This window comes from Gemmobacter aquarius, from assembly GCF_003060865.1.
GTDB classification, from domain to species: domain Bacteria; phylum Pseudomonadota; class Alphaproteobacteria; order Rhodobacterales; family Rhodobacteraceae; genus Paragemmobacter; species Paragemmobacter aquarius.
The window spans coordinates 2,474,269-2,529,419 of record NZ_CP028918.1; the positions used below are offsets into that span (position 1 = coordinate 2,474,269).

The 55,151-nt window shown below is 64.2% G+C and carries 56 protein-coding genes, 1 tRNA gene, 1 other RNA gene and 1 pseudogene (2 of these 59 only partly in view); 33 read left to right on the forward strand and 26 right to left on the reverse strand.

Annotated features, from left to right (window positions below; all coding sequences use genetic code 11):
* Positions 1-399, reverse strand: partial view of an AMP-binding protein gene (locus tag HYN69_RS11910; RefSeq protein WP_108435931.1) — the start only. It extends 2,157 nt beyond the left edge of the window; the window shows 399 of its 2,556 coding nt (coding positions 1-399); it begins with the start codon at positions 397-399; the stop codon falls past the left edge of the window.
* A gap of 131 nt (positions 400-530) precedes the next feature.
* On the opposite strand from HYN69_RS11910, the gene HYN69_RS11915 reads away from it, so the two are divergent.
* The 3 genes from HYN69_RS11915 to HYN69_RS20590 all read left to right on the forward strand — a co-directional run bounded on the left by HYN69_RS11915 (position 531) and on the right by HYN69_RS20590 (position 2,060).
* On the forward strand, positions 531-1,319 hold the full coding sequence (locus tag HYN69_RS11915; protein WP_108435932.1) for an inositol monophosphatase family protein: 789 nt from the start codon (positions 531-533) through the stop codon (positions 1,317-1,319).
* A 153-nt stretch (positions 1,320-1,472) separates the two neighbouring features.
* Positions 1,473-1,697 (forward strand): S24 family peptidase, encoded by a 225-nt coding sequence (locus HYN69_RS11920; RefSeq protein WP_108435933.1) that lies wholly within the window; start codon positions 1,473-1,475, stop codon positions 1,695-1,697.
* Positions 1,698-1,853: 156 nt separating this feature from the next.
* Positions 1,854-2,060, forward strand: a complete 207-nt coding sequence (locus HYN69_RS20590; protein ID WP_216824598.1) for a hypothetical protein — start codon at positions 1,854-1,856, stop codon at positions 2,058-2,060.
* 627 nt (positions 2,061-2,687) lie between these two features.
* Here the strand turns inward: HYN69_RS20590 and HYN69_RS11930 are convergent.
* Both HYN69_RS11930 and putA read right to left on the reverse strand, forming a co-directional pair.
* Positions 2,688-3,455, reverse strand: a complete 768-nt coding sequence (locus HYN69_RS11930; RefSeq protein WP_108435935.1) for a rhomboid family intramembrane serine protease — start codon at positions 3,453-3,455, stop codon at positions 2,688-2,690.
* A 149-nt stretch (positions 3,456-3,604) separates the two neighbouring features.
* Positions 3,605-7,042 carry a bifunctional proline dehydrogenase/L-glutamate gamma-semialdehyde dehydrogenase PutA gene (putA, locus tag HYN69_RS11935; protein ID WP_108435936.1) on the reverse strand — a complete coding sequence of 1,146 codons (3,438 nt, stop codon included), beginning with the start codon at positions 7,040-7,042 and terminating at the stop codon, positions 3,605-3,607.
* A gap of 104 nt (positions 7,043-7,146) precedes the next feature.
* Here putA and HYN69_RS11940 point away from each other — a divergent pair, with 104 nt between their 5' ends.
* Positions 7,147-7,623 carry an Lrp/AsnC family transcriptional regulator gene (locus HYN69_RS11940; protein ID WP_108435937.1) on the forward strand — a complete coding sequence of 159 codons (477 nt, stop codon included), beginning with the start codon at positions 7,147-7,149 and terminating at the stop codon, positions 7,621-7,623.
* Between the two features lie 73 nt (positions 7,624-7,696).
* The gene (locus HYN69_RS11945) at positions 7,697-8,767 is read left to right on the forward strand and encodes a hypothetical protein (RefSeq protein ID WP_108435938.1); all 1,071 of its coding nucleotides are present in this window, start codon (positions 7,697-7,699) and stop codon (positions 8,765-8,767) included.
* A 56-nt stretch (positions 8,768-8,823) separates the two neighbouring features.
* Here HYN69_RS11945 and HYN69_RS11950 read toward each other — a convergent pair.
* A tRNA-Leu gene (locus HYN69_RS11950) sits at positions 8,824-8,909 on the reverse strand.
* 192 nt (positions 8,910-9,101) lie between these two features.
* Between HYN69_RS11950 and HYN69_RS11955 the strand changes: the two genes are divergently transcribed.
* Together HYN69_RS11955 and HYN69_RS11960 are read left to right on the forward strand one after the other, a co-directional pair.
* Positions 9,102-9,806 carry a CoA transferase subunit A gene (locus HYN69_RS11955; RefSeq protein ID WP_108435939.1) on the forward strand — a complete coding sequence of 235 codons (705 nt, stop codon included), beginning with the start codon at positions 9,102-9,104 and terminating at the stop codon, positions 9,804-9,806.
* The gene (locus tag HYN69_RS11960; protein WP_108435940.1) at positions 9,803-10,432 is read left to right on the forward strand and encodes a CoA transferase subunit B; all 630 of its coding nucleotides are present in this window, start codon (positions 9,803-9,805) and stop codon (positions 10,430-10,432) included. The genes HYN69_RS11955 and HYN69_RS11960 overlap by 4 nt, the downstream gene beginning before the upstream one ends.
* Before the next feature lie 107 nt (positions 10,433-10,539).
* Here HYN69_RS11960 and HYN69_RS11965 read toward each other — a convergent pair whose 3' ends face one another.
* Positions 10,540-11,430: a lytic transglycosylase domain-containing protein gene (locus HYN69_RS11965; protein ID WP_108435941.1), complete on the reverse strand. Its 891-nt coding sequence runs from the start codon at positions 11,428-11,430 to the stop codon at positions 10,540-10,542.
* Positions 11,431-11,786: 356 nt separating this feature from the next.
* On the opposite strand from HYN69_RS11965, the gene HYN69_RS21010 reads away from it, so the two are divergent.
* The 15 genes and pseudogenes from HYN69_RS21010 to HYN69_RS12025 all read left to right on the forward strand — a co-directional run bounded on the left by HYN69_RS21010 (position 11,787) and on the right by HYN69_RS12025 (position 24,815).
* On the forward strand, positions 11,787-11,963 hold the full coding sequence (locus tag HYN69_RS21010) for a hypothetical protein (RefSeq protein WP_174213621.1): 177 nt from the start codon (positions 11,787-11,789) through the stop codon (positions 11,961-11,963).
* Between the two features lie 227 nt (positions 11,964-12,190).
* Positions 12,191-12,367 (forward strand): hypothetical protein, encoded by a 177-nt coding sequence (locus tag HYN69_RS20595; RefSeq protein ID WP_159082449.1) that lies wholly within the window; start codon positions 12,191-12,193, stop codon positions 12,365-12,367.
* 392 nt (positions 12,368-12,759) lie between these two features.
* Complete coding sequence (locus HYN69_RS11970; protein WP_407925229.1) at positions 12,760-12,942, forward strand: hypothetical protein; 183 nt, start codon at positions 12,760-12,762, stop codon at positions 12,940-12,942.
* Positions 12,943-13,102: 160 nt separating this feature from the next.
* Positions 13,103-13,276, forward strand: a complete 174-nt coding sequence (locus HYN69_RS21210; protein WP_216824599.1) for a Flp family type IVb pilin — start codon at positions 13,103-13,105, stop codon at positions 13,274-13,276.
* 79 nt (positions 13,277-13,355) lie between these two features.
* Complete coding sequence (gene cpaB, locus HYN69_RS11975) at positions 13,356-14,201, forward strand: Flp pilus assembly protein CpaB (protein WP_108435942.1); 846 nt, start codon at positions 13,356-13,358, stop codon at positions 14,199-14,201.
* Positions 14,202-14,404: 203 nt separating this feature from the next.
* On the forward strand, positions 14,405-15,781 hold the full coding sequence (locus HYN69_RS11980; protein WP_108435943.1) for a type II and III secretion system protein family protein: 1,377 nt from the start codon (positions 14,405-14,407) through the stop codon (positions 15,779-15,781).
* A 5-nt stretch (positions 15,782-15,786) separates the two neighbouring features.
* The gene (locus HYN69_RS11985; RefSeq protein WP_108435944.1) at positions 15,787-16,446 is read left to right on the forward strand and encodes an OmpA family protein; all 660 of its coding nucleotides are present in this window, start codon (positions 15,787-15,789) and stop codon (positions 16,444-16,446) included.
* Positions 16,447-16,690: 244 nt separating this feature from the next.
* Positions 16,691-17,995, forward strand: a complete 1,305-nt coding sequence (locus tag HYN69_RS11990) for an AAA family ATPase (protein WP_108435945.1) — start codon at positions 16,691-16,693, stop codon at positions 17,993-17,995.
* A gap of 26 nt (positions 17,996-18,021) precedes the next feature.
* Complete coding sequence (locus HYN69_RS11995; RefSeq protein ID WP_108435946.1) at positions 18,022-19,482, forward strand: CpaF family protein; 1,461 nt, start codon at positions 18,022-18,024, stop codon at positions 19,480-19,482.
* A 7-nt stretch (positions 19,483-19,489) separates the two neighbouring features.
* Positions 19,490-20,458, forward strand: coding sequence for a type II secretion system F family protein (locus tag HYN69_RS12000; RefSeq protein WP_108435947.1), 969 nt, complete (start codon positions 19,490-19,492; stop codon positions 20,456-20,458).
* Between the two features lie 9 nt (positions 20,459-20,467).
* Positions 20,468-21,448 (forward strand): type II secretion system F family protein, encoded by a 981-nt coding sequence (locus HYN69_RS12005; protein ID WP_108435948.1) that lies wholly within the window; start codon positions 20,468-20,470, stop codon positions 21,446-21,448.
* 15 nt (positions 21,449-21,463) lie between these two features.
* Positions 21,464-22,033, forward strand: coding sequence for a tetratricopeptide repeat protein (locus HYN69_RS12010; RefSeq protein ID WP_407925230.1), 570 nt, complete (start codon positions 21,464-21,466; stop codon positions 22,031-22,033).
* Between the two features lie 38 nt (positions 22,034-22,071).
* Positions 22,072-22,917: a tetratricopeptide repeat protein gene (locus HYN69_RS12015; protein WP_108435949.1), complete on the forward strand. Its 846-nt coding sequence runs from the start codon at positions 22,072-22,074 to the stop codon at positions 22,915-22,917.
* A gap of 2 nt (positions 22,918-22,919) precedes the next feature.
* On the forward strand, positions 22,920-23,426 hold the full coding sequence (locus HYN69_RS12020; protein WP_108435950.1) for a prepilin peptidase: 507 nt from the start codon (positions 22,920-22,922) through the stop codon (positions 23,424-23,426).
* 58 nt (positions 23,427-23,484) lie between these two features.
* A pseudogene (locus HYN69_RS12025) lies at positions 23,485-24,815 on the forward strand (ATPase).
* A gap of 256 nt (positions 24,816-25,071) precedes the next feature.
* Here HYN69_RS12025 and HYN69_RS12030 read toward each other — a convergent pair.
* Both HYN69_RS12030 and mgtE read right to left on the reverse strand, forming a co-directional pair.
* Positions 25,072-25,620, reverse strand: a complete 549-nt coding sequence (locus HYN69_RS12030; RefSeq protein WP_108435951.1) for a 5-formyltetrahydrofolate cyclo-ligase — start codon at positions 25,618-25,620, stop codon at positions 25,072-25,074.
* Entirely contained in the window at positions 25,617-26,987 is a 1,371-nt protein-coding gene (mgtE, locus tag HYN69_RS12035; RefSeq protein ID WP_108435952.1) for a magnesium transporter, read from the reverse strand. The genes HYN69_RS12030 and mgtE overlap by 4 nt, the downstream gene beginning before the upstream one ends.
* Before the next feature lie 164 nt (positions 26,988-27,151).
* Between mgtE and guaD the strand changes: the two genes are divergently transcribed.
* A complete protein-coding gene (gene guaD, locus HYN69_RS12040; RefSeq protein ID WP_108435953.1) occupies positions 27,152-28,426 on the forward strand; it encodes a guanine deaminase in 1,275 nt (424 codons plus the stop codon).
* Here the strand turns inward: guaD and HYN69_RS12045 are convergent.
* The 8 genes from HYN69_RS12045 to HYN69_RS12080 form a co-directional block, all read right to left on the reverse strand.
* Positions 28,423-29,466 carry an ABC transporter ATP-binding protein gene (locus HYN69_RS12045; RefSeq protein ID WP_108435954.1) on the reverse strand — a complete coding sequence of 348 codons (1,044 nt, stop codon included), beginning with the start codon at positions 29,464-29,466 and terminating at the stop codon, positions 28,423-28,425. The two genes, guaD and HYN69_RS12045, sit on opposite strands and share 4 nt — an antisense overlap.
* Entirely contained in the window at positions 29,466-30,248 is a 783-nt protein-coding gene (locus HYN69_RS12050; protein ID WP_108435955.1) for an ABC transporter permease, read from the reverse strand. The genes HYN69_RS12045 and HYN69_RS12050 overlap by 1 nt, the downstream gene beginning before the upstream one ends.
* A complete protein-coding gene (locus HYN69_RS12055; RefSeq protein WP_108435956.1) occupies positions 30,245-31,123 on the reverse strand; it encodes an ABC transporter permease in 879 nt (292 codons plus the stop codon). The genes HYN69_RS12050 and HYN69_RS12055 overlap by 4 nt, the downstream gene beginning before the upstream one ends.
* Positions 31,124-31,235: 112 nt before the next feature.
* Complete coding sequence (locus tag HYN69_RS12060; protein ID WP_108435957.1) at positions 31,236-32,339, reverse strand: ABC transporter substrate-binding protein; 1,104 nt, start codon at positions 32,337-32,339, stop codon at positions 31,236-31,238.
* 195 nt (positions 32,340-32,534) lie between these two features.
* The gene (locus tag HYN69_RS12065) at positions 32,535-32,852 is read right to left on the reverse strand and encodes a ribonuclease E inhibitor RraB (protein WP_108435958.1); all 318 of its coding nucleotides are present in this window, start codon (positions 32,850-32,852) and stop codon (positions 32,535-32,537) included.
* A gap of 3 nt (positions 32,853-32,855) precedes the next feature.
* A complete protein-coding gene (locus HYN69_RS12070; protein ID WP_108435959.1) occupies positions 32,856-34,193 on the reverse strand; it encodes an 8-oxoguanine deaminase in 1,338 nt (445 codons plus the stop codon).
* Between the two features lie 248 nt (positions 34,194-34,441).
* The gene (locus HYN69_RS12075; RefSeq protein WP_108435960.1) at positions 34,442-35,242 is read right to left on the reverse strand and encodes an inositol monophosphatase family protein; all 801 of its coding nucleotides are present in this window, start codon (positions 35,240-35,242) and stop codon (positions 34,442-34,444) included.
* Positions 35,243-35,319: 77 nt separating this feature from the next.
* Positions 35,320-35,682: a helix-turn-helix domain-containing protein gene (locus tag HYN69_RS12080; protein ID WP_108435961.1), complete on the reverse strand. Its 363-nt coding sequence runs from the start codon at positions 35,680-35,682 to the stop codon at positions 35,320-35,322.
* Between the two features lie 340 nt (positions 35,683-36,022).
* On the opposite strand from HYN69_RS12080, the gene HYN69_RS12085 reads away from it, so the two are divergent.
* The 4 genes from HYN69_RS12085 to HYN69_RS12100 all read left to right on the forward strand — a co-directional run bounded on the left by HYN69_RS12085 (position 36,023) and on the right by HYN69_RS12100 (position 39,191).
* Positions 36,023-36,988, forward strand: a complete 966-nt coding sequence (locus HYN69_RS12085) for an NADPH:quinone oxidoreductase family protein (protein WP_108437184.1) — start codon at positions 36,023-36,025, stop codon at positions 36,986-36,988.
* A gap of 179 nt (positions 36,989-37,167) precedes the next feature.
* On the forward strand, positions 37,168-37,902 hold the full coding sequence (locus HYN69_RS12090; RefSeq protein WP_108437185.1) for a Bax inhibitor-1/YccA family protein: 735 nt from the start codon (positions 37,168-37,170) through the stop codon (positions 37,900-37,902).
* 157 nt (positions 37,903-38,059) lie between these two features.
* Positions 38,060-38,881 (forward strand): GAF domain-containing protein, encoded by an 822-nt coding sequence (locus HYN69_RS12095; protein WP_159082451.1) that lies wholly within the window; start codon positions 38,060-38,062, stop codon positions 38,879-38,881.
* A 1-nt stretch (position 38,882) separates the two neighbouring features.
* On the forward strand, positions 38,883-39,191 hold the full coding sequence (locus tag HYN69_RS12100; protein ID WP_108435963.1) for a hypothetical protein: 309 nt from the start codon (positions 38,883-38,885) through the stop codon (positions 39,189-39,191).
* A 126-nt stretch (positions 39,192-39,317) separates the two neighbouring features.
* Here HYN69_RS12100 and rpmG read toward each other — a convergent pair whose 3' ends face one another.
* The 6 genes from rpmG to gatC form a co-directional block, all read right to left on the reverse strand.
* Positions 39,318-39,485: a 50S ribosomal protein L33 gene (gene rpmG, locus HYN69_RS12105; RefSeq protein ID WP_108435964.1), complete on the reverse strand. Its 168-nt coding sequence runs from the start codon at positions 39,483-39,485 to the stop codon at positions 39,318-39,320.
* A 324-nt stretch (positions 39,486-39,809) separates the two neighbouring features.
* Positions 39,810-40,211: RNase P RNA component class A (rnpB, locus tag HYN69_RS12110), an RNA gene on the reverse strand.
* Between the two features lie 40 nt (positions 40,212-40,251).
* The gene (locus tag HYN69_RS12115) at positions 40,252-40,851 is read right to left on the reverse strand and encodes an N-acetylmuramoyl-L-alanine amidase (RefSeq protein WP_108437186.1); all 600 of its coding nucleotides are present in this window, start codon (positions 40,849-40,851) and stop codon (positions 40,252-40,254) included.
* 74 nt (positions 40,852-40,925) lie between these two features.
* A complete protein-coding gene (locus HYN69_RS12120) occupies positions 40,926-41,720 on the reverse strand; it encodes a hypothetical protein (protein WP_108437187.1) in 795 nt (264 codons plus the stop codon).
* 71 nt (positions 41,721-41,791) lie between these two features.
* Positions 41,792-43,273, reverse strand: coding sequence for an Asp-tRNA(Asn)/Glu-tRNA(Gln) amidotransferase subunit GatA (gatA, locus tag HYN69_RS12125; protein ID WP_108435965.1), 1,482 nt, complete (start codon positions 43,271-43,273; stop codon positions 41,792-41,794).
* 8 nt (positions 43,274-43,281) lie between these two features.
* The gene (gene gatC / locus HYN69_RS12130; RefSeq protein WP_108435966.1) at positions 43,282-43,569 is read right to left on the reverse strand and encodes an Asp-tRNA(Asn)/Glu-tRNA(Gln) amidotransferase subunit GatC; all 288 of its coding nucleotides are present in this window, start codon (positions 43,567-43,569) and stop codon (positions 43,282-43,284) included.
* Between the two features lie 145 nt (positions 43,570-43,714).
* On the opposite strand from gatC, the gene HYN69_RS12135 reads away from it, so the two are divergent.
* On the forward strand, positions 43,715-44,395 hold the full coding sequence (locus HYN69_RS12135) for a metal-dependent hydrolase (RefSeq protein WP_108435967.1): 681 nt from the start codon (positions 43,715-43,717) through the stop codon (positions 44,393-44,395).
* A gap of 275 nt (positions 44,396-44,670) precedes the next feature.
* Here HYN69_RS12135 and HYN69_RS12140 read toward each other — a convergent pair whose 3' ends face one another.
* The 5 genes from HYN69_RS12140 to HYN69_RS12160 form a co-directional block, all read right to left on the reverse strand.
* Positions 44,671-46,119 (reverse strand): xylulokinase, encoded by a 1,449-nt coding sequence (locus HYN69_RS12140; RefSeq protein WP_108435968.1) that lies wholly within the window; start codon positions 46,117-46,119, stop codon positions 44,671-44,673.
* Positions 46,116-47,084: a sugar-binding transcriptional regulator gene (locus HYN69_RS12145; RefSeq protein ID WP_108435969.1), complete on the reverse strand. Its 969-nt coding sequence runs from the start codon at positions 47,082-47,084 to the stop codon at positions 46,116-46,118. Before HYN69_RS12145 ends, HYN69_RS12140 begins: the two co-directional genes overlap by 4 nt.
* Positions 47,085-47,093: 9 nt before the next feature.
* Positions 47,094-47,921: a carbohydrate ABC transporter permease gene (locus HYN69_RS12150; RefSeq protein ID WP_108435970.1), complete on the reverse strand. Its 828-nt coding sequence runs from the start codon at positions 47,919-47,921 to the stop codon at positions 47,094-47,096.
* Entirely contained in the window at positions 47,921-48,799 is an 879-nt protein-coding gene (locus HYN69_RS12155; protein WP_108435971.1) for a carbohydrate ABC transporter permease, read from the reverse strand. Before HYN69_RS12155 ends, HYN69_RS12150 begins: the two co-directional genes overlap by 1 nt.
* An 83-nt stretch (positions 48,800-48,882) precedes the next feature.
* Positions 48,883-50,223, reverse strand: a complete 1,341-nt coding sequence (locus HYN69_RS12160; RefSeq protein ID WP_108435972.1) for an ABC transporter substrate-binding protein — start codon at positions 50,221-50,223, stop codon at positions 48,883-48,885.
* 140 nt (positions 50,224-50,363) lie between these two features.
* Between HYN69_RS12160 and HYN69_RS12165 the strand changes: the two genes are divergently transcribed.
* The 5 genes from HYN69_RS12165 to HYN69_RS12185 form a co-directional block, all read left to right on the forward strand.
* The gene (locus HYN69_RS12165; protein WP_108435973.1) at positions 50,364-51,425 is read left to right on the forward strand and encodes an ABC transporter ATP-binding protein; all 1,062 of its coding nucleotides are present in this window, start codon (positions 50,364-50,366) and stop codon (positions 51,423-51,425) included.
* On the forward strand, positions 51,425-52,768 hold the full coding sequence (locus HYN69_RS12170; RefSeq protein ID WP_108435974.1) for an iron-containing alcohol dehydrogenase: 1,344 nt from the start codon (positions 51,425-51,427) through the stop codon (positions 52,766-52,768). The genes HYN69_RS12165 and HYN69_RS12170 overlap by 1 nt, the downstream gene beginning before the upstream one ends.
* 176 nt (positions 52,769-52,944) lie before the next feature.
* Positions 52,945-53,508: an SIS domain-containing protein gene (locus HYN69_RS12175; protein ID WP_108435975.1), complete on the forward strand. Its 564-nt coding sequence runs from the start codon at positions 52,945-52,947 to the stop codon at positions 53,506-53,508.
* A 179-nt stretch (positions 53,509-53,687) separates the two neighbouring features.
* Positions 53,688-54,458: an SDR family NAD(P)-dependent oxidoreductase gene (locus HYN69_RS12180; RefSeq protein ID WP_108435976.1), complete on the forward strand. Its 771-nt coding sequence runs from the start codon at positions 53,688-53,690 to the stop codon at positions 54,456-54,458.
* 139 nt (positions 54,459-54,597) lie between these two features.
* Positions 54,598-55,151: the 5' portion of an HAD-IIA family hydrolase gene (locus tag HYN69_RS12185; RefSeq protein ID WP_108435977.1), read on the forward strand. Its footprint extends 346 nt past the window's final position; only the first 554 of its 900 coding nucleotides appear in the window; its start codon is at positions 54,598-54,600; its stop codon lies off the right edge, out of view.

Sequence of the window (55,151 nt, forward strand, 5' to 3'; positions counted from 1 at the left end):
CACCAGCGCAAGGTCCGGATGCAGCGCCCCCGCCCCCGCCCCGCGCCCGTCGATCAGCAACCGCCACCGCCCGCCCTGCCGCGCATAGGTCGCATCCGGCGCAAAGCGGGCGCGGAACGCCGCGACCTCGTCGCTTGCAGCCAGCGCCACGGCATGCCCCGCCGCCAAGGCACCGACATAAGCGGCCACGAACTCGACCGCCGGGGCCGCCTCCAGAAGAACCAGCTTCCGCTCCACCCCGAGCCGCGCCGCAAAGGCATCGGCACGCCCGGCCAAGGCGGCATAGCTCACTTCACCGCTCTTGGTGACCAAAGCCACGGCATCGCCAAAACGCCGCAACCCGCTTGCAAATGCAGGCGGTCTGGAAACGGCGGCTTCTGGCGCGACAGCTCTGTTCATCCGCAAGGCGATTATAATGGCCAAGTGTTTTAGTCAACAAATATCCATTGCCGCCTTCCCCCTTTCCTTCCCCGCGTCCCCCGTGTAATGCCCCCGCTTCGTATCCCGCCAAACCGACCGGAGCCCTTCCCATGCAAGGCAGCGCCAACCTCAACCTGATGATCAAGGCCGCCCGCAAGGCTGGCCGCAGCCTCGTCAAGGATTTCCGCGAAGTCGAGAACCTTCAGGTTTCCTCCAAGGGACCGGGCGATTTCGTCACCAAGGCAGATCGCGAAGCGGAACGCATCATCAAGGAAGACCTGCTCGGCGCCCGCCCGACATACGGCTGGCTGGGCGAGGAAACCGGCGAAACCGACGGCGCCGACCCGACCCGCCGCTGGATCGTCGACCCGCTCGACGGCACCACAAACTTCCTGCACGGCATGCCGCATTGGGCCGTGTCGATCGCGCTGGAACACAAGGGCGAAATCGTCTCGGCCGTGGTGTTCGACGCCGCCAAGGACGAAATGTTCTGGGCTGAAAAAGGCGCAGGCGCATGGCTCAACGACAGCCGCATGCGCGTATCGGGCCGCCGCAACATGGTGGACGCCGTCTTTGCCACCGGCGTGCCTTTCGGTGCGAAATCCACCCTGCCCGCCACGCTGCAAGACCTCGCCCGTCTGATGCCCGCCTGCGCGGGTGTGCGCCGCTGGGGGGCAGCCTCGCTCGACCTCGCCTATGTCGCCGCAGGCCGCTACGATGGCTATTGGGAGCGTGAGCTCAAAGCGTGGGACATCGCAGCAGGCCTGCTGCTGGTCAAAGAGGCAGGCGGCTTCGTCTCGGCCATCCGCGAAGGCGACGAACCGCTCGTCAAGGGCGCGATCCTCTGCGCCAACGAACCCCTGTTCGACCCCTTCCGCAAAATCATCCGCGGCGAATAGCCCCCGGCCAAGGCGGGGGGCTTTGCGCCCCCCGCACGGCCCCGCCCGCGCAAGGGCGCGGCCCGTGCCTCCCCCCCTGCAGGATATTTCCGCAAGCATGAAAGTGCGAAACCCGCGTGCCAGTCCCGCGGGTTCAGAAACATCGCCGGTCTCGTGGATCTTCGAATCCATGCCGCCGAAGTGCCGGGCATCTACATCTGCATCTACGACGACGACGTCTTCGTTAAGCGCATCCAGCAGCTGCGCGATGACAACGGGCTGGTCGGAAACGTGATGATCTCGGACAATCCGCTATACCCGCCGGTTGTCGTCTCGGGTCGCGACAACTACAGGCTGCGAATCGTAGGAAAGGTCGCCTTGGTGATGCACGCAGTGTAGAGTGATCCCTGTTCCAATCTCTGTGACTGCCAAAAGGAATGTAACGTGCGAGTTTCTATCTGTTCCCTCCTCCTGATCGCCTCGGTGACTCTCCCTGTCGCAGCCAGGGCCGATAGCTTGGACTGCAAGAAAATAGCGTGGCACGCGCAGTTGGTCATGACGGTTCGCCAGATGGACGGTGATATCAATAAAGCGTTCGATATGGTCACCAAGGAAGCATGGCCGTTAGGTCGTGAGATGGTTCGGGAAGCATATGAGCTGCCGATCATGTCGGCCGCTGAGCGCAGGCGCTCACTCTCGACGCCGTCGAAATCGTTCTCGAACGAATGGGGTCGCCGCTGCCTCGCTGGCGAGCTGAACTAGCCAAAATCAGTTCCATGTTCGCGGCGCTCCGCCGCTGCCGCCGCGACAGGCAATCCTACATCTTTTCAGGCACTTATGCCGAACATGGAACTGGCGTATGAACTTTACGCACGATTTCCATGTTCCGCCTTCACGCGCAGCTCGGTTTTGCCCGCCAAACGACCGATAAGTCGGCCTTTAAACCCTGTTTTACTTGGCTTTAAAGGCCTCTTTCGGCGCGGCTGGAAAAGCTTCATGCAGCCGCCCGACCAGCACGCCTCGGCCCCTTATGCAATTCATGCACCCATCGTCTCACACGCCGCGCAAACCCGCCCAACCCCTTGAAGTCACGCGCGTTTTCGCAGGTTCCCACCCATTACCGCTTATTCCCGCGTCACTGCAGATATGTCTGTCAACGCACAGCCGGTGAACTGGGTTCGAAAGACCGCTTCGCCCTCGTATCCGGACCCCGAAAGGTGGCAAGGCCGCCTCGCTCCGCACGATCCGCAAACACGCTACAGGCCCAGACGTCGCCACCGCGCCGGTCTGCGACAGGAAGAGCCATCGCAACCGCTCGACATCGAAAGCCCGCCGCTCAGCACCACCTCACAGCGCACCGCCGCGCAATGACAACCTCCCGTGCAGACATCAGCCGTCCCACGGCCCTCTCTCCCGCCGACGCGCCACCCGGGGCAAACGGCTCCGCGACAACGGATAAACCGCCTCGGGATGCGGCGGTGCGCCGTCTGTTACACTCCAGAACCTCACCCCGCCAATCCGCAGGAACACCGGAAAGGCCAGCCCCACACCCGCGACAAAGCCCCCCACATGCGCCCAATAGGCCACGCCACCCGCATCGGTCGGCGTCGTCGCCCCGCTGAACAGTTGCAAGCCGAACCAGACACCCAGCACGATCCATGCCGGGATCGGAAACACCTTGAAGAACACGATGAAGATAAACAGCACATCGACGCGGGCCTTGGGGTAAAGCAGCAGATACCCCCCCAACACCCCCGCGATCGCCCCCGAGGCCCCTACCATCGGCACCAATGACGCCGGATCGGCCGCCATCTGCGCCAAGGCCGCGGCCAGCCCCGCGCCAAGGTAGAAGGCAAGGAACCGCCCGTGTCCCATGCGGTCTTCCATATTGTCGCCAAAGACATGCAGGAACAGCATGTTGCCCAGCAGATGCATCCAGCCGCCATGCAGGAACATGCTGGTGGCAAAGGTCCAATACCCCTCGCCAAAGGCGATCCGCGCCGGAACAAGCCCCCATTGCATGAAGAACTGCCCGATCGCCCGCTCAGACCCAAGCCCGTACCAATAGGTCAGAAAGATCGCCACATTCAGCACGATCAGCAAGCGCGTCACATGGGGTGTGCGCCCCGAAGGGTTATGATCGCGGATCGGAAACATGACGCAACGCTTCCCGATCCGCAGCCCTTCGTCAAGACGGCCTTGGCCCGTCCGGCAGCGTGCGACATCACGAACCTGCCGCCCGTAGGGTGGGTGCTCCGCACCCACCGCCCCGGTCAGGCCCCAGTCAGGCCCCGGTCAAGTCCCCGTCAGGCCCCCGAAACCTCGACCAGAAGTTGCGCGTTGCCGCCCGAAGCCGTGGTGTCGATGCAGACATGCCGCTCGAGCATCGCATGGCCCGCATCCGGTATCCCGCCGATCAGCGGCAGGATCGGCCCCTTGCGCTGCGCCAAAGCCCGCGCATAGGCCCGCCCGGTCCCCGCATCACCCCACCAGACAGCGCCGGCAATATCCAACCGCTCCAGCGCCGAAGCCTCCAGCGAACAAGCCTCCACCGCCTGCCCGCCCAGTGCCCGCAGCGCCTCGGCCTGCCGCCTCGCCGCAGCCTCCCCCGGCCCGAGGCACAGCACAGCGCCCCGTGCCACCGAGGTCAGGCGGTTCGACTCTCCCGTAGGCCCCGGCAAGGCGATGGCATCTCCCGCCACCGGCGCAGGCAAGGCGCGCAGCGCCACTGCCACATCGGCCTCGGTCGCCACGCGATCCGCTGCGCCCGCCTCTCCGGCAACCGCCGTGAACCGCGCCAGATAATGCGGCCCGCCCGCCTTTGGCCCCGTGCCGGAAAGCCCCTCGCCCCCGAAAGGCTGCGACCCCACGACCGCCCCGATCTGGTTGCGGTTCACGTAAGTATTGCCGACCCGCAACCGCTCGACGATCCGCTGCACGCGGTCATCGATCCGCGTGTGCAAGCCAAAGGTCAGCCCGTAGCCCGTCGCGTTCACCGCATCGATCACCGCGTCGATCTCCGATGCCGCGAACCGCGCCACATGCAGAACGGGGCCGAAAATCTCGCCCGGCAGATCGGCGATCCCCCCCACGCGGATAACGACCGGCCCGATGAAACACCCCTCCGGCGCGGGCATTTCCTTCAGCACTCGCCCCTCGGCCCGCGCTTTGGCCACATAGGCCGCAATCCCCGCCTGTGCCTCGGCGTCGATCACCGGACCCACATCGGTCGCCAAATCCCACGGATCGCCCGGCGCCAGATCGTCCATCGCGCCGAACAGCATCTCTTCGACTGCCCCCGCCACATCTTCCTGCACATAAAGACAGCGCAACGCCGAACACCGCTGCCCCGCCGACTGGAAGGCTGACGCCAGCACATCGCGCACCGCCTGCTCGGGCAGGGCCGTCGAATCGACCAGCATCGCATTCAACCCGCCGGTTTCCGCGATCAGCGGCGCTGTCGGGTCCATGTGCTCGGCCATCGCGCGCCGGATTGCCAAGGCCGTCTCGGTCGATCCGGTAAAGGCCACGCCCGCAACCCGCGCATCGCTCGTCAGCGCCCGCCCGACAACCGCCCCGTCCCCCGGCAGCAGTTGCAGCGCGGTTGCGGGAACCCCCGCCTGTCGCAGCAATTCCACCGCCAATGCCGCGACAAGCGGCGTCTGCTCGGCAGGCTTTGCCAGCACAGCATTGCCCGCCGCCAAAGCCGCCGCAATCTGCCCCGTGAAGATCGCCAGCGGAAAATTCCACGGCGAGATACAGGTGAACACTCCCCGCGCCGGAGCCTTCACCCCTTCCGCCCCCGCCGCGTAATAGCGCAGGAAATCCACCGCCTCGCGCAATTCGCCAACCGCATCGGCCAGCGTCTTGCCCGCCTCGCGCGCCAGAAGCGCAAAGATGGCACCGAACTCGGCCTCATAAAGATCAGCCGCACGCTTCAGCACCGCCGCACGCTCGGCCGCAGCCGCCGCCCAAGGCTCGGCCAGCCGCAGCGCGGTTTCCACGTCCGGCACGCCCGCATCGACCACATGCCCGACCAGCGCGCCCGTCGCCGGATTGCGGACCTCGCGCCGCAACCCGCCCACGGGACGCCCCGCCACCATCGGCCCGGCCTCGAACAACCGCGCCTCATGCGGCCCCCGCGCCGCCTCGATCGCGGCCAGATCGACCGCATCGGTCAAATCCCAGCCCTTGGAATTGCCCCGCGCCCCGAACAGCGCAGGCCCCGTCTTGATGGCAGGGCTGGGCACCACCGCCACCGCCTCCATCGCCGTCAACGGGCATGCCGCCACCACAGCCGGAGGCACCTCGTCATTCACGATCTGGTTGACGAAAGACGAATTCGCCCCGTTCTCCAGCAGCCGCCGCACCAGATAGGCCAGCAAATCGCGATGCGCCCCGACAGGCGCATAAATCCGGCAGCGCGTGCCATGATCGGTCAGCACAAGGTCATGCAGCCGCTCGCCCATTCCGTGCAGGCGCTGGAATTCAAAGGCCCGCTTGTCACCCGCCATGTCCAGAATCGCGGCCACCGTATGCGCGTTATGCGTGGCAAATTGCGGATAGACCCTGTCCACCATCCCGAGCAGCTTTTTCGCGTTGGCGATATAGCTTACATCGGTTGCCTGCTTGCGGGTGAACACCGGAAACGAGGCCAACCCCAGAACCTGCGCCCGCTTCACCTCGGCGTCCCAATAGGCCCCCTTGACCAAGCGCACCATGATCTTGCGATCAAAACGCACTGCCAGATCGTAAAGCCAGTCGATCACCGCCCCCGCGCGGCGGCCATAAGCCTGAACGACGACCCCGAACCCGTCCCAACCCTTCAGCGCCGGATCGGACAGCACCGCCTCGATCACTTCCAAAGACAGCGCCAGACGGTCCGCCTCCTCGGCATCGATGTTGAACCCCAGCCCCGCCGCCTTGGCCAATCCCGCCAAAGCCCGCACGCGCGGCACCAGCTCCTCCATCACCCGCGCCCGCTTTGCGACCTCATAGCGCGGATGCAAGGCCGACAGCTTGACCGAAATTCCCGGATTTTCGCGGATGTCCCGCCCCTTGGCAGCAGCGGCAATCGCCGTGATCGCCTTGGAATAGGACAGATGATACCGCCGCGCATCGCCTTCGGTGCGTGCAGCCTCGCCCAACATGTCGTAGCTGTAGCTATACCCCTTGCCCTCAAGCTCGGTCGCGCGCTTCATCGCGGCTTCGATGGTCTCGCCCAACACGAACTGCCGCCCCATCTCCTTCATCGCCTGCGCCACCGCCCGCCGGATCACCGGCTCGCCCAGCCGCTTCACCGCCGCCCGCAAATGCCCCACCACGCCAGGCTCGCGGTCTTCCAGGACCTTGCCCGTCAGCATCAACGCCCAGGTCGAGGCGTTGACCAGCGACGACGCCGATTTGCCCAGATGCCGCCCCCAATCGCTCGGCGCTATCTTGTCCTCGATCAGCGCATCCATCGTCTCGGCATCGGGCACGCGCAAAAGCGCCTCGGCCAGACACATCAGCGCAATGCCTTCTTCCGTCGAAAGACCATATTCCGCGAGGAACACCTCCATCAGGCCGGGCTTCACGCTGGCCCTGATCCGCGTCACCAGATCGGCACCCGCGTCGGTAATCCGTGCCCGCGCCGCCGCGTCAAGGTCTGCCGCGTCGATAAGCCGACGCACCAGCGCCGCCTCGTCAGCCAGCGACTGGGTTTCGATGATGGTCCAAGGTGTCACAGCAGCGTCGCGGGGCATGGCAATATTCCTTCGTTTCACCTATCATACCTCAGGTTCCACAGGCCGTTTTCCCCATTGCTGCCATTATTGCAGCCGGATCGGCCGATCTTTCAGGCTTTGCCATGTCAAACAGCCCATCCCGCCCCGCCCGCGTCGATCTCGACCGGTTCGACGATGCGATCATCCGCGTCCTCTCCACCGATGGCCGCATTTCCGCGACCGAACTCGCCCGACGCATCGGCCTGTCGAAATCCCCCACCCAGGCCCGCATGAAGCGCCTCGAAGAGGCAGGGGTGATCACCGGCTACCGCGCCATGCTCGAACCCATCCGCATGGGCCAAGCCCATGTCGCCTTCGTCGAGGTCCGCCTGTCGGACACCCGCGAAGCCGCCTTGCAGGCCTTCAACAAAGCTGTCCTTGCGGTGCCCGAAGTCGAGCAATGCCACATGATCGCCAGCCGCTTCGACTACCTGCTCAAGGTCCGAACCTCCGACATACAGGATTACCGCCGCGTGCTCGCCGAACGCATCTCGGCCCTGCCGCATGTCGCCTCGACATCCACCTATGTCGCGATGGAAGCCGTTAAAGATTTGTTCTGACCTTTCGGCTAGCTTGCTCTGGCACGGGTCTTGCACACCAAGGCCCGTAACTTTCCGGTTCGAAAGCGTTGCGATGCCAGATCATATCCTTCTGCACATCGGCATGCACAAGACCGGCACCACGGCGCTGCAACACGCGCTTCATGACTATGATGACGGCCAGATCCGCTATGCCCGGCTCGGCCACTCGAACCATTCGATCCCCGTTGTCACCTGCTTCGCCTCTGAACCGCACCGCTACCACGTGTGGAAGCGCATCGGCGCCACGCGCCAAGAGGTCGCCCGCAAAGTCGCCTTCTGCCGCGAGCGGCTTGAGTCAGAACTCGCCCTCCCGCGCAAGCGCCTGCTCTTCGTAGGCGAGGAGATCTCGCTGCTGCCCACCGCCGCCGTCACCGCGCTTTCGGCAACCTTGCACAGATCCGGCGCCGAGATTTCGGTTCTGGCCTACCTGCGCGACCCGTTGGGCTACGTTACATCCGCGTTCCAGCAACAGGTCCGCGGCGGGCAAGCGTGCTACACCTTGCCCCGCCCCTATTACCGCCAGCGGTTCGAGAAATTCACAGCGATCTTCGGTCGCAATGCAGTTTCCTTCCGGGCCTACGCCCCCGAACGCACCGCAGGCTGGTCGATCATCTCCGACTACTCCGGTGCCGCGGGCCTTCCCCCGCGTGCGCTGGCCGATTGTCGCTCAAATCCTTCGCTGCCCCTCGATGCGGTCCGCCTGCTCCACCTCTTCAACCGCACCAACCCGCAGATCGGCAGCGAAACCGGCCTTGCTGCGCGCAGCGCGCTGATCTCCTATCTCGCAGCATGTTTCACGACCCGCTTCACCATCGACCCCGGCATCGTTGCCGCAGTCGTCGACGCAGATGAATTGGCATGGGTGGAAGACACGACAGGCATCCCGCTTCGGGCGGTTCCGGGCGCGACCGACCCGACACGGGCCGAAGCCGCGCTTGCTGCCTATCTTGATGACATCCCGCCCCAGGCGATCGACCGCCTGCGCCATGACCTGTCGCTCCGCTCCATTCCGCACGATTCCGGCGACGACGCCGCAAGCCTCGTTTCGAAACTCTACGCTGGCTTGCTCGCCGCACAGGAAGCGGCCCGCACCACGCCCGCGCCAAAAAGCGCTTCGGCCTGACAAGCCCCGCACGCAGCAGGTGCCTGCAAGATCAGGCTGCTCGTCCGTGAAACCACTGGTGCCCGCGGCGAGAATCGAACTCGCACGGCCTTTCGGCCTAAAGATTTTAAGTCTTCTGTGTCTACCGTTCCACCACGCGGGCCGCAGCGTGGATGGTCGCTACCAATCTTTCCCGCGCCGGTAAACCCCGCCCGCAAATGCAGGCTGAAACCGCGGCCTCCGTTGCCCCTCCGGCCCGCTCGTCGCCACCAGACCCCGATGCCGCAGCGCAGCGATTGACAGCGCCAAAACTGCGGTCCCATATACCCGCCGACAGTCCGGAGAGAGAACCGCAATGAAAAAAGTCTATCCAAGCGCCAGTGCCGCGCTCGACGCTGTGCTGTTCGACGGCATGACCATCGCATCTGGCGGCTTCGGCCTTTGCGGCATCCCCGAACTCCTTATCGCCGCCATCCGCGCCGCAGGCACCAAAGACCTGATCGTCGCCTCGAACAACGCAGGCGTCGACGGCTTCGGGCTCGGCGTCCTCCTGGAAAGCAGGCAGGTCAAAAAGATGATCTCGTCCTACGTGGGCGAAAACGCCGAATTCATGCGCCAGTACCTCTCGGGCGAACTCGACCTCGAATTCACCCCCCAAGGCACCCTTGCCGAACGCATGCGCGCAGGTGGCGCGGGCATCCCCGGCTTTTACACCCGCACCGGTGTCGGCACCGTCATAGCCGAGGGCAAGGAACACAAAGACTTCGACGGCAAGACCTACATCCTCGAACGCGCCATCAACGCCGACCTCTCCATCGTCAAAGCGTGGAAGGCCGACCCGTCAGGCAACCTCGTCTTCCGCAAGACCGCCCGCAACTTCAACCCGCCCGCCGCCACCTGTGGCAAGATCTGCGTGGCCGAGGTCGAAGAAATCGTCCCCCTCGGATCGCTCGACCCCGACACCATCCACCTGCCCGGCATCTACGTGCACCGCATCGTGCAGGGGCAGCACGAGAAACGGATCGAACAGCGCACCACCCGTAAGAAGGAAACCGCATAATGTGGGACCGCAACCAGATGGCCGCCCGCGCGGCGCAGGAACTGCAAGACGGCTGGTATGTGAACCTCGGCATCGGCATCCCGACGCTGGTGGCCAACTACATTCCCAAAGGCATCGAGGTCACGCTGCAATCGGAAAACGGCATGCTCGGCATGGGGCCATTTCCGTATGAGGGCGAAGAAGATCCCGACCTGATCAACGCCGGAAAACAAACCATCACCGAACTGCCGCAAACCGCCTTCTTCGACTCTGCCCAAAGCTTCGCCATGATCCGCGGCGGCAAGATCGCCATGGCCATCCTCGGCGCGATGGAAGTGGCCGAAAACGGCGACCTCGCGAACTGGATGATCCCCGGCAAGCTGGTCAAGGGCATGGGCGGGGCGATGGACCTCGTGGCAGGCGTGGGCCGCGTGGTCGTCGTCATGGACCACACCTCGAAACACGGCGAGTCAAAGGTTCTCAAATCCTGCACCCTGCCCCTCACCGGCCAAGGCGTCGTCAACCGCATCATCACCAACCTCGGCGTCCTCGACGTGGTGCCGGGCGGGCTGAAGCTGGTCGAACTCGCCGATGGCGTGACCGAAGCCGAACTGCGGGCGGCAACCGAAGCCACGCTCGTCGCCTGACCGCCCCCTCCCCCTGCCAAGGGGGAGGGCCGGGGTGGGGGTGGCCCCGGAAACACCGGCGCGGGCCTTCGCAAAGGCCCGGCCCTCCAGCAGACCAAAGGCATTGCCTAAGGTGCCGCCGAAATCACCCGGAAAACGCAAGGATCGGTCACCAGCTCGGGCGGGCTCATGCACAGCCCCTGCGCCACCTGCCAGGCTGCCAGCACCTTTGGCACGTAATCGCGCGTTTCCGCATAGGGCGGCACCCCGCGGTTGGCCGCAACCGCGCCCTCGCCCGCGTTATAGGCCGCCAGAACCATCAAGGGATCGCGGTCGAACCGCTTCATCAGCCAGTCCAGATAGGCCACCCCGCCCCTGATGTTCTCGTCCGGGTCCAGCGCATCGGCCACGCCGAAGCGTTGCGCGGTCGCGGGTATCAACTGCATCAGCCCCTGTGCCCCCGCGCTGCTTTCCGCCTCGACCTTCCCCGCGCTTTCCGTCGCGATGACCGCCAGCGCCAGCGCGGGTGATACCTCGGTCCCGACCGTGGCGCGCAGCAAAGCCTTGCCCCAGTCGTCCGCCAGCTTCTGCATCGCCTGCAAACGCGGTGCCTCGATGCGCGCGCCCCCTGGCCCTTCGGACAGCGCGGCCAGCGCCAGCGCAAAGCGCCCGTCCGCTTGCCCCAGCCCCGCAGGAACCGCATCCCAATACCAGCCATAACGCGCAGCCGCCGATGGCAGCGGTCCCAGCGGGCGATCCCCGGCATCGGGCAGGGGCAGATCGGGCACCACGCGGGGCACAGTCGGCAAGGCCGCAAGCAGCCGCGCCTGTTCGACCGGATCGATCTGCACCGTTATCCGCTTGCCCGGCAGCACATCCCCCACGCGCACACGTTTAAAGGTGAAATCGGCGGCTGCGTCAGTCGTCTCTGCCACCGCTGCGCCCGTCGTCGCGCCTGAAACTGCGACCACACACACGCCGATCACGCAGATCGCCCCGATTCCCGCCCTCCGAACCATCCCGCGCCGCCATCCCTTGCCTCTCCAGACTATCGCAAGGAATCATGCTTTTGGCCACCGCAACACGGGCCAAAGGTGTCCGTTTCGCCCAAAGTGTTAACAAAACCCGTCATTTTACATACTTAAGGATGGTTAATATGTCCAAAAGTTACTTAATTCCAAACACTTATAATTTTACGCAGAAAAAACACCGCTGCCGGAAAATGCCCGGCTCACCCCAAAATCAGGCCACGATTGGGGGGCTATATATGCCCATGCCGAACGGGATCGGATGGAACAGAGGCCAGACGAAACAGCACCCGCCGGCAGACAAAGTGAAACCGAAGTGAACCGTTTAACCAGTAAGGAACGACCAAATGCTGAAGCTCAAGAACCTGTTCAAGAAATTCTCCGCCGCTGAAGCTGGCGCTGTGACCGTTGACTGGGTGGTGCTTGCCGCCGCTGTCGTGGGTCTGTCGGCTGTTGTCGGCACCACCGTCAAGACCGCCATCGATTCCAAGGCCAACGCGATCTCGACCTCGATCGGCAGCTAAGGCTGAAAAATCGACTGCGACACGCTATAAACGCGGGTCGCAGCCGCCACTCACCTCCAGCAACCGACCGGATCCACGCCCTGCGATGGGCTTCACTCCGGTCGCAACGATCCGAACGTCGCACCTATCCCAAGGCAGGTGCGTAGTCCCCTCGTGCGGGCCACCTTTTCCGGTCAAAGCCCGCGCATCTCCCAAACTTCACGTAACCCATTGCAAGGACCCATCCCATGCACATGCTCAAAAATCTGTTCAAGAAATTCTCCACCGCCGAAGCCGGCGCCGTGACCGTCGACTGGGTGGTCCTGACCGCCGCAGTTGTGGGCCTCTCGGCTGTCGTCGGCGGCACGGTCAAGACCGCCGTCGAGACGAAGGCCACCGCAATCCAGACCTCGATCGGCCAGTAATCGGACGTTGCTCATTGCGGCCCCCTGCTCAGGCGAGGGCCGCAATACCCCCCGGATACCACTACCGACCATGCGACTCGCCCGTCTGACTCCACCTCTTCGGCAATGAATCCATCCGAAAGGTGGCAATTCTGCCCAAATTGGCGCCAAACGGTCAGTCAAGCTGGTCAAAAGTCTGGGGCATCTGAAAAAGTTTCAAGCCGGATCAGAGGCTTGAGTTAAAGATAGTTAAAATCCTGCGGTGCGCTGCGATTGCCCTAGGCATTCCCAACTGCCGCCACGATTCGAGGGCTAATTGACCCCACGCCGAACGGTGATCGCCCGGAACAGAGGCCGGACCGAAATGACCCGAACGGAGTGGAACTCGAAGCAACGTGTAAAGGATGACGACCATGCTGAAGCTCAAGAATATGTTCAAGAAGTTCTCCCTCGCCGAAGCTGGCGCCGTGACCGTGGACTGGGTGGTTCTGACCGCCGCTGTCGTCGGCCTGGCCGCCGTGGTTGGTGGCACCGTCAAGAACGCCATCAACGCCAAAGGCAACGCGATTTCGACCTCGATCGCCGCGACCAACTGATCGCGCGGGATCGGGATTGACGAAGGTCGCGGCCATGTGCGCTCGCAACATGGCCGCGACCGTCCCAACCGGGCCCAACCGGGCCAAACTGGAATGGCGCACCGCTCGCGCCCTTCCCTTCAACCAGTGCAGGAGGACGACAATGTCGCCACGTCTCCTAATGAAAAGACTGCTGCGCCGTGGATTGCGCGACGAAACCGGCGCCGTCACGGCCGACTGGGTTGTGCTGACCGCGCTCGTGGTCGGCCTCGCCGGTGCATTGATGACGATCCTGCAAGACCCGATCAACAACGGCGGTACGGTCATCGCCAACAGGATTGCAGGTTCGAACTAACCGTCCGCGCAAGCGGGCGGCCGATTGCGTAATTGGTTCAGGATCGGCCCAGTCAGGCCGGGCAAAAGGGTAAAGACACATGCGTGCGATGTTCGGACTTGTGCTTCTGATCGGCATGGCCCTCGCGGGGTTCGCCGTCTACATGGCCCAAGGCTATATCAACCAGACGGAAAGCGCCCTGACGCAAGAACGCAGCTTCCGCGAACAGTTGGGCGAAGTCGTCCCGGTCTATGTGGTCACCAAAGCCCTGCGCTTCGGCGAACCCGTCACCAAAGAGGACGTGCAGACCATCTACTGGCAGAAAGCGTCCCTTCCCGACGGCACCTTTGCCGACGAAGCCTCGCTGTTTCCGCCAGATGCCGACAAGCCGCGCTACGTGCTGCGCCCCATGGAAAAATTCGAACCCGTCCTCGCCATCAAGGTCACCAAACCCGGCGAACCCGCAGGCCTCGTCGGCGCCCTCCAACGCGGCATGCGCGCCTTTGCGGTGCGGGTCGACGTGTCGTCGGGTGTCTCGGGCTTCGTCTATCCCGGAAACTCGGTCGACATCTATTGGACCGGCGGTACTCCGAACGGCGACGTGACGCGCCTGATCGAAACCAACGTCTCGATCATCGCAGTTGACCAATCCGCATCAGGCGATGCAACCGGCGGCGCCATCGTCGCCCAGACCGTAACGGTCGCCGTGACGCCGGAACAGGTCGCACGGCTTGCCCAGGCCCAGGCGACCGGTCGTCTCGCGCTCTCGCTCGTCGGCACCAACGATGACAGCGTCACCGCCTCGGTCGAGGCCGACACCCAGTCGCTCCTCGGCGCGGTCGAACCGCAACAGGTCGTCACGGCTGCACCCGCAGCGCAAGTCTGCACCATCAAGACCCGCAAGGGAGCCGAGGTTCTGGAAATTCCGATCCCCTGCACGAACTGACCTTTTGGCACAACGCAGCGCGGCGGTCCCATCGCGGGCCGCCGCTTCGATTCAACACGGGTCTTGGTCAATTCTGCCACTTATCCACATCAGCATTTCCCGCCAAGGTTTTGATTCTTGCAATAAATGCCGCTCTAGGGCATTTTGCCTGCAAGATCGGGCAACCAAGACCCGTAAGCGGTGATCGAAAGGGCAGGTCACATATGCGTACCGGATTGCTGAAATCAGCCGCCATGCTGGGGCTTGCCCTTGCATGGGCCGCACCCATGACGGCCTTTGCCGAAACGCTGCGCGTGCTGTCCGGCACTGCTTCCGAACCGCTTTCCGTGCCGATGAACCGCGCCGTGGTCGTCGAAAGCGACACGCCCTTTGCCGAGCTGTCCATCGCCAACCCCGGCATCGCCGACATATCGACCTTGTCCGACAGGTCGATCTACGTTCTGGGCAAAACCCCCGGCCGCACCACGCTCACGCTCCTGTCGGCCGAAGGCAAGCTGATCACCAATGTCGAAGTGCAGGTCACGCCCGACATCGGCGAATTCAAGGAACGGCTGAAACAGATCCTGCCCGACGAAACGATCGAGGTGCGGACCGCAAACGACGGCATCGTCCTGTCGGGAACCGTCTCGTCCATCGCCAAACTCGACCGCGCCATGGAACTCGCCGACCGCTACGCCCCCGGCCGCGTCTCGAACCTGATGAGCGTGGGCGGAACCCAGCAAGTCATGCTCAAGGTCCGCTTCGCCGAGATGCAGCGGTCGGTGTCCAAGAACCTGTCCTCCTCGATCGCCATCGGCGGCGACCGTCTGGGCGCCGAAACCGGCACTTACCTCAATGGCAGCAACCAGCTTGGCGGCCCCAACAGGCTCCGCAGCGATGCGTCGGGCGGCATTTCGATCGGCGCAGGGGTAGGCTCGCTCGAATTCGAAGTCCTGCTCGAGGCGCTCGAAGCCAAAGGCGTCGTCCGTACCCTCGCCGAACCGAACCTGACGGCGCTTTCGGGACAAGAGGCCTCGTTCCTTGCGGGCGGCGAATACCCTGTCCCGGTGGCCGATGCCGATAGTGTCAAGGTCGATTACAAACCCTTCGGGGTCGAGCTGACCTTCACCCCCACCGTCCTCGACGGCGGTCTGATGAACCTGCAACTTGCCGCCACCGTGTCGTCCATCGACAGCACCGTGACACAGGAAGCGGCGGGCATCACGCTCAACGCCTTCAAGACCCGCAAGACATCGACCACCGTCGAAATGCGCGACGGCGAAAGTTTCGCCATCGCAGGTCTCTTGCAAGACGACTTCCGCGACAGCACCAACTCGATCCCGTGGCTCGGAGACGTACCGATCCTCGGCGCGCTGTTCCGCTCGGCCTCCTACCAGCGCAACCAGTCCGAACTGGTCATCATCATCACCCCGCATCTCGTCACCCCCACCCGGGGCGAGGCGCTGGCCCTGCCCACCGACCGCATCCGCATCCCGACCGAAGGCGAACTGTTCCTCTTCGGCAAAGTCGCAGGCAAAGGCGCCGCAGGCGAAGTCGCGCGACAGGATTTCAGCGGGTCCTACGGCTATACGATGGAATGAGACGGATGATGAAACGCGCCGCCCCCCTCCTGCTGATCACAGCCCTTTCGCTTGCCGCCTGCGGCAAGATCGAAGACCGCGTCGCCGGCGCGGAAGTCGACGAAGGCGGCTTCGGCAACGCCACGCTGAACAACATGCTCGTCCAGACCGGTCAGCGTGACGCCACCTTTGCGCTCGGCACGCGCTTCGCCTCCGAAGTGGCGCCGACGATAACCTTTGCCTTCAACTCGGCGCAAATCACGCCCGAGGCCCGCGCCGTCCTCTTGCGTCAGGCCGACTGGATCCGCCAATTCCCCGAATTGCGCTTTTCGGTCTATGGCCATACCGATGCCGTAGGCTCGAACGCCTATAACCAGTCGCTCGGCAAGCGCCGCGCGCAGGCCGTCGTCAATTTCTTCGCCTCGCAGGGTATCTCGCCCAGCCGCCTTCAGGCGCTCGTGTCCTACGGCGAAACCCGCCCCGTCATCGCAACGCCCGGACCGGAACAGGAAAACCGCCGCACCGTGACCGAGGTGTCGGGTTTCGTCAAAACCTATCCCGGCCTGCTCGACGGCAAATATGCCCAGGTCGTCTATCGCGAATACATCAAATCCGCGACCCCGGCTTCGGCCGCAGCCCCCGCCGCTGCAGCTGCACCGGCCGCACCGGCCGCACCCGCCCAATAACACAGGTCAAGCGGCCCATAGGTATGGGCCGCGATTGTGGTCGCTGCGCGAACCAAAGCGCCTCCGAACCGGCCAAACCCCGTAAAAACCAAACAATCACGATCTTTTAGCCCAAGAATCGCCACCATTCCCCCCAGCTTGTCCCTCGATGGAACAGCTGCGCGGGCAAGATGCCGCGCCGGATTTCGGGAAGCGGCGAATCACTCCGCCCCCGCGATCCGCAAGATCAAAGGACCAAAGGGCGATGAGCACGGCAGTCAATCTTCAACCGGAACCGGCTGACATAGTGGCCTGCACTATCTCGCGGGATGTGCAGAATTTTGACCTGTTGATCGATGACATGGAGCTGGAGCTCGGCGAAAACTGGGGCGACCTTTCCTTCGACGAAGCCCGCGAATACCTGACCCAACCTGACGCGGCCACGCTCGAATTCGTGGCCATCGCCGTCAACGCGGAAGACGAAGGCGACCTGACGCGCATCACCGACGTCATCCGCGCCGCCAAGGAAAAGCACATCAAAGTCATCCTGATCGCCGACCAGATCAGCCCCGCAAGCCTGCACCAGCTTTTGCGCCTCGGGGCCGATGATTTCGTGCCCTACCCGCTTCCCGACGGCGCATTGAAAGAGGCGATCGAACGCATCCGCAAACCTGCGCCCGTCGCGCCTGCGGCAGTTGCAGCAGTTGCGGCGCCCGCTACGGTCACCCACCTGCACGCCGTTCCGTCCGAACCCGCCGCCCACGCCCCCACCTTCAAGGCAAAGGGTGATCGCAACGGCGTCGTCCTGCCCGTCCACGGCCTTGCAGGCGGCTCGGGCGCATCGACCTTCGCGGTCAACCTCGCATGGGAACTTGCAACGATCACCAAAACCGACGCCCCGCGCGTCTGCCTTCTGGATTTCGACTTCCAATACGGCTCGGTCGCGACCTACCTCGACTTGCCGCGCAAGGAAGCGGTGTTCGAACTCTTGTCCGACACCGGCGCCGCCGACAGCGACACCTTCCTCGGCGCGATGCTGACCTATAACGACAAGCTGCACGTCCTGACCGCGCCCGCCGATATGCTGCCGCTCGACATCGTGGCATCCGAAGACATCGCACGCATCATCGACATGGCGCAGTCGAACTTCGATTTCGTCGTGATCGACATGCCCAAGACCATCGTCGTCTGGACCGAAACCGTCCTGACCCGCGCCCATGTCTATTTCGCCACGATGGACCTCGACCTGCGCTCGGCCCAGAACGTGCTGCGCCTCGTGCGGGCGCTCAAGGCTGAAACCCTGCCGCATGAAAAACTGCGCTACGTGCTCAATCGCGCCCCGAAATTCACCGACCTGTCCGGCAAGTCTCGCGTGAAACGCATGGCCGAAAGCCTTGATATCAAACTCGAAGTGCAGGTGCCCGATGGTGGCCCTCCGGTGACCCAAGCCAATGACCACGGCCAGCCCTTGGCCGAAATCGCGCCGAAGAACCCGCTTCGCCGCGAAATCCAGAAAATCGCCAAATCGATCTACGACCTGAACAAGGCCGTCGAGACGGGCAAGAAATGACCATTCGGCCTGGGGGGGCCTGACCCATGTTCTCACGCTTCAAGAAACCCGAGGGCGCAGATCCCAGACCGCAGGCTGCCACGGCGCGCCCTGCCTCTGCCGCGCCGCAGGCCGCATCCGGTGCCGCGCCCAATGCCGCACCGCGACCGTCCCTTGCCCCCCGCCCCGTAACGGCCCCGCCCTCGGCGGAAGCCGTCGCTGCGGATAAGGAAAAAAAGCGCAAAGACCGCCTGATGGAGCTCAAGGTCGAGCTGCACAAGAAACTGCTCGAAAGCCTGAACCTCGCCGCGCTCGAACACGCGACCGAAGCAAACCTAAAGGCGGAAATCGCCGATATCGCCTCGGAAGCACTGACCGAAATGTCGGTCGCGCTGAACAAGGAAGACCGCGCCACCCTCAACCAGGAACTCTACGACGAGGTGATGGGCCTCGGCCCGCTCGAACCGCTGCTGAAAGACGACAGCATCAGCGACATTCTGGTGAACGGCCCGCACCGCATCTTCGTTGAACGCGGCGGCAAGCTGACGCTGACCGACATCACCTTCAAAGACGAACGCCACCTTCTGCGGATCATCGACAAGATCGTCTCCGCCGTGGGCCGCCGCGTCGACGAATCCAACCCCTATTGCGACGCCCGCCTTGCCGATGGCTCGCGCTTCAACTGCATGGTTCCCCCCGTTGCGGTCGACGGTTCGCTGGTTTCCATCCGGAAATTCAAGAAAGAGAAACTGGCAATCTCCGATCTCGTCCGCTTCGGCGCCTTTACCGAGGAAATGGCCGCCTATCTGCAAGCGGCCGTCTCCTGCCGTCTCAACGTCATCGTCTCGGGCGGCACGGGTTCGGGCAAAACCACCACGCTCAACGCGCTTTCGTCCTTCATCGACAACACCGAACGCGTGCTGACCATTGAAGACACCGCCGAACTCCAGCTGCAACAAACCCACGTCGGCCGCATGGAAAGCCGCCCCGCCAACGTCGAAGGCAAAGGCGCGGTCACCCAGCGTGACTGCCTCAGGAACGCGCTGCGGATGCGCCCCGACCGCATCATCGTCGGCGAAACCCGGGGCGAGGAAGTCATCGACATGCTGCAGGCCATGAACACCGGCCACGACGGCTCGATGACCACGATCCACGCCAACTCCGCCCGCGACGGCATTTCCCGCCTCGAAAACATGGTCGCAATGGCCGGTATCGAAATGCCGCTGAAAGCCGTTCGCAGCCAGATCGCATCGGCCGTCAACCTGATCGTGCAGGCCTCGCGCCTGCAAGACGGCTCGCGCCGCATGGTCAGCATCACCGAAATCACCGGCATGGAGGGCGAGGTCATCTCGATGCAGGAAATCTTCCGCTTCGAACGCCTCGGCGTCGAGCCAAACGGCAAGATCATCGGCCGCTTCAACGCCACCGGCGTGCGGTCGCACTACTCCGACCGCTTCCGCCAGTGGGGCTATGACCTGCCAGCGTCGATTTACGATCCCATCGTGTGAGTGACCCATGCAAATCAGTGCAGCCCCCCTCATCTATATCCTGATCTTCGTCGCCGTCGTCGTGCTGGTCGAAGGCATCTACCTGACCGTCTTCGGCAAATCGATCAGCCTCAACTCCCGCGTCAGCCGCCGCCTTGCACTTCTGGAAAAGAACCAGAACCGCGAACAGGTGCTCGAACAACTCCGCAAGGAGATGACGCAGCACATGAACGCCCGCGGCTTGCCGCTCTACCAGATTCTCGCCTCCAAGGCCCAAAAGGCCAATATCGCCTTCACCCCGCAGCAGCTGGTCATGATCATGGGCCTTGTCGGGGTGGTGGCGCTTGTCGCGCTGACCTTCGCCACCACCGCCAGCCTTGGCGTGCGTCTGGCGCTCTCGACAGGCTTCGGTATCGGCGGAGTCTATTTCTGGGTCAACCGCAAGGCCAAGAAACGCATGGCCCTTCTCGAAGAACAACTGCCCGACGCCGTCGAACTGATGGTCCGCTCGCTCCGCGTCGGCCACCCGTTCTCCTCTGCCATCGGCATCGTCGCGAAAGAGGTCTCCGACCCCCTCGGCTCCGAATTCGGCCTGATCTCCGACGAAGCCGCCTATGGCCGCGATGTCGCCGAAAGCCTGCGCGCCTTTGCCAAACGCATGGACAACCAGGATCTCCACTTCCTCGCCGTCGCCGTATCGATCCAGCAGCAGTCGGGCGGCAACCTTGCCGAGATCCTCGATGGTCTGGCCAAGGTGATCCGCTCGCGCTTCAAACTCTTCCGCCGCGTCAAGGCCATCACCGCCGAGGCGAAATTCTCGGGCATGTTCCTGTCCGGCTTTCCGCTCGGCGTGCTGGCCTGCATCCAGATCTTCAAGCCCGATTTCTACGACAACGTCATCAACACCGACTCTTTCGTGCCCGCGGCCCTGTTCGTCGGCGTCATGCTCACCATAAACATCCTCTTCATGAGGATGATGGTCAACATCAAGGTCTAAGGCGCGCCCATGTCCCTGTTTTCCGGTCTTTCCGCCACCCTCACCGACCAGTTCGGCCCGCTTGGCCCGCTCATGGTCGTGGGCGGTCTCGGCCTTGTGCTGATCCTGCTTACCCTGCCCTACATGCTGAAAAAGCCCGAGGATCCCTTTACCAAGCTCAAGGCCAGCACCAAGCCCGCCGGCCCGCGCCGCGTCGCGAAATCGCCCGATGCGCTGCGTCGCGGCGGCAACCTGAACGCCGACAAGCTGGAACGCTTCGCCCATTTCCTCGAACCGCAAGACCAGCAGCAAATGTCCGCCGCGCGCCAAAAGATGATGCGCGCAGGCTACCGCTCGAAAAACTCGGTCCGCGTCTATCACGCCTGGCAATTCGTACTGGGGATCGGCGCGCTGCTGATCGGCATCGCCTACACCTACACAATCAACCAGATCCAGCCGGTCGGCATCCGCGACATGGTGCTTTCCACCATCCTTCCCGCCGCGGGCGGCTATTACCTGCCCACCTATTGGGTCGCCCGCCGCCTGCAAAGCCGCCAGCAGGAAATCGTCGAAGGCTTCCCGGATGCGCTCGACATGATGCTTGTCTGCGTCGAAGCAGGCCAGTCGCTCGACCAGTCGATCAGCCGCGTGGCCAAGGAAATCGGCTCGGCCTATCCGGCCTTGGCGGAAGAATTCGACATCGTCGCGCAGGAAACCCGCGCGGGCAAGGAACGCGTGGTCGTGCTGCGCGACATGTCCGAACGCGTCGGCCTTGCCGACATCACCTCCTTCGTGACCACCATGATACAATCCGCCACCTTCGGCACCTCGATCGCCGATGCGCTGCGCGTCTATTCTGCCGAAATGCGGGATAAACGCGTGATGCGGGCCGAAGAAAAGGCAAACACCTTGCCGACCAAACTTACCCTCGGCACAATGATGTTCACGGTGCCGCCGCTTCTGGTCATCCTGATCGGTCCCTCGCTCTACGGCATCGCCCATTCGTTCTAAAAGGGTGCCGCCCGCGTGCGACGAAACCTTGCCAGCCTTGCGCTGACCCTTGCCCTCGCCGCCTGTTCACCGGGCGGCGCAGGCCTGTCCAATGCCCGAAACACCCCCGGCTTCGCCCCCGGCATCGACAGTCGCAGCCAGGGCGTCGACGGTCTGATCGTGGGTCACCGCCTGATGGCCTCGGGCGAATACGAACTCGCCCTGCGCGCCTATTACCGCGCCGCCGCCCAGCAGGGCATGAACGTCGACATCCTCTCCGCCCTCGGCTCGGCCAACCTCAAGCTCGGCCGCCTCGGACAGGCCGAACAACTCCTCCGCCGCGCCACCGCCGAAGACCCCGCCTTCGTGCCCGCGCTCAACAACCTCGGTGTCGTGTTGATGGAAAAGGGCCAGTCCGGCGAAGCGCGGGTGATCTTCCAGCAGGCCTATGCGCTCGACAGTGGCGATTCCGACTCGATCCGCGAAAATTTGCGTCTGGCTATCGCGCAAAGCGAAGCGGCACTTTATGATACATCCAACGAAAAGCCCGCCTACAACCTCGTGCGGCGCGGACAGGGCAGTTACGTCCTGCTCTCGCAACTCTAGGACAGAACGGGATACGAGCAGGAAAAGGGAAGTCCCGGATGCGCCACGCCGTTCTCGCGGCCCTGTGCCTTGCAGCCACCGCGTTTCTGTCTGCCTGCCAACCCTCGGCAGACGCCGCCTCCAAACGCGCCCTCGCCAGCATAGACGAGGTCGATCAGGCCAACCTGTCCAACATCATGCTCACGATGGGCGACCCCGCCGAAGCGGTGGCCTTTTTTTCCAAGGCCTCGGCAGAAAAGCCCGAAGACCTCGGCCTGAAACGCAACCTCGCCAAATCCCTGATCCGCGCCGGCAAACCGGCCGAAGCCGCCCGCATCCTGCAAACCATCACCGCGACCCCTGACGCCACTTCCGAAGACCGTGTCGACCTTGCCGATGCGCTGATCCGCACCAACGACTGGACCGCAGCGAAAGCCGAACTCGACCGCGTCCCCCCCACATACGAAACCTACGACCGCTACCGCCTGGAAGCGATGGTCGCCGACAGCCGCAAGGACTGGAAGAAAGCCGACAGCTTCTACGAAATCGCCTCCGGCCTTACCACCAAACCGGCGGGCGTGCTCAACAACTGGGGCTATTCCAAGCTGACCCGTCAGGACTACGCCGGAGCCGAACGCCTGTTCACCGAAGCCCTCACCTTCGACAGCGGACTTTTCACCGCCAAGAACAACCTGATCCTCGCCCGCGGAGCGCAACGCAAATACGATCTGCCGGTCATCACCATGACCCAGACCGAACGCGCCGAACTGCTCTACACCCTTGCCCTCACCGCGATCAAACGCGGCGACGTGACCGTGGGCAAGGGATTGCTGCAAGACGCGATCGAAACCCATCCCCAGTATTTCGAGGCTGCCGAACGCAGCCTGCAAGCGCTTCAGGGTTGACCATGACCACAGACAGCCTGCCCCCGCTCTGGACCACGCTCTGGTTCCTGATCCCGATCCTGCCGATCTCGCTCTGGGTCGCATGGTCCGACCTTAAATTCATGAAGATCCCCAACAAGGCCGTGCTCACCCTTGCAGCCGCCTATCTGGTGCTTGGTCCGATAGCCCTGCCCTTCACGCTCTATCTCTGGGGCTGGGCGCTCGGCGGCGCCGTGCTGGTTGCAGGCTTCATCGTCACCTCGCTGGGCCTCGTCGGCGCGGGCGACAGCAAATTCGCCGCCGCCATGGCCCCCTTCTTCATCGGCGGCGATGCCAGCCTGATCTTGGCGCTGTTTGCGGGTTGCCTGCTCGGCGCCTTCGCCACCCACCGCCTGTTCCGCGCCATCCCCGCCTTCCGGGGTGCCACCGCCGAATGGGAAAGCTGGACCCACAAGGATTTCCCGATGGGCCTTGCACTGACCGGCACGCTTTCCTTCTACTTTATCGCAGCTCTCCTTTTCTCTGCCTGAATTTTTGCACGATCCGGTTGTAGGTCTGATCCAAAGATCGCCCAACCGGACGGACAAGATGAACGCCACCGCCACCCCGCTTACCCCCGCCACCCCGGTGATCGAGGCCCCTCCGGTCCCGCGCACCCTTGCCGACACCGGCATCAAACCCGTGATGCTGCGCGATATCCTGCTCAAGACCATGTTCCGCATGAATCTCGAACATGTCTCCGATCTTGCCCGCGTGTGCTGCCTCCCCCCGACCCTGATCCAGGAAATCATCGACGCTGCCCGCGGCCAGAAACTGCTAGAAGCCACAGGCACCCTGCACGCCACCTCGTCCAACGAAATGGGCTACCAGCTGACCGAGGCAGGCAAGGCCCGCGCGCTCGACGCCCTTGCACAATCCGAATATTACGGCGCGGTTCCGGTGCCGCTGGAAGCCTATAAAGAACAGGTAAAGCGACAATCCATCCGCAACATCACCCTGACCCGCGCCGAACTGATGCGCGGCATGGGCCACCTGATCCTGCCCCCCGACCTGATCGACAACCTCGGCCCCGCCGTCACCTCGGGCCGCTCAATCCTGATGTATGGCCCCCCGGCAACGGCAAATCCTCCATCTCGAACGGCATCCGCGACGCGCTTGGCGACCGCATCCACGTGCCCCGCGCCATCGAATATTCCGGTCAGGTCATCACGGTCTACGACCCCATCGTACATTCCGCAGCATCCGACAGCAGCGATGACCCCACCGCGCTCCGCCGCGCCGCAAACCGCTTCGACGCGCGCTACGTGCTCTGCGACCGCCCCACCGTCATCACGGGCGGCGAACTCACGCTCGACATGCTCGACCTGAAATACAACCCCACCGCCCGCACCTACACCGCCCCCCTGCAACTGAAAGCCACGGGCGGCATCTTCATCGTCGACGACTTGGGGCGCCAATCCGAACCGCCGCAAAAGCTGGTCAACCGCTGGATCGTCCCGCTCGAGGAATCCCGCGACATCCTCTCGCTGCAATCGGGCGAAAAGTTCACCGTCCCCTTCGACACGCTGGTGATCTTTTCCACCAACTTCCACCCCAACGAAATCTTCGACGGCGCAGCGCTCCGGCGTATCTTCTACAAGATCAAGATCGATGGCCCCGATCAGGAGAACTTCCTGAAAATCTTCGCCCTCGTCGCGCGCAAGAAGAAGATTCCGCTGGACGAAACCGCACTCGTCCACCTCCTAAAGGTGAAGTACCCTACGATAGGCAACACCTACGCCAATTACCAACCCACCTACCTCATCGACCAGATGATCTCGATTTGCGAATTCGAAAACATCCCGTACCAGATGACACCCGCCCTGATCGACCGCGCCTGGGCAAACATGTTCGTTCGCGACGAGAAGATCGCGAAATAGCCCGACCCCGATTTTTCTGCGAAAAATCGCGCCCCGCACCCACAGCCAGCACCCTTGGCAGCGGCACGACCATGAGTATTTGTGCAAAGGTGAAGCAGGCATGGCTTCACGCTTTCACGCTGGCTCAAATATCCCGGGGGAATCGGCCAGGGGCCGATGGGGGCTGGCCCCCTGCGACCTCTCGGTGCAAACGACATCAGCCAGTTTGGCACCAGATTTTTCGCAGAAAAATCGTGCGCCCCGCAGCGCCGCGGTGTCACAACAGGCGCAGCCCCTGCTCGGTCACGATGGCGTCAAGCTTTTGGTCATAGGCATCGATCGGCACTTCCGGCAGTTCCTGCGCGGCAAAGGCGAAGCCCACCGCCACCGTCGGACGCTTTGCCCGCAGCATCGCCAGGGTCCGGTCGTAAAACCCCCCGCCATAGCCAAGCCGGTAGCCCCGCGCATCGAACCCGACCAGCGGCACAATAAGCACCTCGGGTTCGATCCACGCGCCCTCGGCCGGGATCAATGCCTTGAACGCGCCCTCGACCAGCGCGCAGCCCACAGACCATTCGCGAAAGCGCAAGGGCTGGCATTTGGCCACGATCACAGGCACGCCGACGGGCCCCTGATGCGCCGCCATTGCCGCCATCGGGTCCACTTCCGTCCGCATCGCCATATAGCCGGACAAGGCCTTGCCCCGATGCGCGGCAAGATAATCGGCCAATATCTCGGCCGCCTGCCCCTGCCCGGCCTTGAACGCCTCGGCCCGCGCCGCAAAGCAGCTTTTGCGCGCCTCTGCCTTCACGTCGTCGATATTCATAGCAGCACCATCGTCGCCAGCCCCAGAAACGCCAGATAGCCCATCACATCCGTCAGGGTCGTCACGAACGTCCCCGAAGCCAAAGCCGGATCAAGCCCCATCCGTTCCAGCGTCAAGGGCACCATCACCCCGCCAAAGGCCGCGACGACCTGGTTGGTGATCATCGCCAGCGCCAGCACCAGCCCAAGCCACGGGTCGCCCAAGACCAGCGTGCCGGCCAGCCCCAGGATCAGCGCCAGCGCCACCCCGTTGATCGCCCCCGCCGTCACCTCGCGCAGGACCACCCGCCTCGCGTTCGACCGCGTCAGATCGCGCGTCGCCAGCGCCCGCACCGCAACGGCCAGCGATTGCGTGCCCGCGATGCCCCCCGTCGAGGCCACGATCGGCATCACCGCCGCAAGCGCCACAAGTGCCGCAATCGTCGCCTCGAAGCGAGAGATGACAAAGGCCGAGATCGACGCCGTAAACAGGTTCACCACCAGCCACGGCAACCGTTGGCGCACCGTGGCGATAGGTCCGTCCAGCACCGATGCCTCCTCGCCCACACCGGCCAGCAGCAGCATGTCTTCCTCGTGCTCCTCGTCCAGCACGTTCATTGCGTCGTCTATGGTGATGACCCCTACCAGACGGTCGTTCTCGTCCACCACAGGGCAGGAAATCAGGTGATACTGGTTGAAGATATAGGCGACCTCCTCCTCTTCCTCGGTCGCCTTCACCGTGCGGAAGCTGTCCTCCTCGATATCCTTCAGCCGCACGTCGCGCCGCGCAGACAGCATCCGCCCCAACGTCACATAGCCAAGCGGTTTCATCCGCGGATCGACAAGGATCACGTGGTAGAACTGGTCCGGCAGCGACTTGGCCTTGCGCAGGTAGTCGATGGCATCGCCCACCGTCCAATGCTCGGGGGCCACCACCACCTCGCGCTGCATCAAGCGGCCCGCCGACCCTTCGGGAAAGCTCATCGCCTGTTCGACCGCAACACGGTCGACCAGTTCCAGCGCATCGAGGATCTTGCCCTGCGCGGGCGCCTCCAGATCCTCCAGAATGTCGACCACGTCATCGGTGTCCAGATCGCGCACCGCCTCGGCCACGACTTCGGGCGGCAGGCTCTCGATCACCTCTTCGCGGATCGTCTCGTCCAGTTCGGACAGTACGTCGCCGTCGATCTCGCCCGACCAAAGCGTCAGAAGATCGCGCCGCTCGGCCCCGCTGATCTGTTCCAGAAGGTCGGCGATGTCGGCCGCGTGCAGCGGTTCCAGCAGACGGCTGACCTCGCCGCTGTCGCCACGCTCAACGGCATCGCGGATCGCCTCGACACGGGCTGCATCCAGTTCGACCTCTTCCACGGCTGCATCATATTCCGCCATTCGCCCTGCCCCCGCCCGTTTTGCGATTACCCCGACCCTAGCGAAAGCTGTTTCAACGAAACAGGGGCCGCGGGGAAATTTACCCATGCGCCAATTACGCATAGCTTTGCAAGCGGGCGTTAATCGCTCATGACAAAGCGGTGACGACACAGGAGAATACGCGTATGGCCGATCTGCTGCTGGGACAGGTTCTGTCCTTCACCGCCGACCCCTTCGTTGCGGGCGAAGCCGCTGCCCGTCATGAAAGCCACGGCGCGGTCTTGGTTGAAAACGGCCGCATCACTGCCACAGGCCCCGCAGATACGTTGCGCCGCAAGCACCCGCAGGCCACCTTGCATGACTACGGACGCAGCCTCATCACCGCAGGCTTCATCGACGCCCATGTCCACTACCCGCAAACCGCGATCATCGCCTCATGGGGCAAACGCCTGATCGACTGGCTGAACAGCTACACCTTCCCCGAAGAAATGCGCTTTGCAGATCCCGCCTATGCCGCCGAAATCGCCGATCGCTACCTGAACCTCGTCACCGCCCACGGCACGACAACCGTCTGCACCTACACCACCATCCACCCCGAAAGCGTCGACGCCATCTTCGCCGCCGCCCAGTCCCGCAGCATGCGCCTTTACGCGGGCAAGACCTGCATGGACCGCAACGCCCCCGAAGGGCTGCGCGACACCGCGCAATCGGCCTATGACGACTCCAAGCGCCTGCTGGAAAAGTGGCACGGCGCAGACCGCCTGTCTTACGTCATCACCCCCCGCTTCTCGCCCACCTCCACGCCCGAACAACTCGCGGCCCTCGGCCAACTCTGGCGCGAATACCCCGATTGCCTGATGCAAACCCACCTTTCGGAACAGACCGACGAAATCGCATGGGTGCGCGACCTCTTCCCCCAATCACGCGACTACCTCGACACCTACGAAGCCCAAGGGCTGCTGCGCCAAGGCGCGCTTTACGGCCACGCCATCCACCTGACAGACCGCGAACGCGCCCGCCTGATCGAGGCAGGCGCATCCCTGGTCCATTGCCCGACATCGAACACCTTCATCGGCTCGGGCCTTTTTGACATGACGCTCGCCACGCAGCTCCGTGTCGGCCTCGCCACCGATACCGGCGGCGGCTCCAATTTCTCGATGCTCCGCACCATGGCCGCCGCCTACGAGGTCGGCCAGTTGCGCGGCAACGCGCTGCACCCCGCACAACTCATCTGGCTTGCCACCGTAGGTTCGGCCCGCGCGCTGCACGCCGAAACCCGCATCGGCAACATCGCCGCAGGGATGGAGGCCGACCTCACCATCCTCGACCTCGCCTCGACCCCCGCAATCGAACAAGCCACCCGCCGCGCCGAAACCCTCTGGCAGCAGCTTTTCCCCACCATCATGATGGGCGACGACCGCGCCATCCGCGCAGTCTGGATCAACGGCAAGCCGCGTTAGGCGTTCAACACCACCAGATCGCGCGCCGAAAAACTGACCGAGGTTTCAACCCCCACGGCAGGCGGCGGCGCATCAGCACGGTTGAACGTGTCCAGAGCCACCTGCGTGCCCGCCACCCGCGCCTTGATCCGCAGGATCGACCCGAGGAATTCGACCGCTTCCACCTTGGCAGGCAACGTCACCTCGCCCGCACCCAAATGCAGCGATTCCGGTCGCAGCGCCACAGTCAGCCGCCCGCCCCGCGTGGCCTCCATCTCGTCGGACAGCCGCACCGTCACCCCGCCGATCCGCAAGGCACCCGCGCCTTCCGCTTCCGCCTCGAACAGGTTCAGCGTGCCGACGAAGGTGGCGACAAAGCGCGTCGTCGGGCGGTTATACACTTCGAACGGCGTGCCCACCTGTTCGGCAATCCCGCCGTTCATCACCACCACGCGGTCCGACATCGACAGCGCCTCTTCCTGATCATGCGTCACGAAGACCGCCGTGATCCCCAACTCGCGCTGGATTTCCCGTATCTCGGTCCGCAAAGACACGCGTATCTTCGCATCCAGCGCCGACAAAGGCTCGTCCAGCAGCAGCACGCGCGGCCGCACCGCCAGCGCCCGCGCCAAAGCGACCCGCTGTTGCTGCCCGCCCGAAAGCTGGAACGGGAAGCGCCCGCCCAGATCGGGCAGACCGATCAAGCGCAGCATCTCGGCCACCACCTTGTCACGCTCGCCCCGTGCCACGCCCTTGACCTTCAGGCCAAAGGCCACGTTGTCCGCCACCGTCATGTTGGGAAACAGCGCATAGGCCTGAAACATCATGCCAATCGCGCGTTCATTGGGCTTCTGCCCCGTCACGTCCTGCCCGTCGATATGGATGGTCCCCGCCGTCGGCGTCTCGAATCCCGCCACCATCCGCAGCACCGTGGTCTTGCCACAGCCCGAAGGCCCCAGCAGCGACACGAACTCACCCTTGTCGATCGACAGGTCGAAATCCTTGACCACACGGTTCGCACCGAAGGTCTTGACCAGATTGCTAAGCTCAAGGAATGCCATCAGGCTTTCGCCCTTTCGTGTTTCGAGAAACGGGTGACAAGCTGGATCAGCCCCATGCAGGCCCATGTGATCGCAAAGGCGATCACCGCCAGCGCAGGCGGCTCATAGGCGCGGTTGGCCCCCAGCAGTTGCATGAACGGCCCGAACGCCGGACGGTTCAGCAAAGCCGCCATGGTGAATTCGCCGATCACGATGGCCAGCGTCAGGAAAGCGCCCGACAGCACCGCCACCAGCACATTGGGCAGGATGATCCGCGCCATGATGGTAAACCACCCGGCCCCGAGGCTTTGCGCGGCCTCGGTCAAGGTCGCGACATCGATGGTCCGCAGTCCGGTATCCACCGCACGATACATGTAAGGCAGCGCCAGCGTCGTATAGCCCATGGTCAGCAGGATATCCGTCCCCACCGCAGACCCCGTCAACGGCAACCAGCTCGACGTGTTGTAAAGCCGGATATAACCGAACACGATGACGATGGCCGGAATGACCAGCGGCAAAAGCGTGATGAACTCGATCACAGGCCGCGCCTGCGGCAGTTTCAGCCGCACCCAATAGGCCGTCGGCACCACCAGCACCACGCCCACCACGATGGTCGCCGCCGCCAGCCCCAGCGAATAGCCGAAGGTGGCCCAGAACGTCGGGTCTTCGAACACCTTCACATAGGCGTCGAACGAATAAACCCCGCGCCGCATCTTCAGACTGAACTCGGTCATCCCGACAAGGGGCAGCAGAAAGAACAGCGACCCGAAAATCAAAGCGGCCCAAGCCGCGATCCGGCTCATTTCAGCCACCTCTCCGACCGCGTTCGCAGCACGATATAGGTCACATTGGCCAACCCCGTGATCACGATCATCCCGAAAGCCAGCGCATAGCCAAGGTTCGGATTGCCCAGCACATCGCCCCTGATCTGCGCGAACAGCTTGATCGGCACGATGTTCAACTGCGGCCCGGCCAGCGCAAAGGCCGTGGCAACGGCCCCGAAAGCATTGGCGAACAAAAGCGCGAAAGTCCCCAGAAGCGACGGAAACAGAATGGGCAATGCCACCATCCGCCAATACTGCGCGCCGGTCGCGCCCAAAACCGCCGCCGCCTCGCGCCATTCGCGCTTCAACCCGTCAAGCGCGGGCGTGATGATCAAGATCATCAACGGAATCTGGAAGAACAGATAGGTAACCACCAAGCCCCATACGCTCAGCAGATTGAAGCCTAAAGCCCGCAGGTTGATCCCGAACTCGGTCTTCAGCCACAGCGTCACCAGACCCGCAGGCCCCAGCGTGGCGATAAAGGCAAATGCCAGAGGCACGCCCGCAAAATTGGATGCGACACCCGAAAAGGTCAGAAGCGGTCCGCGAATTCCCTTGGGCAGCCCGCCGAACACCACCGCCGCCGCCATCGCAAAGCCGATGGCACAACCCAGCACAGCCGAGATCACCGACAGCTTGATCGACGTCCAATAGGCGGCGCGGATCGAACCGGTGTTCAGATCGACCATGTTCTGAAAGGTGAACCCGCCATCCACATCCTGGAATGCCCCGATCACCACCTTCATGGTCGGCAGTATCAGGAACAGCAGGGCAAACACGGCAAAGGGCAACAGCCCCAGCCATTCCAACGGCAGGCGCAGGCGCTTTCGTGGCGCTGCTTCGTCTCTGGCCATCCGGCTCCCCTGTCTGTCGTCACGCAAAACATCCAAGGCCATCGCGCGGCCCCTACCCATGGCAAACGCCCGCCCCGCCAACCGGCAGGGCGGGCGTCGCCGTCTCTATCGCTTACTCGACGACTGCGCCGACAGTGGCGTCCCAGCCCTCGGTCACTGCCGCCTTGTTGGCGTCAACTTCCTCGAGCGTCGGGAAATAGGCGTTCTTGTAGGCTTCTGCCGGCGGCATGGCGTCGAGAACCTCCTGCGGCACCTTGCCAGCCGAAACCATCTCGTCGAAGCGCGCGGTATGGCAACCGCCCTTGATGTAGCCAAGCTGCCCCTCGTCCGAGAAGATGTGCTCCATCCAAAGCTTCGCGGCATTGGGCTGCGGAGCGTAAGCGCTGATCGCCTGCACATAGACACCGGCAAGGGCGGTCGATTTCGGCACGACCACCTCGACCGGCGGGTTGCCTGCAAGGCTCTTGCCCCATGCCAGACCGTTATAGTCCCATGCGATGATGATCGGCGTGGTGCCTTGTGCCAGCGTGCCGGACTTGCCGACGGCCGGAACGAAATTGCCCGCATCGTTCAACTGCTTGAAGAACTCGAGACCGGCCTTGCCAGCATCGGCACCGGCTTTGGCGCCCGTCGACATGCCAGCTGCCATGATGGCCGAGATCGCCTGGTTCGACGACCGCGGATCGCCGGTCAGCGCAATCTGTCCCGCATATTCGGGCTTCATCAGATCGGCCCAGTCCTGCGGAACGTTGGCAACGAGGTCCTTGTTCACGACGAAAGCCATCACACCGTAATAGGCACCGTACCAATGCCCGTCCGCATCCTTGATGCCTTCCGGGATCGCGTCCCAGGTGGCGACCTTGTAGGGCTGCGTCAGCCCCTCGGCCTTGGCCGAAGGTCCGAAGGCCAGACCCACGTCGATGACGTCGGGCGCCTGCGGGCCTTTGTTGTCCTTGTTGGCCTTGATGGCCTCGATCTCGTCGGCCGAACCCGCATCGGGGTTCAGTTCGTTCACGGTCAGCTCAGGATGCTTCGCCTTGAACGAGGCGATGATGTCGCCATAGCCACACCAGTCATGCGGCAGCGCGATCGTGGTCAGCGTGCCTTCGGTCGTGGCAGCGGCCTCGATCTCTTCCAGCGATTGAGCCACAGCCATCGGCGCGGCCAGCATGGCGGCCATTCCCGCCGAAGCCATAAGCATTTTGCGAATCGTCATTCTTCATCTCCCTGGTCAGAAATTACTGACCGGTTTCCATAAGGCACGCCAAGCACCGGCTTGGCAGCCCTCTCGAACCGACCTGTTACAAAGCTAAAAGACCTTGTTACAATCCGGCAAGCCTCCATCGCATGCCAATGTAACAATTCTTCCGCCGCCGCTTGGCAAAGAAGAGGATTTATCAGATTTTCTGGCCTATTCCGCCAGATCCCACCCGTCAGGGTAGAAATCATGCCGCAGCGCAATCTCGGTCGACAGCCGCTCCTTCTCCCAGATCGCCTCGGGCGTCACCGGAATCGGCCCGACACTCGCCACCAGCGAAATGCCGTCCTCCTCGCGCTGGGTCTTGAACCCCTTGGCCTTCAACTCCTTCTCCAGCCCCGCCCAATTCGCATCCGTCTCTTCCAGAAAGAACACGAACTCGACCATCGCCGTCGCAGGCAGGTTCTTCACCCCCTTGAAACTGGCGAATGTCTCGCGCCGCTGCGCCTCGTAATTATGTGCAATCGCCATCTTCTATCCCATCAGCCTTGCTGCCAGCCTGTTCTGCGTCTCGACAACCCGTCCCAGATCGACCGTCGCCATCTGCCCGTCCCTTACCACCCGACGCCCCTCGACGAACAGATCGCGCACCCGCATCGGACCACAAAAGACCAGCGCGGCCACCGGATCCCATGCCCCCGCAGCTTCCACCCCCGACACGTCCCACACGGCAATATCGGCTCTCTTGCCAACCTCCAGCGACCCGCAATCGCCGCGCCCCAGCACCAGCGCCCCGCCCAGCGTCGCAATCTCCAGCGCCTCGCGTGCGCCCATCGCATCCGCCCCCAGCGCCACCCGCTGCAACAGCATGGCCTGACGCGCCTCGCCGATCAGGTTGCCCGCATCGTTGCTGGCCGATCCGTCGACCCCCAACCCCACCTTCACCCCCGCATCCCGCATCGCCCGCACCGGAGCAATCCCCGACCCCAACCGACAATTCGAGCAAGGACAATGCGCCACCCCCGTGCCTGACCGCGCGAAAAGCGAAATCTCGGCCCCGTCCAGCTTCACGCAATGCGCGTGCCAGACATCTTCCCCCGTCCATCCCAGATCTTCGGCATATTGTCCCGGACGGCAGCCGAACTTGGCCAGCGAATACGCAATATCCTCGTCGTTCTCCGCCAGATGGGTGTGCAGCATCACGCCCTTGTCCCGCGCCAGAACCGCCGCTTCCCGCATCAGATCGCGGCTCACCGAAAACGGCGAACAGGGCGCCAGCCCCACCCGCACCATCGCCCCCTCGCCCGCATCGTGAAACGCGTCCACCACACGAACCATATCTTCCAGTATATCCGCCTCGCGCTCCACCAGCGCATCCGGCGGCAACCCGCCATCGCTCTCGCCGATGCTCATCGCCCCCCGCGTCGGATGGAACCGCAACCCCACCTCGCCCGCCGCATCGATCGTATCTTCCAGCCGCGCCCCGCCCGGATAAAGGTACAGATGGTCCGAGGTCAGCGAACACCCCGAAAGCGCCAGTTCCGCCAACCCGACCTGAGCTGACACGAACACCTCCTCCGGCCCGAACCGCGCCCAGATCGGGTACAGCGTCTTCAACCAGCCAAACAGCAGCGCATCCTGCCCGCCGGGAACCGCCCGCGTCAAAGTCTGGTACAGATGGTGATGCGTGTTCACCAACCCCGGCGTCACCACGCAGCCCCGCGCCTCGACCACCTCGCCGGTGGTCACAAGCCCCGTGCCAACGCCCGCGATCACCCCGCCGCGGATCAGCACATCCCCGCCCGCAATCTCGCGCCGCGCCCCGTCCATCGTGACAACGGCCGCAGCCCCGCGGATCAAAACCTCGTCCATGGCAAACCCCCCGACCCTTCGGTGCAAGCCACTCCGGCCAAACCCGCGCGACAGAAGGGGAAAGGACTCGCGCCAAGCCCGGAAACCCTACCCCAACCCAGCCTTCCCCTCAAACCCATTCACACTCGCCCAAATATCCCGCCGGGGGAGAGGGGCCGCACGGCCCCTCGGGGGGCGCGAAGCCCCCCTCTTCACCCGAGCGTAAGCGAGATGAAAGACTTGCGCGGGCCTGCCCGCGCTCCGTTTGGTCAGCCGTTCAGCAGCGCCAGCGCCTCGGCATGGATCTCCGCATTGGCCGCAGCCAGCACGCGGCCTCCGTCATGGCAGGGCCGCCCCTGCCAATCGGTCATGATGCCACCCGCCGCCTCGATCACCGCAATCGGCGCCTGCACGTCATAGGCCTGCAACCCCGCCTCGATCACCAGATCGATCATCCCCGCCGCAACCAGCGCATAGGCGTAGCAATCCGTGCCATAGCGCACCAGCTTCGCCCGCCCGGCCACACGGCGGAACGCGGCCCCCTCCTCGGGCGTGCCCACCTCGGGAAAGGTCGAAAACAGGATCGCCTCGCCCAAAGGCCGCGCCGCGCGGCAGCGCAGGGGCGCAACCCCCGAAGGCCCCGTCACCAGCGCCCGCCCCAGACCACCCTCGAACCGCTCGCGGATATAGGGCTGGTCGATCACCCCGTAGACCGGCCCCGCCGCGTCACGCACCGAGATCAGCACCCCCCAGGTCGGCGTGCCGGAAAGATACCCGCGCGTCCCGTCGATGGGGTCGAGCACCCAGGTCAGCCCGCTCGTCCCCGCGACAGGCCCGAACTCCTCGCCCAGCACACCGTCCGCCGGACGCCGCCGCGCCAATATCTCGCGCATCCGCGTCTCGGACAGCCGGTCCGCCACCGTCACCGGATCGAACCGCTCCACTTCCTTGTTGTCTGCCGTCAGCCCGCCCGAGCGGAAATGCAGAAGCGTCGCCTCGCGCGCGGCTTCTGCCAGTTCGGCTGCGGTCGCAAAGATATCTTCCGCCTCGTCTGCCGAAATCCGTTCCATATCTGCCTCCGCCTGACTGCCCTCCCCGCCTAAGCGCGGGAAGGATACGCGTCAAGCATGGCAAGTCGTCTCGGCCCTCAGGCCGCGTCGCTCAGCACGCGGGCCAGATCGAACAGGCGGCGGCGCTGCGCCTCGGGGATCGCGTAATACGACCGCACCAGTTCCAGCGCTTCCTTGTCGGCCATGAAATCGCTTTCGGCGGCACGGGCCGTCTCGCGGGCATCATCCAGCCCTTCGAAGAAGAAGCCGATGGTCACACCCAGCGCATCTGCCACATCCCAAAGCCGCGATGCCGAAACGCGGTTCATCCCGGTCTCGTATTTCTGGATCTGCTGGAACTTGATCCCGACCTTGTCGGCCAATTGCTGTTGCGTCATCCCCACCATCCAGCGACGATGGCGGATACGCTTGCCCACATGCGCGTCAACCGGGTGTTTCATGGCTCAAAGCTCCTGCATACCTGTCCGTACAAACCTATAAGCATAATCCATGCCAAAATCAGCGAAGCGCAGCAGAACGGAAAAAAATCGGACGAAGCCCCGAAAACCTGTCTTTTTGGATATGTCTAATTATACAGTCGGACAAGTATTACCCCCTGAAAGCGAGTGATCATCCTGTGCGGTTTCGAAACAAAAGATATACGCCTTTAGCGTGTTTAGCTTTTTGATTCGCAATTTGCAAATAACACGCCAAAAATTCGCAAAACGCAACGAAGCGCAAGCCGCATTCCCGTCCAACCTGCGGCTCCTTGCGTCGCAACACGCAACAAGAGCAATGAACATGCGCGCCTGGCAGATCGAAACCCTCGGCTCCGCACCCGTAATGCGCGACCTGCCCCGGCCCGTTCCGACCGCCGGACAGGCTTTGGTCGCGATCGAGGCCTGCGGTCTGAACTTCGCCGACCTCCTCATGGCCGAAGGCCGCTATCAGGAACGCCCCGCGCTGCCCTTCATTCCCGGCCTCGAATGTGCCGGCACCGTCCTTGCCCTCGGCCCCGACACCATAGGCCCGGCACCCGGCACCCGCGTCGCCTGCAACGCCGGCATCGGCGGGCTGGCCGAGGCCGGAGCCTTTCCCGTCGAAACCCTCGTCCCGATCCCCGATGCGCTCTCCTTTGAACAGGCGGCAGGCTTCCAGATCGCCTATGGCACCTCGCACCTCGCCCTGTCGCACCTCGCCCGCCTGCAACCGTCCGAAACCCTGCTCGTCCTTGGCGCGGCCGGAGGCGTGGGCCTGACGGCGGTAGAAATCGGCGCCGCCCTCGGTGCCCGCGTGATCGCCTGCGCCCGTGGCCCCGAAAAACTGGCCATCGCCCGCGCGGCAGGCGCATCCGTAACCATCGACAGCGACACGCCCGACCTGAAAGCCGTCTTGAAAGCCCTCGGTGGCGTCGATGTCGTCTATGATCCTGTGGGCGGCGATGCCTTTGCAGCCGCCTTGCGCGCCACCCGCCCCGGCGGACGCATCCTGACCATAGGCTTCGCATCCGGCAGCGTGCCGCAGATTCCCGCCAACCTTCTTCTGGTCAAGAACCTCAGCGTGATCGGCCTGTGGTGGGGCGGTTACGCCAAATTCGCACCCGGAACCGTGTCAGCCACCCTGTCCACCCTCTTCGACTGGTTCGCCGCAGGCCGCCTGTCCCCGCACATCTCGCACGTCCTGCCGTTCGATGCCCTTCCCGGCGGCCTCGATCTCTTGCGGTCACGTGCCGCAATAGGCAAGGTCATCCTCCGCACGCGGGCCTGACAAACCACTCCCGCCACTTTGCAAACAGCCCCGCGAAGGCCACTCGCGCAGCCGGCCCGCCTCGTCGGGTTTTCGTCCGGCAGGTTCTTGAAATGCTGCGCGATGATCCCGATATGGAACGCATACGGACTGCGGGGCCAAACAATCCGCAGCCGGGGGTCAATATCGGAGGCTTATATATGGCTGACTACCAAACGATCCGCACGGTCGGCGCAAGCGCCGGGACCGCCCAGATCGACGCCGGGCTTCGCGCCCATATGAACAAGGTTTACGGGCTGATGTCCGTCGGCATGCTGCTCACCGGCGGCGTGGCATGGGCTGTCGGCACCTCGGACCTGCTCAACGTCCTGCGTACGCCCGAAGGCGGCATGACGATCGTTGGCTGGGCCGTGATGTTCGCGCCGCTTCTGATGGTGTTTGCCTTCGGCGCCGCGATCAACCGCATGTCCTTCTCGGCGGCACAGCTGTTCTTCTACGCCTTCTCGGCGGTGATGGGCCTGTCGCTCGCATGGATTTTCAAGGCCTTCACCGGCGTGTCGATCGCGCAGACCTTCCTCGTCACATCGATCGCCTTCGCCTCGCTCTCGCTTTACGGCTACACCACCAAGCGTGATCTGTCGGGCATGGGCACCTTCCTGATGATGGGTCTTGTCGGGCTGATCGTGGCCTCGATCATCAACATCTTCATCGCCTCCTCGGCGATGGCCTTCGCGATCACCGTGATCGGCCTTCTCATCTTCGCAGGCCTCACCGCCTACGATACCCAGCGCATCAAGACCGACTACATCGCCCATGCCGCGCATGGCGATCAGGAATGGCTTGGCAAATCCGCCGTGATGGGCGCGCTTTCGCTCTACATGAACTTCATCAACATCTTCATGTTCCTGTTGCAGTTCATGGGCAACCGCGAATAACACGCAGCCGAAATGACAGACATCAAGGGCCGGTCACCAGACCGGCCCTTTTTGGTTTTTGCAGAAGAATAGCGTGATTTGCGCCTAACCGTGGGTCAATTCCAGCCGTTATTGCCAATGGCACCATCCGTGCCGAATGCAATAAGAAGGTATCGAATTGAGCCAGTTCATCCCAGCCAAGAAACCAGCCAACGAAGTCCCTCGCTTGCGCTCGGTGCATCGCACCGGATTGATGGACAGCGCGCATTCCGACCGCTTCGACATCTACACCGATCTCATGCGCCGCCTTTCGGGCTTTCCGGTCGCCTATTGCGGACTGATCGACGAAGCGCGGCAGTACTTCCTGTCGCACAATTTCCCCCAGTGCATGCAAGTCCCCGAAGTGCCCCGCGACCAGACGCTGTGCCAGTTCGCGCTGACCCAGCCCACGCCCTACATCGTGGCCGACATGCGCCTGCATGAGAAACTCTCGGTCCACCCCCTCGTCACCGGCGAGCCGCGTTTCGTCGCATGGGCGGCCTTCCCGCTGGTGACAGCCGAAGGCCACGTCCTCGGCACGCTCTGCGCCACCGATTACGAACCCCGCCACCTGACCGCCGACCAGATCGAGATCATGCGCCGCGTCGCCTCGGAATTGGCGCTGGTGATCGAAGCCCAGGTCGAACTGCGCGAAGCCTCGGCCCGCCGCTTCGCCTCGGCCCTGTCGCAACTGTCCGATCAGCCCTCCCTTGACCGCACCGAAACAGCCGTGCGCTACCTGCGCCTGTGCGAAGGCACGCCGGGCAGCGCCGACGACTACCACCGCCTCGCCGCCTCGGGGCTTGTCGACAAGGGGCCTGCGGGGGAAGCGGTCCTGTCGGCGCTCGGCCGCAACCTGCAATCGCGCCTCGGGCTAGCACCGTCCGGCTTTGCCGCACGGCGCACGGTGCTCAGCTCCGATGCGCTGATGGCCGATCTGCTCGATCTGGTGGGTGTCTGACATGCTTGCAAAGATCTACAACCTGCGTTTCCAGAACCTGAACGACGCGCGCCATGCCGCGACCTACATTTCCGAAGGCATGGGCGGTCTGGTGGGCGAATTGAACATCTCGGGCCTGACGGTCCTTCTCCGCAAGGAAGGGGTGGTGCAGGCCATCGCCCGCTTCGACACGCAAGAAGACTTCGTCCGTGTTCAAAACAAACGCCCCGATGTCATCTCGCTGCTGCAAAAGCGCTTCCCCTGCATGATCGAGGATATAGCCGCAGTCACCGTCTACAGCTACGAACGCGAAGCCGTGTCAACGGTCTGACCCTTTCCCACCCGCAGGAAAACAAGGCCGCTCCGCAAGGTGCGGCCATTCGCATCTAAAATCCTGCGCCAACGCAAAAGACCGCCCAAAGGGCGGCCCTGCATCTGTCAGACCGAACGGCAGATCTTACTTGATCTTGCCTTCCTTGTACTCGACATGCTCGCGCTTTACGGGGTCGTATTTCTTGACCGACATCTTCTCGGTCATGGTGCGGGCGTTCTTCTTGGTCACATAGAAGTGGCCCGTGCCCGCGGTCGAGTTCAGACGGATCTTGATCGTCGCCGGTTTCGCCATGGTCGTCTCTCCTGCATCGGGGAAACGCACTGCCCCCGCGAAATCTCTTGAAGCCCGCCTTTTACTTGCACAAGGGCCAGAGTCAACAGCGGAAACGCCGCCCCTGCCATCTAATTGAGTGCCTTGCGGCACAAGCTTCTTGTGTCGCCTGCGCGGGCAAGCCCGCTTGTCTCCGCACGGGGGCGCTGCCCCCACGGCCTTCGGCCTCCCCCGGAGTATTTGACGCAAAGGTGAAGCACGAAAACGGCTTCATCCTTGCCCAAATACTCTGGGGTGAGCCGCTCGCGGCGAGGGGCGAAGCCCCTTTCCCCGGTCAGGCATCGATTGCGCGGATGGCCTGTAAGCCGGATTCTGTCCCGGGGCCCGATCTTGCGACCTTCCCCCATGGATGACCATTCCTCTGCCGCTCGTGTTACCACGGCGGTCAAGCTGCCAACCCGGGCCTCTGGGCTGAAGCGTCCCTGCGGAGGTCTCTGCCTGAGCAGACCTTTCCGCGCGAGGCCCCTATTCGGCATTGCTCCGGGTGGGGCTTGCCGTGCCGTCCTTGTCGCCAAGTCCGCGGTGGGCTCTTACCCCACCGTTTCACCTTTCCCCCGCATGCGGGGTAGTCTCTTCTCTGTGGCGCTTTCCCTGGGGTTGCCCCCGCCGGGGGTTACCCGGCACCCTTGCTTCATGGAGTCCGGACTTTCCTCGAGGCTTGCACCCCGCGGTCATCCAGCCATCCGCGCGAGGTGCGGCTTACGCCCCCGCCCCGCCTGCGTCAACGTCAAAGCGCCACGGGAAAGCGCCGCGCCAGATCGCAGGCCATCCCTGCATCGACCGCGTCGGGCGGTCCCTTCGCATGGGGCCGAAAGCGCAACCGGAAGGCCGCAAGCAGCAGCGCCTCGTCCTCGACAACATAGCCGAAGGCACGGGCCGCCGCCGCGAACGCTGCCGGATCCGCCGTCCCGCTTTCCGGCCACACCGCCAAGCCCTGCAAAGCCAGCCGCCGCCAGTCGAACCTTGGCCCCGGATCGGCCTTGCGCGCAGGGGCCATATCCGAATGCCCGATCACCCGCGCAGGCGGAATGGCCCAGCGCGCCATGATCCCCGCCAGCAACGCCTCAAGCGCCGCCATCTGGGGCTCGGCAAAGGGCTGTCGCCCGTCATTGGCAAGCTCGATCCCGATCGAGCGTGAATTGACATCGACAACCGCGCCCCAAGCGCCCGCTCCAGCATGCCAGGCCCGCATCGCCTCGGGCACCAGCGCCTCGGCCTCGCCGGTCTCTGAAACCAGCCAATGCGCCGACACTTCCGCCTCCGCGTCGCACAGACGCGCCCGCGCCTCGGCGCAAGACGCCATGGCGGTGTAATGCAGCACGATCATGTCGGGCAAAACGTCGCCGCGCCGCGCCGAGAAGTTGGGCGAAGGCCAGCTTTCCAACCGAACGTCCGACGCGCTTATTGCAGGCGGAACGGGCGCGGGTCCCACTGGCAGGCAAATCCGTCGCCATCGGGGTCCAGCCCCTTGCGGTCGCGCTTCGGTCCGCCCGATTCCAGAAACGCCTGCTGCGCCAGATCGGATGACCCATAGCGGGCACAGGCCACCAACGGGTCGGTCAGCCGCAGCGAAGACCGCGTATACATCTGGGTGCCAGGATTATGCGTCGTCGCCAGCGCGAATTCCACGATATTCGGCCCCGTCGCGGTCCGCTGCGGAATAGCGGTCGGCTGGACCACCTGATATTGTGCGCGGTTGCGGGCCAGCCGTTCCTTGTCGCTCTCGATCGTCTCGCGGCTCGACACGGCGCTGAAATCCTGCTCGTCCGAGATGCCGGTGTTGTTATGCGCCATCTCGCCCGATTCCGTCTGGATATTGGTCGGCGCATCGCCACGAGGCCGGTTCGGATCGAGCGTGCCATTCGCTGCAGGCTGGGTATAGGTCGGCTGGACGTTGGTCGAAAGCGGGGTATTCACCGGATCGAGCGACGGCGCCGCTGTCGCGAACACCGACTGGTTCGGATCCTGAACGCCGGTCGCACGGTCGATCGCTGCAGATGCGATGTCAGGAGAAAAGCCCGAAGGTGCCTGTGAAAGCGGCGAGACCGGAGCCACCGGCTGACGCGCCGCCGAAGCGGCCTGTTCGCGCATGTAACTGTTGTAATCGCCAAAACCGACCCCTGCCGCAGAATCCGGCACGCGCGGTGCACAGGCGGCAAGCCCGACCGTCAGACAAAGGATAAATTGGGTCCGCATGGTTCTGCCCCGGTCCGTTTCTGGCAAATGCCCGTTTCGTCTTTGGCCTGTCTTGTCTTTGGCCAGCGCCATTACCACCATTTGTGCGGCTTTGCCACAAAGCCCGCGGCCTGCTCCAGCACATAGGCGTGATTGAGCAGCGCGCCCTCTTCCCAGGGCCGTCCGATCAGTTGCAGGCCCATCGGCAGACCCTTGGCATCCAGGCCGACCGGAACCGAAACGCCCGGCAAGCCCGCAAGGTTCACCGTCACGGTGAAAACATCGTTCAGATACATCTCGACCGGATCGGCACTGGCCATCTCGCCAAGGCCAAAGGCGCTCGACGGCGTGGCAGGCGTCAGGATCGCATCGACCCCCGCCGCGAAAGCCAGATCGAAGTCGCGCTTGATCAACGCCCGCACCTTGCGCGCGCGGTTGTAATAGGCGTCATAGAACCCCGCCGACAACACATAGGTGCCGACCATGATCCGGCGCTGCACCTCGGGGCCGAACCCCTCGGCGCGGGTCTTCTCATACATCTCGGTGATCCCGTCGCCCGCCGACAGGGCCGCCCGATGCCCGTAGCGCACCCCGTCATACCGTGCGAGGTTCGACGACGCTTCGGCAGGTGCGATTACGTAATAGGCAGGCAGCGCATATTTCGTATGCGGCAGGCTGATATCGACGATCTCGGCCCCCGCGTCGCGCAGCATGTCGGCCCCTTTGGCCCACAGCGCCTCGATCTCGGCAGGCATCCCGTCCATGCGGTATTCCGCAGGAATGCCGATTTTCTTGCCGCGGATATCGCCGGTCAAAGCCGCCTCGAAATCGGGCACCGCCAGATCGGCCGATGTCGAATCCTTCGGATCATGCCCCGACATGGCGCCAAGGAAAATCGCCGCATCCCGCACGCTCTTCGTCATCGGCCCCGCCTGATCGAGCGATGAGGCGAAAGCCACCACCCCCCAACGCGAAACCCGCCCGTAAGTCGGCTTGATCCCCACGATCCCCGTGAAAGCCGCAGGCTGGCGGATCGACCCGCCCGTATCGGTGCCCGTGGCCCCCAGACACAGGTCCGCCGCCACCGCCGCCGCAGACCCGCCCGACGATCCGCCCGGCGTCAGCTTGCGGTCGTCGATCTTCCAGGGGTTCACCGCATTGCCATAGCAAGATGTCTCGTTGCTGGACCCCATGGCGAATTCGTCCATGTTCAGCTTGCCCAGCATCACCGCGCCGGCATCGAACAGCTTGGTGGTCACCGTCGATTCATACTCGGGCTTGAACCCGCGCAAGATGTTGGAAGCCGCCTGCGACGGCACGCCCTTGGTACAGAACAGATCCTTGATGCCCAGCGGAATCCCGCACAGGTCGGGCGCATCCCCGCCCTTCAACCGCGCATCGGCGGCGCGTGCCTGATCCAGCGCGATATCGGGGGTCTTGTGCACGAAAGCGCCCAGCCCGTCGGCCGCATCGATCGCCGTAAGGCAGGACATGGTCAGATCGACGGCCGAAATCTCGCCCTTGCGCAACGCGTCCCGCGCAGCGGCGATGGTCCATGTGTTTGCAGTCGTCATGGGCGCGCTCATTCCACCACCTTCGGCACCGCAAAAAAGCCTTCCCGCGCATCGGGCGCGTTCTTCAACACCTGGGCCTGGATATTGCCATCCGTCACCACATCGGCCCGCCGCTTCAGACGCATCGGCGTCACGCTGGTCATCGGCTCGATGCCCGTGACATCCACCTCGTTCAACTGCTCCATGAAGGACACGATGTCATTCAGCTGACCGGCCAACTTGGGCAGGTCAGGCTCCTCGACGCGGATGCGGGCCAGCTTGGCCACCCGCCGCGCGGTCTCGATGTCGATGGACATGGGGTTCGCTCCGGATTTGCTTTCGCCCGTTTAGCCCCCGCCATGCCACCCCGCAAGACCCGCACCCGCCGAAACCGCCACCCCACGCATTCCCTTTTGCCGATCCGCCGCTAAAACAATCCCAAAGGTTAACAAAGGATACCCCATGCAGATCACCTGGCTCGGCCATTCCGGCTTCCGCATCGAACTCGAAACCGCAGTCCTGCTGGTCGACCCGTGGCTCTCGGGCAACCCGATGTTTCCCGCAGACCGCCGCGCCGAGGCGATCCGTGGCGCCACCCACGTCCTGCTCACCCATGGCCACGGCGACCATTCGGCAGACGCCGCCGCGATCTGCAAGGAACTGGATATCCCGCTCGTCGCCATCTACGACCTCGCCGCCCATTTCGAGAAAACCGAAGGCGTCAAGATCATCGGATACAACAAAGGCGGCACCGTCACCCTGAACGGCGCCAAGGCCACACTGGTCAACGCCTGCCACTCATCGAGCCTCGGCGACGTGCCGGTCGGGTCGGAATGCGGCTTCATGATCGCAGGCGACGGCCACACCATCTATGTCTCGGGCGATACCGACATCATGGCCGATATGGACTGGATGGGCGACCTGCACAAACCAGACATCGGCATCCTGTCGGCCGGTGGCCATTATACGATGGACATGGCACGCGCCGCCTATGCCGCCAAACGCTACTTCGATTTCAAGACGGTCATTCCCTGCCACTACCGCACCTTCGGCGCGCTGGAACAGAATGCCGACACGATGCGCGATGCTCTTCCCGGCGTGACGGTGATCGAACCCCAGGTCTTGACCCCGATCACCCTCTGATCAAGCGGAGCGCGGGCAAAGCCCGCGCAAGCCTTTCCTCTCGCTAGCGCTCGGCGAAGAAAAGGGGGCTTCACCCCCTCTTGGCCGTTCCGGCCAATTCACCCCCAGGATATTTGGACCAAGGAGAAACGGGACAAGACCCCCCGCTCCTTCTTCTCGGCCCAAATATCCTGCGGGGGAGCAGCGGTACGCTGCGGGGGCCGCACAGGCCCCCTCTTCGCCCGAGCGCGTCAGCGCGAGATAAAAGGCTTGCGGCGGCACGCCGCTCCGCTTGGTCAGAGGCGCGACATGGCGTTATCGAAAAGGGGGCGGCGGGTCTGCAAGGCGTCCGTCAGCCGTGGATCGGGATCGATCACCTGCGCCACATCGGGCCGGTCGGACAACAGGGTAAGCGGTCCCCCCGCAGCAACCGCAGCCAGTTTCGCGGCCCCCATCGGCCCCGCAAGGTCAGACCGCGCCAGCACCGCAACCGGCTCTCCCAAGGCCGAAGCGATCAGACGCAGCCACAACCCGCTGCGCGTCCCACCGCCCACAAGCGTGAAACGTTCGGCCAAAACCCCCACCGACCGCTGCGCCGCCACGCAATCGGCCATCTGCAACGCCACCCCTTCCAGCGTGGCGTAGCCCAGCATGGCAGGCGTCACACCCGGATGCAGCCCCTCGATCCGGCCCAGCGCATCGGGGCGGTTGAGCGGTGTCCTCACCCCCGTGAGGCAGGGCAGGAACACCGGCGCATCCGCCAAAGATCCGTTTGCCGCAAACCCCTCGGCCAGCGCCGCCAAGCCCGCCGCCCCCTGCCCCGTCACCGCCCCCATCCAGTCGAGCGAGGCTGTCGCACTCATCACCACGCCCATCGACAGGAATGTGTCGGGCACCACATGGGCCGATGTCAGGATCGCCCGCTCCGGCCCCGGATGAAACGCCCCGTCGACAAGGCAAGCCACGCCCGAGGTGCCCACCGTCAACACCGCATCGCCGGCCCGCGCCCCGCCCGCGCCAAGGGTCGAGCCCATGTTGTCACCCGCCCCCGCCGCGACCGACACGGAACCCATCCCCCAGCGCGCGGCCAGCGCAGGGCGCAGCACCCCCGCCTCGGCCCAACTGTCCAGCACCGGCGGCAGATGCGCCATATCCCAGCCCACCGCCGCGCAAAGCCCCGCATCCCACCGCCCCGTGCGGCAATCCAGCAACTGCGTGCCGCCCGCATCCGAAGGCTCGGTCGCCACGTCACCCGTCAGGGCAAGGCGCACGTAATCCTTGGTCAGCATCAGCATCCGCGCGCGGTCCATCAGCGCAGGCTCGTGCTTTCTCAACCAGATGATCTTGGGCGCGGTGATCCCCGGATCGGGCGTGCCATTGGTGCGCCGCCCGATATCGGGCACCCGCTCCAGCAGTTCCGCACATTCCGCCAGCGACCTCTGGTCGTTCCACAGGATCGCGGGCCGCAAAGGGCGCAGATCGGCGTCCAGAAACAGCCCCGCCAGCATCTGCCCCGACAACCCGATCCCGCGCACCGCCGCCATCTCGCGCGGGGCTTCGGCAGCCAAGCGGTCCAGACAGGCAAAGACCGCCGCCACCCACAGGTCGGCGTCCTGCTCGCTATGGCCCACGGCAGGCCGCGACACAGCAACGCTTTCGGAGGCGACCGCCACCACACGCGCCAGATCCTCGATCAGCACCGCCTTGATGCCCGACGTGCCCAGATCGACCCCGATATGCATCATGCCCGCTCCAGCAGCGCCCGCGCCGTTGCCTCGTCGGTCACAAAGGTGTCGACCACCCCGCGCCGCAGCACCGCGCGGTTCACCGCCAGCTTGTTGGCCCCGCCCGCCGCCAAGATCACATTGGGCACACCGCGCAGGTCATCAAGCCCGATCCCGATCACCCGCTCGTTGATCGGATGGTCGATCGCCTGCCCCTCGGCATCGATCACCGTGCCCAGAACATCGCCCACCGCCCCCGCCGCGACCAGTTCCTCCATCGATATATCCGACGGCAACCCGTCCCGCATCAGCAGGGACCGCGTCGAGATATCCCCCGCCGCCATCGCCAGCGCATCGACCGATTTCAGCTTTTCCACCACCGACCGGAACACATCCAGCGCCATGATCGTATCGCGGCTTTCCCGCGACCCGGCATACAAGGGTGCCGTGAAATAGCTGTGCTGCGCGCCCACCAGATCGGCCAGCCGCGTGGTGATCTCGAAAGAGTTCAGGTCCGACCCCGTGGTCAGCCCACCCATGACCGAGATCACCTCGAGGTCGGGCCGCTCCATCGCCGCGACAAAGCGCGTGGCGATGTTCAGCGTATTGCCCCATGACATGCCAAACAGCCGCACCTTTGGGTCGGCCAGCACCTCTGACAGCAGGTTGCCCAAGGCCGCGCCCACCACCATCTGCACATCCCGCGCCTCCATCGGCGCAGGCGCCACATAGGCCTGTTTCAGCGAAAACCGCGCCCGCAGTGCCGCTTCCAATTCGGCGCAGGCCGCGAAAGCCGTGTTGAAGGTGATCCGCACCAGCCCGCGCTTATGGGCATCCGACAGCGCCTTGTTCACCCGCAGCCGCGTCGCCCCCAGCTTTTCGGCCACCTTCTCTTGCGTCAGCCCCTCGACGTAATAGGCCCATGCCACCTGCGCGAGGAACCGCTCCTCGGTGTCGATCTGCGGCAGCTTCGGGGGACGGGGCATTGCGATCCTTTATTTGACAGCGCCCATCGTCAGGCCCCGCACCAGATGCTTCGATGCCAGAAGCGCAAAGATCAAGACCGGGATGACGATCAGGGTCGATGTCGCCATGATCTTTCCGTATGGCACATCATAGCCCTCCATAAAGGTAACAGCCATCGCAGGCGCGGTCTTTGCCACCTTGGGCGCAAGAATATAGGCGAACAAAAGCTCGTTCCAACTGAAGATGAAAGACAGGATCGACGACACCGCCACCCCCGGCATGGCGAGCGGCAGGCAGATCGACCGGAAGATCCGCCACTGGCTCGCCCCTTCCAGCATCGCCGCCTCGTCCAGCTCGTGCGGAATAGACCGGAACTGGTCGGTGCAGATCCAGATCACGATGGGCAGGGTGAATGTCAGATACATCAGGATCAACGCCAGATGCGTGTCGCGTATCCCGAGGTCACGGCTGATCAGGAACACGGGGAAGGCCAGCACCACGGGGCTGACGAAGCGGTTGGTGATGAACCAGAACCACAGGTCGGTCTTGCCGCGAAACTCGAACCGCGCCAGCGCATAGGCCGCAGGGCACCCAAGCAGCACGGCAAGCGAGGTGGTCGCCGTGGCCACGATGATCGAATTCAGCAGCGACACCCCCACCTTGTCCTCAAACAACACCTCCCAGTAATTGGCTAGCGTCGGGCTGAATATCCATGCCGGAGGGCTTTGCAGCGCCACCACCTGCGTCTTCAGGCTTGTCGTGACCATCCAGTAGAACGGAAAGACGCAGAACGCGCAGATCACGACCAGCAGAATGCCTTCGCCCAGCAAGGACCGGCGTTGCAACGGGGCGGCCATCAGCGCACCTCACGGTAGAAGAAGCGGATGTAAAGCCGCGCCAGAACAATCGTCAGCGCCAGCATGATGATCGATTGCGCCGCCGCCATCCCGATATCGAACTGCCTGTTGCCCACCCGCTCGATCAGCACGGCGATGAATTCGGTCGCCGACCCCGGCCCGCCCCGCGTCATGGTGAAGGGCATGTCAAAGAGCTTCAGCGTATCCGCCGTCCGCAAGATCAGCACCGCGACGAGCGAGGGGATCAGATAGGGCAGTTGCACATGCCGCAGCACCACCCAGTTGCTTTTCGTCTCAAGCTTCGCCGCCTCCTCGATTTCCGGCGGAACGGTCGACAATCCGGCCAGCAACACCAGCGCGACAAAGGGTGTCCACTGCCAGATATCCCAAATCACCACCGCCAGAAATGCATTTGTCGGGTCACCGATAAAATTGATCGGATCGACCCCCAGCCAGCCCAGCATCTGGTTGATCACCCCGTATTTCTGGTTCAGCATCACCTGCGCCAACAGCCCCACCACCGCATAGGTCGTGGCCATCGGCAGCACCAAAGACAACCGCGCCAAAGTCTTGAACAGCGTCAGCCCCGGCCGGTGCAACACCAGCGCAATCGACAGGCCGAAAATGATCTGCACCGGCACCGACATAACGAACAACAGCGCCGTGCGCCCCATCGCCTGCCAGAACACCGTATCGGTCAGCACGGCTGCGTAATTCTCCAGCCCGACGAACCTTTGCTGCGCCAGCTTGGTCAGGTTGAAATAGTGGAAACTCTTCCACAGCGCGAACAAAAGCGGCGCGATGCCGACGATCACCAGTGCTGCCACCGCTGGCCCCAGAAAGGCCCCCAGCGTGGCGCGGCTGACGCGGGTTGTCATATCCGACCTCTCGGCAAATCCAGTCTTCGGGGATGAACCGGCCCCGGCGTTTCCACCGGGGCCGGCATCGTCACACCCTGCGCTTACTGCGCCAGCGGCTTCTTGCCGTCATAGTAACCGGCCTCGGCCAGCACCGCTTCCATCTTCTCGCCGATGGTCTTGGCACCCTCGTCGACCGACACTTCGCCCAGCATCATCTTCGTGCCCCACTCCTGCACGATCTCGGTGATCGCGGGCCATTCGGCAAAGCGCGGACGGAACTCCGGCACGCCCTCTTTCCACGATTCCACCAGTGCGGGGATGAACTTGTAGGTCTCGGCCAGCGCCGGATCGGCATAGGCAGACTGACGCGCCGGAACGCCGCCCATCTCCAGATACTTGCCCGCATTGGCCTTCGACGTGATCCACTGGATGAACAGCCAACCGGCCGCCTTTTCGGCATCATCCGCCTGCGAAGCAACGGCCAGCGAGAACCCGCCCAGCGCAGGCTTGCGCCCCGCCGGACCCTTCGGTTCAGGCGCCACAGCAAGGCAATCGCCCAACGTCGACGTCTCGGGCGAAGCCAGCGTCGAATAGAACGCCGACCATTCCGTCAGCATCGCCACATCGCCCTGCGCCAGACCGTTCACCGCTTCCGAATGGTCATAGGCCACAATGCCCTCGGGCATGTATTGCATCAGATCCTGACGGAACTGCAAACCGGCCTGGCTCTCGGGCGAGTTCAGGTTCGACTTGAACTCGGCATTCAGGAACGACCCGCCGAACGGCCACAGCATCCGCGCGAAACTGTCCGCCGATTGCGTCTCGTTGCGCTTGGATTGCAGCGCGAACGCATACTTCCCGTCCTTGGTCAGCGCCGGACCATATACGTCCTTCAACTCGGCCCATGTCTCTGGCGGCTTGTCGAAACCGGCATCCTTCAACATGCAGCTGTTGTAAAACAGCAGCCCCGAATAGTTGTCGAACGGCAGGCCATAGGTCGTCCCGTTCCAGCCGCCAAAGGCGTTCACCACCAGCGGGAAAAAGTCGGCCATATCCAACTCGGGGTCGGCCAGCGCCGGATCTGCGGTGAACTGGTCGATGGGCACGATCCAGCCGTTTTCCGCAAAGTTGCCGATCCAGACAAGGTCGATCAGCGCGATATCCAGATCACCCCCCGCCACGAAATCGCGCACCTGTTCGCCCAGCGCGTTTTCGTAAGGAACGGTGGTCTGGTTGATCTTGATCCCCGTCGCCGCCTCGAATTCCGGGATCATCTCGATGGCCGCCTTGTAACCGGGGCGATCAAGGAACAGCACTTCCAACTCGGTTCCGGCATAGGGCTTGGCCGCTTCCTCCAGCGTCCACGCCCCCGCCTGACCCGCAACGCCAAGCACGGCGGCAGAGGCCAGCGCAAGCGCGCTGAGTTCCGTCTTCAGCTTCATTTCATTCCTCCCTTTATGGCAGCGTTGCACGGTTGACTTCCATTTGTAACGCTGCACATATAAATGTATCGTTCGAAGCATGAGTCAACGGAAATCTTCGCGGCGCGTGCCGCAGCGCAGGAACAAAAGGGACCGCACGGATGGCCGAAGTCAGCCTGTCAGGCGTCAACAAATTCTACGGAACCGCGCAGGCCCTGCACGGCATCACGCTCGGCATCGCCGATGGCGAATTCGCCGTTTTCGTCGGCCCCTCGGGCTGCGGAAAATCCACCCTCCTGCGCGCCATCGCAGGGCTTGAGGACATCTCGCAAGGCGCGATCTCCATCGGCAACCGCAACGTGACCACTCTCGCGCCCTCAGACCGCGACGTGGCGATGGTGTTCCAGTCCTACGCGCTTTACCCCCACATGACGGTGCGCGAGAATATGGAATTCGGGATGAAGGTGAACAACGTCCCCGCCCCCGACCGCGCCGCCCGCGTGAGTGAGGCCGCCCGCATCCTGCAACTCGACCCCTACCTCGACCGCAAACCCGCCCACCTGTCGGGTGGCCAGCGCCAGCGCGTCGCCATCGGCCGTGCCATCGTCAAGAAACCCGCCGTCTTCCTGTTCGACGAGCCGCTCTCCAACCTCGACGCCAAACTCCGCGTGCAGATGCGCGTCGAACTCGAAGCCCTGCACCGCGACCTCAAGGCCACGATGATCTACGTCACCCATGATCAGGTCGAAGCGATGACCATGGCCGACAAGATCGTCGTGCTGAATGCAGGCCGCATCGAACAGGTCGGCTCGCCGATGGACCTGTACCACCGCCCCGCCACCGAATTTGTCGCAGGCTTCATCGGCGCTCCGGCGATGAACTTCCTCGACATGACCAACCACACAGGCAACATCGCCCTTGGCGACACCACCCTTCCCGTCAGCGCCGCCACGGGCGCCACTCGCCTCGGCATCCGCCCCGAACACATCACGCTCCTGCCCGCAGGCCAAGGCGACCTCGCCGCCACCGTCACCTTGCGCGAAACCCTCGGCGGCGACGCCTACCTTTACCTCCGCACCACCCACGGCCAGCCCCTCGTCGTCCGTGCCGATGGCGACACGCCCCTGAACCACGGCGAGGCGGTCGGCCTTGCGCTTCCCGCCCACAGGCTGCACCAGTTCGGCCCAGATGGCCGCACCCTGCGGTCAGGGGATGCCCACTGATGCCAAACGCTGCCCGCAACACCACTGCCCAAGACCCCGTCGCCCGCGCCGTCGCGCAATCGAAAACCGTGGCCGAAGTCCTCATCGCCCCCGGTGCCATCGCCCAGACCGGCGCGCTTTATACCCGCCACTTCACCGGCCCCGCCTGCCTGATCGCCGATGAAAACACATGGGCCGCCGCAGGCCCGCAGGCCGAAGCAGCCCTCCATGCAGCAGGCATCGCCACCCGCCGCCACATCCTGCCCGCCAAACCGCGCCCGAAACCCACGGTCGACCTCGCCAACGCCCTGCGCGATGCGCTCCACCCCGGCGAAACCCCCGTCGCCATCGGCTCTGGCGTGCTGAACGATGTGACCAAACACGCAGCCTTCGACGCAGACCGCCCCTATCTGTGCATCGGCACGGCGGCCTCGATGGACGGCTACACCTCGGCAGGTGCGCCTTTGTCCGACAAGGGGTTCAAGAAAACCATCCAGTGCCGCCCCGCCCGCGCCGTGCTGGGCGACCTCGACATCATCGCCGCCGCCCCGCCTGCGATGACAGGTTGGGGCTACGGCGACCTTGCCGGAAAAATCCCCGCCGGCGGGGACTGGATCATCGCCGACACCCTCGGCGTTGAGGCCATCGACGATGTCGCATGGCCGCTGGTGCAAGGCTCGCTGCGCGCATGGCTTGGCCAACCTGCCGCCATCGCCGCAGGCGACCCCGCCGCGATCAGCGGGCTTTTCACCGGCCTCACCCTCGTCGGCCTTGCCATGGAGTTGCACGGCTCCTCGCGCCCCGCATCCGGCGCCGATCACCAGATCGCGCATCTGTGGGAAATGGACGACCTGATGCAAGGCGGCGAACGCGTCTCGCACGGGGCCTGCGTGGCCGTGGGCTGCACCATGACCCTGCGCCTTTACGACTGGCTTCTGGCGCAAGACCTCAGCCGCCTCGACCCCGCCCTTGCCGACACGGCCCCCACCCTCGACGACAAGATCGCCGCGATCCTCGCCGCCTTCGGCCCCGGCGAAATCGCCACCCGCGCGATCGAGGAAACCCGCGCCAAACACATCGACCGTGCCGCCCACCGTGCCCGCATCGAAACCCTGCGCGCCGAATGGCCACGGCTGCAAACCCGCCTCCGCGCCCAACTCATGCCAGCCGACCAGATGCGCGCCGCCCTCCACGCCGCGGGCGCCCCCGCCGATGCCGCCGAAATCGGCGTCGACCGCGCCTACCTCCAGCGCACCACCCTCAACGCCCGCTTCCTGCGTAGCCGCTACACGCTTCTCGACCTGCTCGACGAAACCGGCCTTCTCGCCCAAGCGGTGAACGCCTCGCTCCCCTCCTCCTCCTGACCGAAGCGGGGGTGCAACCGCCTCCTTCCATCACAGGAAGGGCACCTCCCTCTCCCCTCCGGGGGAGAGGGTCGGGGTGAGGGGGGCCACAGCCCCCCCAGCCCCCCCCCGATACCTCTTCTCTTCGCGCCCCAACCGCCGCACGCTGCAGAAAACCCCGAACCGGACGCCCGCCCATGCAAGACCTCGCCGCACTCGCCACCCGCGCCGCCGCCGAAATCCGCGACGCCACCGCCGCCGTGAACCCCGCCGAACTGTCGGCCCTCGTCACCGAACTGGCGCAGGCAAGACGCATCGTCGCCTATGGCGTAGGCCGCGAAGGGCTGATGATGCGGGCGCTGGCCATGCGCCTTTACCACCTCGGCCTCGACGCACATATGGTGGGCGACATGTCCGCCCCGCCCGTGGGTGCAGGCGACCTGCTGATCGTTTCCGCAGGCCCCGGCGGCTTTTCCACCGTAGACGGCCTGATCGGTGTCGCCCGCAAGGCCGGCGCCCGCACCGCCTGCATCACGGCCCAGCCGTCCGGCTCCGCCCCCACCGCCTGCGACACCGTCCTGACCATCCCCGCCCAGACCATGGCAAACGACACCGGCCCCGCCGCAGCCTCGGTCCTCCCCATGGGGTCGCTGTTCGAGGGCGCGCAATACCTGACCTTCGAACTTCTCGTCCTCGCCCTGCGCGGCCACATCGGCGCCGACCCCGCCGCCATGCGCGCGCGCCACACCAACCTCGAATGACAGCACCTTTCCCCCCTCCCCCAATGGGGAGGGGGGCGCAAACCCCGTCAGACATCCGCAAACGACCCTCTCCGACAAGTCCGAAAGCCTCGCTCTCAAGCCCCTCGCCTCCCTCCCCCCGTGGGGGAGGGCCGGGGTGGGGGGGGGGCCGCAATCCCGACAAGACCAAAGGTAAACCCATGCCAAACTGGACCGACCGCTTCAGTCTTTCGGGCCGCAAGGCCCTGATCACCGGCGCCTCCAAAGGCATCGGCGCCGAAATCGCCGAAGTCTTTGCCGATGCGGGGGCCGATATCATCGCCGTCGCCCGCGACGCGACAGGCCTCGCCGAAACCGCCGCCCGCGTCCGCGCGAAAGGCCGCACCTGCCTGACGATCGAAGCCGAAATGGCCAGCCGCCAAGGCCCCGTCACCGCCGCGCAACAGGCCCTCGCCGCATGGGGCACCATCGACATCCTCGTCAATTCCGCAGGCATCGCCCGCATCGCCCCCGCCACCGAGATCTCGCCAGACTGGTGGGACGAAACCATGGCCGTCAACCTGCGCGCCCCCTTCCTTCTGGCGCAAACCCTCGCCCCCGCCATGATCGCGCAACAGCGCGGCAAGATCATCAACATCTCGTCGCAAACCGGAGTTGTCGCCATCGACGACCACGCCGCCTATGCCGCCTCCAAAGGCGGTCTGAACGCGCTTACGAAATCGCTCTGCGCCGAATGGGGCCGTCACAACATCCAGATAAATGCCATCTGCCCCACTGTGGTGATGACGCCCATGGGCCGCTCGGTCTGGGGCCCGCCGGAAAAATCCGGCCCCTTCATCGCTGCCACCCCTGCCCGCCGCTTCGCCGAACCGGTCGAGATCGCCGATGCCGCCCTCTACCTCGCCTCCTCGGCATCGGACATGGTGAACGGCGATCTGCTGATGGTCGAAGGCGGGTTCACCAGCGTCTGACAGGCTGAACCCGCCGGGGTTTCACCCCCCGTCCATCTGGCTCTCGGACCGATGGCGAACCCGAAGGACGACCCAGAGTATTTAGAGCAAAGATGAACGGGGGAACCAAGGCCAGCCCCCCAAGAACCGGACATAGCCCATGTACCCGCACGACACCGAAACCGCCTTCGCCCGCTACGAGGCGGTCCGCCCCCGCCTTCCCGCCGCCATCTTCCCCGCAACCTCGCTGCATCTGCCGACATTGGCAGAGGCCGCCGACCATTACGACGGCTTCCTTCTTGATGCCTTCGGCGTGCTCAACGTCGGCGAAACCGCGATCCCCGGCGCTGTCGCCCGCATGGCCGACCTGCGCGCGCGCGGCAAAAGCCTGACCGTCCTGACCAATGCCGCCAGCTACACCCGCGACCAGATCCTCGCGAAATACCACCGCCTCGGCTTCGACTTCACCGCCTCCGAGGTCGTCACCTCGCGCGATGTCGCGGTCGCCCGCCTGACCGCCCTCGCACCCGATGCCCGCTGGGCCGCGATCTCGGCGGCAGGCGACAGCTTCGCGGACATCCCCGCCACCGTCATCGACGCCGTAACCAACCCCGCCGCCTTCGACAGCGCCGATGCGATACTCTTCCTGTCCACCGCCCGCTGGACCGATGCGCTGCAAGCCCGCCTCGCCGGGGCGCTGGCCAGAAACCCCCG

What these genes read in the sequence shown, in the direction of transcription:
- HYN69_RS11915 (WP_108435932.1), top strand. Translation starts at nt 531, where the DNA reads ATGCAAGGCAGCGCCAACCTCAACCTGATGATCAAGGCCGCCCGCAAG.
- HYN69_RS20590 (WP_216824598.1), top strand. Translation starts at nt 1,854, where the DNA reads ATGACGGTTCGCCAGATGGACGGTGATATCAATAAAGCGTTCGATATG.
- HYN69_RS11930 (WP_108435935.1), bottom strand. Translation starts at nt 3,455, where the DNA reads ATGTTTCCGATCCGCGATCATAACCCTTCGGGGCGCACACCCCATGTG.
- putA (WP_108435936.1), bottom strand. Translation starts at nt 7,042, where the DNA reads ATGCCCCGCGACGCTGCTGTGACACCTTGGACCATCATCGAAACCCAG.
- HYN69_RS11940 (WP_108435937.1), top strand. Translation starts at nt 7,147, where the DNA reads ATGTCAAACAGCCCATCCCGCCCCGCCCGCGTCGATCTCGACCGGTTC.
- HYN69_RS11945 (WP_108435938.1), top strand. Translation starts at nt 7,697, where the DNA reads ATGCCAGATCATATCCTTCTGCACATCGGCATGCACAAGACCGGCACC.
- HYN69_RS11955 (WP_108435939.1), top strand. Translation starts at nt 9,102, where the DNA reads ATGAAAAAAGTCTATCCAAGCGCCAGTGCCGCGCTCGACGCTGTGCTG.
- HYN69_RS11965 (WP_108435941.1), bottom strand. Translation starts at nt 11,430, where the DNA reads ATGGTTCGGAGGGCGGGAATCGGGGCGATCTGCGTGATCGGCGTGTGT.
- HYN69_RS21010 (WP_174213621.1), top strand. Translation starts at nt 11,787, where the DNA reads ATGCTGAAGCTCAAGAACCTGTTCAAGAAATTCTCCGCCGCTGAAGCT.
- HYN69_RS20595 (WP_159082449.1), top strand. Translation starts at nt 12,191, where the DNA reads ATGCACATGCTCAAAAATCTGTTCAAGAAATTCTCCACCGCCGAAGCC.
- HYN69_RS11970 (WP_407925229.1), top strand. Translation starts at nt 12,760, where the DNA reads ATGCTGAAGCTCAAGAATATGTTCAAGAAGTTCTCCCTCGCCGAAGCT.
- HYN69_RS21210 (WP_216824599.1), top strand. Translation starts at nt 13,103, where the DNA reads ATGAAAAGACTGCTGCGCCGTGGATTGCGCGACGAAACCGGCGCCGTC.
- cpaB (WP_108435942.1), top strand. Translation starts at nt 13,356, where the DNA reads ATGCGTGCGATGTTCGGACTTGTGCTTCTGATCGGCATGGCCCTCGCG.
- HYN69_RS11980 (WP_108435943.1), top strand. Translation starts at nt 14,405, where the DNA reads ATGCGTACCGGATTGCTGAAATCAGCCGCCATGCTGGGGCTTGCCCTT.
- HYN69_RS11985 (WP_108435944.1), top strand. Translation starts at nt 15,787, where the DNA reads ATGATGAAACGCGCCGCCCCCCTCCTGCTGATCACAGCCCTTTCGCTT.
- HYN69_RS11990 (WP_108435945.1), top strand. Translation starts at nt 16,691, where the DNA reads ATGAGCACGGCAGTCAATCTTCAACCGGAACCGGCTGACATAGTGGCC.
- HYN69_RS11995 (WP_108435946.1), top strand. Translation starts at nt 18,022, where the DNA reads ATGTTCTCACGCTTCAAGAAACCCGAGGGCGCAGATCCCAGACCGCAG.
- HYN69_RS12000 (WP_108435947.1), top strand. Translation starts at nt 19,490, where the DNA reads ATGCAAATCAGTGCAGCCCCCCTCATCTATATCCTGATCTTCGTCGCC.
- HYN69_RS12005 (WP_108435948.1), top strand. Translation starts at nt 20,468, where the DNA reads ATGTCCCTGTTTTCCGGTCTTTCCGCCACCCTCACCGACCAGTTCGGC.
- HYN69_RS12015 (WP_108435949.1), top strand. Translation starts at nt 22,072, where the DNA reads ATGCGCCACGCCGTTCTCGCGGCCCTGTGCCTTGCAGCCACCGCGTTT.
- HYN69_RS12020 (WP_108435950.1), top strand. Translation starts at nt 22,920, where the DNA reads ATGACCACAGACAGCCTGCCCCCGCTCTGGACCACGCTCTGGTTCCTG.
- HYN69_RS12030 (WP_108435951.1), bottom strand. Translation starts at nt 25,620, where the DNA reads ATGAATATCGACGACGTGAAGGCAGAGGCGCGCAAAAGCTGCTTTGCG.
- mgtE (WP_108435952.1), bottom strand. Translation starts at nt 26,987, where the DNA reads ATGGCGGAATATGATGCAGCCGTGGAAGAGGTCGAACTGGATGCAGCC.
- guaD (WP_108435953.1), top strand. Translation starts at nt 27,152, where the DNA reads ATGGCCGATCTGCTGCTGGGACAGGTTCTGTCCTTCACCGCCGACCCC.
- HYN69_RS12045 (WP_108435954.1), bottom strand. Translation starts at nt 29,466, where the DNA reads ATGGCATTCCTTGAGCTTAGCAATCTGGTCAAGACCTTCGGTGCGAAC.
- HYN69_RS12050 (WP_108435955.1), bottom strand. Translation starts at nt 30,248, where the DNA reads ATGAGCCGGATCGCGGCTTGGGCCGCTTTGATTTTCGGGTCGCTGTTC.
- HYN69_RS12055 (WP_108435956.1), bottom strand. Translation starts at nt 31,123, where the DNA reads ATGGCCAGAGACGAAGCAGCGCCACGAAAGCGCCTGCGCCTGCCGTTG.
- HYN69_RS12060 (WP_108435957.1), bottom strand. Translation starts at nt 32,339, where the DNA reads ATGACGATTCGCAAAATGCTTATGGCTTCGGCGGGAATGGCCGCCATG.
- HYN69_RS12065 (WP_108435958.1), bottom strand. Translation starts at nt 32,852, where the DNA reads ATGGCGATTGCACATAATTACGAGGCGCAGCGGCGCGAGACATTCGCC.
- HYN69_RS12070 (WP_108435959.1), bottom strand. Translation starts at nt 34,193, where the DNA reads ATGGACGAGGTTTTGATCCGCGGGGCTGCGGCCGTTGTCACGATGGAC.
- HYN69_RS12075 (WP_108435960.1), bottom strand. Translation starts at nt 35,242, where the DNA reads ATGGAACGGATTTCGGCAGACGAGGCGGAAGATATCTTTGCGACCGCA.
- HYN69_RS12080 (WP_108435961.1), bottom strand. Translation starts at nt 35,682, where the DNA reads ATGAAACACCCGGTTGACGCGCATGTGGGCAAGCGTATCCGCCATCGT.
- HYN69_RS12085 (WP_108437184.1), top strand. Translation starts at nt 36,023, where the DNA reads ATGCGCGCCTGGCAGATCGAAACCCTCGGCTCCGCACCCGTAATGCGC.
- HYN69_RS12090 (WP_108437185.1), top strand. Translation starts at nt 37,168, where the DNA reads ATGGCTGACTACCAAACGATCCGCACGGTCGGCGCAAGCGCCGGGACC.
- HYN69_RS12100 (WP_108435963.1), top strand. Translation starts at nt 38,883, where the DNA reads ATGCTTGCAAAGATCTACAACCTGCGTTTCCAGAACCTGAACGACGCG.
- rpmG (WP_108435964.1), bottom strand. Translation starts at nt 39,485, where the DNA reads ATGGCGAAACCGGCGACGATCAAGATCCGTCTGAACTCGACCGCGGGC.
- HYN69_RS12115 (WP_108437186.1), bottom strand. Translation starts at nt 40,851, where the DNA reads ATGATCGTGCTGCATTACACCGCCATGGCGTCTTGCGCCGAGGCGCGG.
- HYN69_RS12120 (WP_108437187.1), bottom strand. Translation starts at nt 41,720, where the DNA reads ATGCGGACCCAATTTATCCTTTGTCTGACGGTCGGGCTTGCCGCCTGT.
- gatA (WP_108435965.1), bottom strand. Translation starts at nt 43,273, where the DNA reads ATGACGACTGCAAACACATGGACCATCGCCGCTGCGCGGGACGCGTTG.
- gatC (WP_108435966.1), bottom strand. Translation starts at nt 43,569, where the DNA reads ATGTCCATCGACATCGAGACCGCGCGGCGGGTGGCCAAGCTGGCCCGC.
- HYN69_RS12135 (WP_108435967.1), top strand. Translation starts at nt 43,715, where the DNA reads ATGCAGATCACCTGGCTCGGCCATTCCGGCTTCCGCATCGAACTCGAA.
- HYN69_RS12140 (WP_108435968.1), bottom strand. Translation starts at nt 46,119, where the DNA reads ATGATGCATATCGGGGTCGATCTGGGCACGTCGGGCATCAAGGCGGTG.
- HYN69_RS12145 (WP_108435969.1), bottom strand. Translation starts at nt 47,084, where the DNA reads ATGCCCCGTCCCCCGAAGCTGCCGCAGATCGACACCGAGGAGCGGTTC.
- HYN69_RS12150 (WP_108435970.1), bottom strand. Translation starts at nt 47,921, where the DNA reads ATGGCCGCCCCGTTGCAACGCCGGTCCTTGCTGGGCGAAGGCATTCTG.
- HYN69_RS12155 (WP_108435971.1), bottom strand. Translation starts at nt 48,799, where the DNA reads ATGACAACCCGCGTCAGCCGCGCCACGCTGGGGGCCTTTCTGGGGCCA.
- HYN69_RS12160 (WP_108435972.1), bottom strand. Translation starts at nt 50,223, where the DNA reads ATGAAGCTGAAGACGGAACTCAGCGCGCTTGCGCTGGCCTCTGCCGCC.
- HYN69_RS12165 (WP_108435973.1), top strand. Translation starts at nt 50,364, where the DNA reads ATGGCCGAAGTCAGCCTGTCAGGCGTCAACAAATTCTACGGAACCGCG.
- HYN69_RS12170 (WP_108435974.1), top strand. Translation starts at nt 51,425, where the DNA reads ATGCCAAACGCTGCCCGCAACACCACTGCCCAAGACCCCGTCGCCCGC.
- HYN69_RS12175 (WP_108435975.1), top strand. Translation starts at nt 52,945, where the DNA reads ATGCAAGACCTCGCCGCACTCGCCACCCGCGCCGCCGCCGAAATCCGC.
- HYN69_RS12180 (WP_108435976.1), top strand. Translation starts at nt 53,688, where the DNA reads ATGCCAAACTGGACCGACCGCTTCAGTCTTTCGGGCCGCAAGGCCCTG.